The organism is Clostridium cavendishii DSM 21758 (assembly GCF_900141845.1).
Classification (GTDB): Bacteria; Bacillota; Clostridia; order Clostridiales; family Clostridiaceae; genus Clostridium_AG; species Clostridium_AG cavendishii.
In genome coordinates, this window is record NZ_FQZB01000006.1 from 1 (window position 1) to 57,671 (window position 57,671).

Here is a 57,671-nt window from a genome sequence, read left to right on the forward strand (position 1 = left end):
TTCATTTTTAACTACAAGATGTCTAGTTTCTTGTGGTTCACCCATTAGATGGAACACTCTTGTGTCTTCATCCATATCAAAGTAGAAGTAAACTTCCATTCTTCTTTCATGAGTGTGGCAAGGCATTGTATTCCATGCATTAGCTGGTTCTAACATTGTCATTCCCATTAAAAGTTGACAACTCTTACATACATTTGGATGAACATATTGATATATTGTTCTTTCATTTAAAGTAGTTTGAGAACCTAACTTAACTGGATTAGCATTCTTTATATCTATTTTTACAGTAGGATAGCTTTGATGAGCTGGTACTGAATTTATATAGAATTTAGCTGGATTTTTAGCATCCTTTGATCTAAAAGAAACTTCTTTAGTTCCCATTCCTATATACATACCGTCTTGTTTTTTCATTTCATATTCAGTGCCATCTAGAGTTATAACTCCTTCTCCACCAATATTTATGATTCCCATTTCTCTTCTTTCAAGGAAAAAGCTAACTCCCATTTCTTTACCTGCTTCAAGCTTCAATTCACTTTCTACCGGCATTGCTCCACCAAAGATTATTCTATCTACGTGGCTATATGTTAATTTTATCTCGTCCTTATTGAATATCTTTTCTACTAAGTAGTGCTTTCTTAACTCTTCTGTTGTATATCTTTTTGAATCCTCTGGATGATTTGCATATCTTATTTCCATTTTAATTCCTCCTAAAATTTACTTTAAATCTATAATTAATTTTCTATCTTTATAGGTAACTACAGCTTTATTATCTTCTATCCTAACTTTAGGACTTTCCTTCATTATTTGTTCTTTAGACATCTTATCTAAAGTTCCTAATACTGCTGTAGCTAAAATATGGTTTCCTTTAGATAATTTTTTCTTTAAAGTAGGTATATAAGTTCTAGGTTCATTTAAATTTGTATTCGCCTCTGGAACTATAACTTCACCTTCGCTATTTCCTAATAAATCTATGACTGCACTTGTAGCCCATGGTAAATTTGCTATTGCTACCTCATCAGTAACTAAAAAATCCTCTCCCACAGCTCCCCTATCATTATTAACTCTCTTTACCGAAAAACCACCTTCCGCTGTATAAAGATTTCTTTCAGAATTTATCTTATGAATTCTTACATAATAAGAATCAAAAGGAATGAGCCAAGTTTTAATAACTACATTATTCCAAGGTTTCCACAAAGAATATACATACTCCTCAGTTATTAACTTTTCCTCACATCTTCTCCTAACCCTATAAAAATCATCTTCTTCACTAAGGGCTAGCATAGAATCATATGCCCCTTGAACTAATCCAATATTTCCTTTAGGTACACTAAAAGCAAACGCTGTTGAATAAGCAAATTTTTCATATTTTGCCGCTTCATGAGCTGGTTCCCAAATAGCATCTTGTCCAGCTGTTAAAGCTATTACATTATTCTCTTCTCTTGTTATAAGCATATCAGCATAAACTAAATTTCTCCTTTTTTCTAATTTAGGTAATTCCTCTTCTTCTGCAAGCCAAAAAGGGTGATTTTCTGGAAGTGCTAAAAGAATAAAGGATTTAAATGCCCAATAAGGTGATCCTGGAGCATTATAGCCTTCACCCATAATTAGATTTTCATAACAATATCCTATAGATAATATTCCATCTCTCGAGAATATTGGTTTACTAAACCACCATCTAAGATTTCTTAATACAATTCCCTTAATTACACCATAGCTAAAAACTTCTACCCCTGCGAAAACTAATGCTCCCCAAAAACTGCATTGTGCAAATCTATAGGTTAAACTTCTACCGAAAGGTAAAGCTGCACCATCTTCTGAAAACCAATAAATAAAGTCCTTTGCAAAAGCTGCACCTCTATCCTTATACTTTTTAGACTCTTCTGGATTTTCCTTTTCTATAAGTTTTGAGTAAATAAGACCATAATAATGCATACCAAAAGCAATATAATAGTCCATTTGTTTGGTAGGTCCATCGGTGTACCATCCATCTTTTATATAAAACTTATCTAACCTTTCTAATGCTTCGTTTAATTTGTTTTTATTATAAGGAGCTCCTACTTTTCTTAGACCTGTATTCACAAATACAAGGAAAAACTTCCAATTATTATCTGGCATATCAAAATTATTTATCTCATCTAGCCAACAAGCAAAATTCTTTTTTTCATCTTCTGATAAAGGCTCCCACATCTTTTCTGGAGCTAAGGCTAATCCTAATCCCATAACTGCCATTTCAACAAATCTTTGATCAAAATCACAACTCTTTCCCCAATACTCTTCATGGTTTGGATTTGTGCCATTTTTTATTCCATTAATATAAGTATCCCAAAGGTCATAATCGCTTCCCCCTTTAGCTAGCGGAACTAATCCCCAAAGTACTCTTGAAAAACCTTCAAGATAAGCACATGTACTATCATAATAAGCACCTGAATTTCCAAGCTTAAGTAGAGCTCCACCTTTACTATAATAGGATTTTAGAGGCTCACAAATTTGTATTAGAGCCTCTTCTAAATCCTTTTTTGTTTTTAGGGGATTTTCATGTATAGGTAAATTAAAATTTTCCATATTTATCTTCCTTTCTACCAATAAAGGTTCCAACTCTTCATAAGTCTAACCAAGGCTTCAAAGTAAAAATAGTCTCCCCAAATATTACATTCATCTACACCTCTAGCATGTGGTTTTGAATATACAGCATGTAGTAAAATCCCATTTGATTCTTTAAAATTTTTGGTTGTATAACTTTCTGCTAAAGATTTTACAATTTTTAATGCTGCATTTTCATAAAACTTTTTATATTCATTCGTTAACGGCAAATTCTTCGAAAGTTCTAACAAACCACAAGCTGCTATTGCAGCTGCTGAACTATCTCTCTCTTCAGTACCCTCTATAAAAACTAAATCCCAATAAGCTACATAATCTTCCGGTAATCTATTTAAGAAATAATTAGTAGTTTTAGTTGCAATGTTTAGTAATTCTTGTTCTCCTGTATATATATAACTTAATGGAAAGCCATAAACTGACCAAGCTTGACCTCTAGACCAACATGAATTATCTGAATACCCTTGATGTGTAGCACCATACTTTGCCTCTCCAGTTTCAGTATCCATATAATAAGTATGGAATGTTGATGCATCTTCCCTTACTATATATTTAGCTGCCTTACTTACATGATTGTGAGCTGCTTCATAATACCTCCTATCTCCAGTTACTTCAGTAGCCCAGTATAATAAAGGCAAATTCATACAACAATCTATAATCATTCTTCCTCTTTCTTTAGGATCACTTAAATTTCCCCAAGCTTGTATTATTCCAGCCTTATCAAAATAACGCTCCATAAGCTTATCTGCTGCCTTAAGTGCAACATATTTGCTTTCTTCATTCCCTGTAAGTTTATAGCTTGCCACAACTGATAAACTATATAAAAATCCCAAATCATGAGTATCTATATCTATTTCTTCTTCTATCCTTTTTTTATAACTTTCTAATTGTATCTCTGCTACTTTTCTGTATTTTTTATCCCCTGTTATTTCATACGCTAACCAAAGCATGCCTGTCCAAAAGCAAGATGTCCATCCAATATTATCTACCTTTTCATATACATTATTTACACTAGCTGCTGATGGAAAATTATAGGTAAAATCTTTCAAATTTTCATCTATCTTTGTTAAAACATAATTTATCTCTTCTTGTAAAAAAGCTTTATCTATATTATTTTCCAAATCAAACCTTGATTTATTTTTAATCCCCTCATCTATTATCATCCTCATTAAAATCTCCTTCCCTATTATTTACCACCTGTCATTGCAATACCCTCAATAAAGTATTTTTGAGCAAATAGATAAATTATTATTATTGGTAAAGTTGCACAAACAGCTGCTGCCATAACTAGAGCAAAATCTGTACCATTGCTAGTTTGGAAGGATCTAATTCCTAATTGAATTGTTCTCTTTAGTGGATCATTGATATATATTAATGGTCCTAAGAAGTCATTCCAACAGAATACGAAGGTAAAGATACCTAAACTTGCTAATGCAGGCTTACATAAAGGAAGCATTATTCTACTATAAATTGTAAACTCTCCTGCTCCATCAATTCTTGCAGCTTCAATTATTTCATCTGGTATACTTATAAAAAATTGTCTTAGTAAAAATACTCCAAAAGGGCTAAATGCACCAGTTAAAATTAAAGCCCATAAGGTATCTGATATTCCTAAATTCTTAATTATTATGAATTGAGGAATCATAATTACTTGAAAAGGAACCATTAAAGTACATAAATAACCTAAAAATATTTTATCTCTCATTCTATATTTTAATTTAGAGAAGGAATAAGCTGACATAGAACAAGTTAATAATTGTAATAAAGTAACTGATATAGCTACAAAAAATGTATTTAAGTATAACCTAGTAAAGTTAGCTTGTTCCCAAGCTTCTTTAAAATTACTCCAAACAGGATTTTTAGGTATCCATTCTATTGGAAAATTAAAAATATCTTTATTTAATTTTAGTGAAGAAGATATCATCCAAATAAATGGTATTATCATTGTAATGGCACCAAATATTAAAACTATATATAAAACAGTCTTTTTAATAGTCCTATCTTTTTTCATACTCAATTTAATTCACCCTTTCTTATTAATAATTAACCCACTTCTTTTGGCCTCTAAATTGTATTAAAGTAACCATTAAGATTAGTGCAAAGAATACAAAAGCTTGTGCTGATGCATATCCAAAATTATATTTTTGGAAAGCTTCACAATAAATGTTATAAACTAAAACTGTAGTACTAGTTCCTGGACCACCTTGTGTCATAACATATATTTGATCAAATACCTTAAATGAGTTAATTATACACATTATAGTTACAAAGAAAGTTGTTGGTGAAAGCATAGGTAAGGTAATATTTTTAAATTTCTGCCAACCTGTGCAACCATCTAATTCTGCTGCTTCATATAAATATTTTGGTATTCCTTGAAGCCCAGCTAAGAACATAACCATATAATAACCAAAAGTTTTCCATACTGACATTAATATTACTGCTGGTAAAGCCCATGCAGTAGAAGATAACCATGTTGGAGGATCTGTTATACCAAAAGATTTAATAAGTGAGTTTAAAGGACCAAAATCTGGATTGTAAAGTGCTTGCCATACTACTGCTACAGCAACTACTGAAGATATATAAGGTAAGAAATATGCTGCTCTTAATGCTGAAATTCCTTTAAGTTTTTGATTTAAGGCTAAAGCCACTGCTAAAGCTACTATTATCGTTAAAGGCACACTACCTATTGTAAAATATATAGTATTTACAAATGAATCGATAAATCTTTGATCTTTTAATAGTAATAAATAATTTTTAAAACCAGTAAAATCAACATTACCAAAACCATCCCAATTAGTAAAACTCATAATTAAAGCTGCTACTACAGGAATTAATGTAAATATTAGAAAACCTACAAAGTTTGGTAGTAAAAAAATGTAGCCCCACTTAGCTTCGTGTTTTTCTAAGGTACCTCTTTTTTGTTTTTTCTTGCCACTTAACAGTTTCACTAATACTCCTCCTTTTTTAAAAGTACCCTAAGATTTCCTTAGGGTACTATAGGTATTTGGTTTTAATTATTTAGCCATCTCAGCTTTTCTTTGATTTTCTATATTTGACATAGTAGTATCCAAATCATTTTTTCCAATATAGTATAATTCCGATTGTTCATAGAAGACTTTAAGCGTTGATTTTACATTCTTTCCAACTGGTAATTCAGGAACTACCTTTTGATTTAAGAAAGTTTTAGCTACTCCTGCTGGAGTTCCTTCTGCCGAACCATAAACTTTATTAACTTCGTCATTTATATATCCTGGAAGTATTCCAAGCTTAGCACTATTTATAGCACCCTTTTCTCCTGTTAGATATGATAATACCTTCCAAGCAGCATCTTTATTTTTTGTCTTAGCGTTTATAGACATTGGTGTAGCTGTTCCAAAAGTAGTTTTAGCTGCCACTCCTTCTGGATGTGGAAGTGAAACTACATCCCAATTAACATTGTGCTTTCCAGCTGCTTTATCGCTTATTAAGGATCCTGCTAAGAAATCTCCCATTGGCATCATAGCGATATTTCCCTTTTCAAATGCTGCTCTATAATGAGCTGAAGTTGATTTATTAGTTCCCCAGTTAGATGCTGAACCATCTTTATATAAATCATTTAAAAATTGAATTGATTCTTTTTGAGCTTTTAAATCTTCACTAAATATTGTCTTTCCTTTTTGAAGAGCTGATAGTTGATAAAGGTTGTCCCAAGTTTGAATAAAGGTACCCCAAGTCTTATCTGCACCATCACCTTTAGTCATTTGTTTTGCTAGATTTCTAAATTCAACCCAAGTCATATCATCCTTAGGATAAGCTACCCCAGCCTTATCAAATAAATCCTTGTTATAATAAAGCGCCCAAGCTGTTTTTCTTACTGGAAGCCCATATAATTTACCATCTATTTTCATATCATCTGTTAAGCCATTATAATTTTTAAGATCTAATTTATTTTTATCTATAAGTTCACCTAAATCTAAACATTGTTTCTTAGTAGCTAAGTCTGCATAAGTTGAAACATTATTTGTTCCAAACACATCTACGTCATTTCCACTTGCAAGTGTTACTGTAAGTTTATCTGGATATTCATTATCAGGTGCTTCAACTACTTCTATTTTTGTATCTTTATTTTCATTATTAAATTGATCTATTACTGCTTTCTGGTTTTTTGCTTCTGTTGCCCAAAGCATTACTTTTACAGTTGATGGACCAGAACCTGCCGCTCCTTTGTCATCTTTTTTACCACAGCCAACAAAAAGACTTGTAGCTACAGATGCAACCAAAACTAATGAAAGAACTTTTTTAAATTTCATATTGTTCACTCCTTTGATTCACTTTATATTTTCATTTTATCTTTGAAAACCTTTTCTAACAATTAACTGTTTTTTTATTTTTTATACTTTTACATTCTCTTATTTATAAGTTTAAAGTTCGCCAAGTAAACATTTTCAATATTTTTATAATTTTTTGAGTTTTTTTATACTCATTTTAACTCTTAATAATATTTAAACTTTTTTCTTTAATATTGCTTTCACTTTTTTATACTTTTTTATGATTCCTGTAATTTAGCTATAAAAGTCTATAGGCTATAATTAATTTTCTATATTTGAATTACTTGAAACTTATAGATTGCTCGAAAAATTATGGATGTGGATTATTTATTAAAACCTATATAATATTAAAAATAAAGAAAAAAAGAAGGCAAAAACCTTCTTTAAATTAAACTGTATCTTTATATCTTAATGGACTAACTCCAACATGCTTTTTAAAAATTTTACTGAAATAATATATGTTATTATACCCAACTGTCTCAGCTACTTCATACATCTTCATATTTGAATTTTTAATGTACTCTTTAGCCATATCTATCCTTACTTCTGTTATATAATCTGTAATTGTTTTTCCTGTAGATACTTTAAATAAATTACTTAGATAGCTTGGTGATATATAAACTAATGCCGCTAATTCTTCTAGATTTAAGTCTTTATTATAATTATCATTTATAAATTTTTTAACTCTACTAATTATTCTACCACTACTATTATTAGACTTATCTCTTATATAATTTTCTACTGAAGAGCAAAACCATCTTAACCAAAGTTTCATATCTTCCAAAGTTTCTAATCTCTTCATATCAGCCTCTACTTCATAGTTTTCATATAAATAATTATTTATTTCTTCATTGCTATTATTTAAAACTTCTATAAATTGAATTATGATAGTCATACAAATACTTCTTGGTTTAAGCCTTAAAACACTTCTATTATTTAATAAACTAATAATATTTTCTATATAACTTCTTATACCATCTATATTTCCTTGCTCAAGGTAAATAGTAAAGGTATTCAAGTCAAACGTTTTAACCTCTTGTTCTTCTTCCCTATTTTCATATGTATCTAGAAAACTAATTATACTTCCAGCACCTAAAAAGTATCTTCCTCCTACTGCCTCTAAAGCTTCAATGTAAGCCTTTTTTAGATAGCTCAAATCCGCTTTTATATTACTTATTCCAATAGAAGCAGATACATTTAAATAACTTTTGAATAAAGTTTTTATCTTATTTGCTAACTGATTATAATTGTTTTCAACTTGGTTTTTATCCTTGTTTGTATAAATCACCAAAAATTCTCCTGGTCTAACTTCAACACAATATCCCTCAGTAAAATCATTTAAGATCTCATTTACTATATTCATAATCCCATAACTAAATAAATATTTATCATTATCCGAATAATTTTCATATAAATACCATTTATCTATCCAAAGAACTAAAGCTATCATATTTTTATAATTTAGCTTAAACTCTAACTTTCTTAATTGTTCTTCTATTTCTGAAGGTTTTATTTCTTCAGTTAGAATAATATCTCTCATAAACTTTTCTCTTAAAATATTTTTGTTTATATCAATATCATCTTTTAAAATTTTTATATTACTATTGTAAGCTGTATCTATCTTATCTTTCAATTTAAGGAGTATATTTACTAATTCTTCTGGCTCCATTGTAAGTTTTAAAAAATAATCTTCAACACCTAATTTCATTACCTCCTTAACAATAGCAAATTCATCATGACAAGATAAAACTATAATTTTCATATCATCATAATCTTTTTTTATAGTTCTGATAAGCTCTATTCCATCCATTTTAGGCATTTTAATATCAGTAATTACTATATCCGGTCTATTACTTCTTATAATTTCTAATGCCTGTTCACCGTTAGAAGCTTCCCCTATCAACTCAAAGCCATTATCATTCCAATTTATAACTGACTTTAAACCAACCCTTACTATCAATTCATCTTCTACTAATAATACCTTTAGCATAGTGTGTTCCCCCTAAAAGTTACTTTTTTCTTCTGATTTAAGTACTGGAATAGTTATAATAACCACCGTACCTTCACCAATTTTACTTTGTATATCCACTCCAAATTCCTTTCCAAATAAACTTTTGATTCTTTCATCTATATTCCTTACACCAAGCCCGCTAAAACCTCTACCACTATGATTATCTTTACTTAAAAGTTCTAAAACCTTAGATTCATCCATTCCAACGCCATCATCTTCAACTTTAAATACTACTTTATCTTCCTCTATATCAACAGATAAATTTATAAGTCCGTCTTCTTCTTTAGGTTCTATACCATGAAAAATTGAATTTTCTATAGCTGGCTGTAAAATAAATTTTGGAGTATATAAATATCTAACTTCTTCACTAACTTCATAATTTATATTAAATTTATCTTTATATCTAAATTTTTGTATGTATATATAATCTTCTACTAAGCTTAACTCCTCATCTATAGATACAAAATTATCTACATTTTTTATACTCTTTTGAAGCAACCTACCTAAACAAGTAGTCATATCACGTATGTTATCAGCATTTTGCATTATAGCCATCCACTTTATAGTATTCAATGTATTATATAAAAAATGTGGGTTTATCTGCGATAATAAAGCTTTATACTCAGCATCTTTTCTTTCTCCTTCTTCTTTTAAACTTACCTCTAAAAGTTTTTTAATTTCATCCAACATAAAATTAAAACTATGAGCTAATTCTCCAATTTCATCTCGCTCTGATTCATCAGCTCTTGCATCAAAAACGCCACCTTCTACCAGCTTCATAGTGTTTTTTAAGTTATTTATTGGCTTAGTTAATTTTGCTGAAATAAACCACCAAAATATACAACTAACTACAATAGATATTAAAGATACTATAAAAGTTATTTGCGCAATTATTTTATTTTCTTTAACTAAATTTTTAACTTCAGTTATTTCAATGAGCTTCCAAGGAGTTGAAACAGCTGAACAATACGTTATAAGTATTTCTTGATTATCGGCTTTAGAAGTTATATATCCTTCCTTTGACTTTATTACTTCCTTAATGTAATCTTTTTCATCGAACTTCTCCGTTAATAATTGTCTATTAGTATTTGAAATAACATTTGCATCTTCATTTACTATTACCATAGAATTTTTTGTACTTTCTTCCATACCTTTAAACAAATCATATATTGAACTTTCTTTGAAACTTAGAAAAGCTACTCCTATTCCATTTTCCAGATTCTCATCCTTTATTAATCTAACAGCTGATACTAAATACCCATCACCTTTTAACTCCGCCCAATCTTCGTGAGTACCTGTCCACAATATCTTGCCATCTAACTCTCTTGCCTTTTTATAATATTCAGATTCTTTAAGTTTCTTTTCATCAATAGTATAAGCATTATCACCAAGCTTGATAACCTTTTCATTGTCCCCCAATATAACTATTGAACTTATATACTGATTCATAGCTGAGTACTTTTTAAAATTTTCATAAAACTCGTAAACTTCTCTCATATCCATATTATAATCTATTGTATTACTATAAGCTTTACTTAACACCCTGTTTATACTCTTATTTACAAATATTTCGTCTGCTACTTGAGTTAAAGCAGCAGTTTGTTTGTCTACTATATCCCTAACATGAGTCAATGTTTTAACTGAAGAGTCTATTGATTTCTTCTTTATAACCTTTACAGAAACTATATATGAAATACTACCTAGAACTACAGTAGACATTACAGATGAAATAAGAAAAAACATTACCAATTTATTTCTTATACTTGTCTTTTTTGTACTTAAGCTACCCATACTCCCCCCAAAACTTACTATAATTTCAATCTAAGCACAAAAAGTTCTCTATACTTTTCATACTTTTTTCATATACAACATTATACATATATTGAGAATAAAATACAAATAGCGACATTTAAAGTCACAAAGAATTTTAAATATAAAAGTGTGAAAACATCTTTATATTTTTAGTGATAATCTAACATTATACAGATATAATTAATTTAAAGAACTTTTAATATTTTAAAAATAATTAGCTATGAAAATATTTAAATAATGTATTATTACTAAAATACTACATAAAAATATTTATCTACATAAAAAGGAGAATTATTATGAACTTGGTTAGTATTCAATATCCAGAAAATAAAATTTTTAATCCCTTTGATATTAATTCAACAGACAACTATTTTGGACAGGCAGGCGGATATTCATATCTTGGAAATTATAATGACTTCAAAGATATTACTCCTTGGGATGAACGTTCTAACAAAATGAAAGGTGAATTCGTATTAAATATATTTAAACGCCATTCTATATTTGATAATGGTGATAAAATATGGGAAAATTCCAATTTTAATGATGAAAATGATTCTGAGGAAGAAAGATGTAATGTTTATTACATTTGTTGTGATAGACAAATCGAATATTATGTACCTTCATGGAATAGCAATTTAAAAACATTTAATTTACTTAATAATACTACTGGTGATATAAGTTTTGGTGGGCATAGTTGGATAAATATTAATGAAGCATTAGAATTTGCAAAATATTATTCAAAAGAACATATGATTAAATGTATGGTTTGTAAATTGATAAATTCAGTAGACAGGCATTAATACTCTTTGAGTTATATTTTGTATTCTTCTATAAAGTAATATAGGTGGACAATTTCACCTATATTACTTTATAATATTTTGGTCCTATATGAAAAGATAACCTATATACCAACTGAAGTGTGTGAAAGTTTTTCTGTAAATAGCTTTTTATGATAATTATCCATTCTATAAAATAAGATTTGCTACCATTTCATCATCTTCAATTATACCAGTTTCTATAAATCCCAAAGATGCATAAAGCCTCTTTGCCCCCTCATTCTCAGGTTCATAAGAAAGTGAAACCTTCGAAGCTTTTCCATAAGGAAAAGTTCTAATAACCTCAATTGCCTTTATCATAGCTTCTTTACCATAACCATTTCCTTGATGTCTTTTATCAATCATTAATCTACAAACCCAATAAACATTTTCTTCCTCATGATCTTCATCCTCATTATATGCTAACATTATGAATCCTACCATAATATCATCATTATAAATAGCATATGTCATAGGAATGCAATCATTATTACTTAATGCAACATAAGCCTCTGCAAGACTTCTTATATTAGGTGCAACAAAACGTTTTTGTTCTTCTTTTGGTTCCAATTTAATACATTCATTAAAATTATCCTCTGTGATTTTTCTTAATTCTATCATAATCTTGTCTCCTTTAAATATCCCCTTAAAATTCTGCAAGCATAACTATTTACACTTTTATATAGCTAAATAATTCTATATATATATATTTAAACCTCATCAACCTTTATCATTCTTAAGTCCTTTAACACCGGTTTTTTATCTATATACCATTTATAACTTTTTTTCAATCCCTTTTCTAATGAAAGTTTTGGAACATACAAATCATCTTTTATTAACTTTTCTATATTAAGAATATATGTTACATCTCTAAATGGAAAATATAAACGTGCCTCTAAATTTGTTTTGGTTATATCTATATTTTTTACTATTGGTTTCCTATCCATGACTTTACCACAAGTAATTATAAGTTCATCCCAAGAAATCACATCTGGATTTGTTACATTATATATTTGATTACTCTTTTCACTAGTCATAGCACTTTCAAAAATTCTAACTAAGTCATCTATATGTATAAATTGAGTCTTTGTATTATTTCCATAAGGTATTGGAATAACTTTATTAGCTTTAATTCTATCAAAGAAGCATGCTTCTCTATATAGATTATTATTTTCTCCATAAATATAGGTTGGTCTAAAAATAATATATGGTACATTACTATTTACAATAAAATCTTCTGCTTCTTTTTTATCAGTACCATACTTTCCCCAATTAGGATTTTCACCTTTTTCGAACTCCTCACCTATAAGCTCATTACTCGGTTTGTACACTGCACCAGAAGAACAAAAAATATATTTTTTTATATAACTTTTATCTATAGTTGTTAATAAAATTTCAACATCTTCTTTTTTATATGCTGAGACATCAAAAACGAATTCGTATTTCTTATTTTTTAAAATATTCTCCATTTCTAGCTTTGATTTTCTATCACAAATCAAATGCTCTCTAAATCCATCATAATCTATAGCCCTTTTTCCTCTTGTTAGAATGTCTACATCATATCCTTTTGAAATTAAATACTTCGCTAAAGAACTACTTACAAAAGTTGTCCCACCCATAATTAGAATACTTCTCAAACGCTCACCCCCAATAATATATAGCAACATTTTTTAATAATTAATCAAAATATATTGGATTTTTAGTTTTTCCTTCTTTAAAACAATTACAATATACTCTTCCATCAATGCCCATATAAATTTTCCTAACCTTTTCAATGATTTTTATTTATTACACTTTTATATACATTTTACCATATATGGATTATTATTAACATCAACATTAATCTAAAAATAAAATTGATTCTTTATAAATTCTATATAATTTTATCCACTTGCTATATAAATTAAATTTAATTATGATATAATAAATTTAATATATTAGGAGGTGTTTTTTTATGAATGATTATCATACATTCAGCTCCAAATCAGCTTGCTCCTTGCAAAGATTACAACAAAGTAAGCTATGCTTTGTGTGGAGCCTAAGCTGTTAATTTAGCTGAAGGATTATATGTTTTAGGCTCTGTAACACATAGCTTTTTTTGTATTCTTTGCTTTAATACTATTTATTAAGCTAATAGAAGTAAGTTTCAATAATCAAACCAAAATTTGGATTCTTACTTAAAGTAAAGGAGCAAGAAAATGAAGTATGTAAAAGCACATGATGTGTTACCAGAGGAAATGGTTAAAATATTACAAGAATATGTAGATGGGAAATATCTTTATATCCCTAGAAAAGATGAAAATCATAAATCTTGGGGAGAAGAAAGTGGCATTAGAGGTAGCCTTAAAATTAGAAATAATGAAATCTATAAAAAATATATGGATGGAGCTACTATAACCGAACTAACACAAGAATATTACCTATCTGAAAAGAGTATAAGAAGAATAATAAGTAAAGAAAAACTTCTATGCTCATAATTATTGCAGAATCATTTATTAGATTGAATACTTATTTTAAACTATGATATGCTTTCATTGTATCAATCCACTGAAAGTTATCATCTCTAGTTTAAAACAGTATTTAAAAAATAAAATTATTATAAATATGTATTATGTTTTAATTAGAGATGATTGTTATTACTTAATCTTAAGTAATAGTAATCATCTTTTTGTTATCTAGTAATAAACTACAGACTTTAAGGAAAATATATCAATTTATGAAAAATAATCTATAATAAAGGAGTGCTATATTTTATGAATACTTTTATAAAAAAACATGAATATAATTATATAAAAAAATGCTTAAATGATTTAAATAACGCCTTTACCAATTGTGTTGATGCTAACGTTGTTCTAGCGACTAAAGCATATATACAAAAAAAAATTTTATCTATTTTTACTAATTTATCTGAAGAAGAAAAAGAATTACTTAATATTAGTAAAATAACAGATCGCTTACACATCGATATATATTTAGCCAATTTAGATCAATATGTATATGGGATGCCAAACATTACAACTGCACAAATTAATAAATTATTTAAAAAAGAAAAAAAATTTAAATTACCTGATATAAGTGAAGAAAATTCTAAAAATGTATACTTAGGGTGGATTGATGATACAATAAAAAAACTATTTATAGTTTATAATTTGAACGGAACTTTTGTAGGTATGGCTTGTAGAATTCCAACTTACGGTACAAATAACACTCATGTATGTGCACTTTGTAATCGTGTAGGTCGTGAAAATGAGGTAACCTTTGTTTCACCTATATGTAAAACTTCTAATACTAGTAAAAATGCCTATAAATCAATAGGTTTTAATATATGTCTAGATAGCAAAAAATGTAATGAAAGAATTGTCTCCACTGAAAAACTTGAAGAACTTTTAAAGGATGTTAATAATATAAAATAGTAAATTAGACAGTAAATAGATTTGCCTAAAAACAAATCTATCTACTGTCAACTGATATATAATATTCTTTTCTTATTTATATTTCTCTCTTCTTACTCTACTTAAAATTATTAGCTATAATCTGAGCTGACTCACCAAAAGTGTTATATCCGTATTCATTCTTTATATCTTCTAAACTTTTTCTATCACCACTTACCTGTTTACGTACTTCCCTCTTAAGAATATCATAAACTAACTCATTATTTTCAACACTATCCTTCCAATTGATTTGTAATTTATCTAAAAGTATTCCCTCAGAAGAACCTACATAATAGTATAAATCTTTATCCATAAATCCATTTAATTTCGTTTTGCTGGTAGTATCTAGTAATGATTTTTTACTAAATCTATCTGCAAATTTACCATTTTGAACCTTAGTATTAAATGGATGCTTATAAATATCTCCTACTAAAGTTGAATATTTGTATTCAACATATTGAGCACAACCTTCTAGTGTTTCAACTGATTTTTCTTGTTTCATATAATCAAATTTACTATAACGAGCCTCTCTTACAGTAACAAAATCACTTAATATGTTTAACAATTCACTTTTGTCATTTGCACTATTCGCTTTATCCAAAATAGCAAACTCTGTTAGGAAAAGTTGATATTGTTCTTTATTTCTTTCATCTACTTGTATACTTGAACGCAAGTTATTTACATTTTTCCATAATGCTACTTGCCTATATTCATGAAATACCTCATGCATTAAAGTATATTTAAAAGCTCTATCTGCATCTGACGTTTTAGTATTACTAGAAGTATACTTAAAAAATGCAGCATGTTGCTTACCTATATCAGTAAATGTAAAGTTAAATGGTAGCCATGAAGATGATACTGATGGAGATATTGCTGATACCCTATATATCGGTGGTAAATTCATTTCTTTTGGAGTTTCAATTTTCTTAGAAAATATAGAGTCTTCTAACTTATCTACTCCCACTACATATGAATATGTATGTAACATTCCGTTATCTTTACTAGCTGGGGTTAGTACAAGTGGGATACCCTTAAAGTTATAACCTTCCTTCCATATATCTTGAGATTTATTATTATATGTTTCATAAACTTCGGAAAGTTGCTTTAACATATTTTTATCCATATCATTTAATGAATTATACTCTGTATGAACTAATTTATTAGATCCAATCATAAAAGCAATCACTATTAAAATCATTATTAAAATAACTTTAAAAATCTTTTTAGACTTTTGTTTCATATAAAATCTCCTTCTTATCCTTATTAAGAATAATATTCTAAATCAACAACTACATATTTGCAAATACTACATAATGTTTATTTTGGTTTGTAATTATTATTTTTATCACTTTTCTTGTGTTTTCTTCATCTGTTATAGCTACAACTATTACTTTAGCATCAATTTTCTCAATTTCCTTTATTCTTCATACTCTTTTTTTGTATAATAAACAATATGTTACTTTTCTAATAATAACTTATCTGTTGCATCTACATTAATAATTCCATACTTTACCTCAATCTTATATCTTCCCTTTTCTTCAATATTTAAAATAATAGTTCCTTATTCTAAAGGATACATAATATTTTTTAAATTAAAGCTCTTCATATCTTATATTGAGTTTGTATTAAATTATAATTAAAATGTATATTAAATTCAACATTAATTCCAATACAATATATATTGCAAAAAAATCATATTTCTTTAAAAATGAACACCCTACAATCCTTATTTGAAGTCTATGCCAAAAAACTTATATGAATTATCCCTAGTAGTTTTAGCTATTTCTTCATAACTTTTCCCAGCACACTCTGCAACTGTTTTTAATATATGTGTAAGAAAAACGGGCTCGTTTCTGCCATTATAAGATTTTGGTACTAAATCACGTGGAGTTAGAAATGGAGCATCAGTTTCAATCATGAGTTTTTCTGTTGGTATCCTTTTTACCAACTCTCTCAAATGCATACCTCTTCTTTTATCACATATCCAACCAGTAACTCCGATGTAATATCCATTTGAAAGATATTTATCTAATTCATTTGCACTACCAGTAAAACAATGAACTACTGCTTTTTTTATACTTTTATTATAATTAGATAAAATTGCCAAAAATCTTTCATGCGCATCACGTTCGTGTAAAAATAATGGCATATCTAACTCACATGCAAGTTGTATCTGCGAATCGAACCACTTCTCTTGGACATTCCTTGGAGAAAAGTTCCGATTAAAATCAAGACCACACTCTCCTATAGCAACAACTTCCTTACATAATGCCAATGATTTAAGGCTATTAATAGTTTCTAGATTACATTTATGAGTATCATGTGGATGCACTCCAGCTGTTGAATAAAGTATTCCTGGATATTTTTTAGTATAATGTAATGCTTTATTACTACTATTTATATTTGTACCGGTTATAATCATATTGGAAACCCCAGCCTTTACAGCTCTTTCTACAACCTCTTCCCTATCCTTATCATAAGATTTATGCATCAAATTTAATCCAATATCAACTAAGTTCATAATATAATTACTCTCCTTTTATATTTATATAATCAAATTATAATTTTAAAATTTCTTTAAGTATTCTAATTAAAATTATAAAATACAATGACTGACACCTATATGTCAGCCATTGTATTTATTATAAATAATTTTTATATATTCCTTCATTTCTTCTTTTAGTTTTTTTGGACTTATAACCTCACAATAATTACCAAATCCTAAGATAAATCTCTTTAATCCTTCATCATAAGGAAAAAACTTTTCTACAATATATGTTCCATCTTCTAAAAATCTAATAGCCTCTTTAGGAAAATATTCTACTAATTGATTTCCTATCTCCCTAGAGAATTTTAATGTCACTAACTCGCTGCCATTTTGTAAATTTTCACAAAAAATATTTTTAATTTCACTTTGTGATATTTCCTGTTTTATAAAAGTTCCTCCCAGTTTTAAATCTTTTATCCTGACAAGTTTAAACTTTCTATAATCTTTTCTACTTCTGCAAAATCCAATTATATACCATTGACCTTCCATAAATTCTATTTGAATTGGTTCAACTATTCTATTTGAATAACTTACTTTTCTGTTTATGTATCCAAATTCAAGTAATTTACTTTCTTCAATCCCTTTATTTATTAAAAATAAATATTCTTTCAAATCTTGCTCCATATTCAGATGTGACATATTTATAATTAATTTGCTAGTTTCTAATTCATTAACATTTTTTAAAGTTTCAAATTTATTTACTATATCATTAAATTGAGGATTACTCCCAAATAAAACCTTTAAATTATCCACCACCGCAATTAATGGTTCAATTTCCTTCTTATTAAGAAATATATTGTTTAAAATATAGTTTTCCATAATATAATAGCCGCCACCTTTTCCACCAATTGCTGCTATAGGAACTCCTGCCTCACTTATCTTTTCTATATCTCTATATATTGTCCTTAAAGATACTTCAAAATGCTCTGCAAGTTCTTTTCCTGTTATTAGTCTTTTTTGAGAAATTATTATTAAAATCGATAAAAGTCTATTTGCTCTCATATCTCTTTTCTCCAATTAATAAATAAAGATAGGCTAACATTAACCTATCTTCATTATACACTGAAAATATTAAATAAAGTTTTTAACTTCTTACTCTATTTAAAATTATTTACTTTAAGCTAAGCTAGCTCATCAAAAATACCTACCAGTATTGTTTAATTTATAGTTATTATCTAAATTAATTCTTTAGTATTTACTTTTGTAACTGCCTATTTAGAAGAAATACATTATCTATTTCATTTCCCTGGTCATCATAATATTTCACATCTATTCCTGCTATATACCCTAATGTGTCTCTATCAAGTACACTCCCTTGAATCTTTAATAATTCTTCTTCATTCATAGGTAGTTCTACTTCTTTTGTTTCATAATCTCTGTCACATACTATTTTTACTTTCATCTCTATCATACTCCTTTATAATATTAGTATGCTTCAATAAAAGCTAAATTATTTTTCTAATATTTATTTTATTGATTGTGGGTAATTAAATATATTAAATGGATCATATTTGCCTTTTATATAATTTAATCTACATGCATTTCCACCATAATATTCTTTTTCATAATTTATTAATGGACTGTACGGAAAATTAACAAATGAGCCTTCTGTTATCATTTTTATATAATTCAATCTACTTGCTACCCATTCTTTATTTTCTTCAGCATAAATTGAATTTTCCCATACTGATTGTATACCTATGATATAATTTGAATCTCTATAATAAAAGGCTGTTTCATGTTTTCCTTTATCTTTCACAGCCCCACCTAGTCCATAAAAGGTAACTGCAGCATAAACTGAGCCTGTAGGCCTTTCTTGAAGAGAAGCTGCCAATTTTAATAACTCGCGCTTTGAATATATTCTATCTGCAAATCTACCAGTAGATTTAAATTTTTCACTAGTAGGATATATGGCTTCAATCTTTTTTATGGCATTTAAAAAAGTTGTATATTCAAAATCAGACTCAGCATTTGGCAAATCTAATAGAGGTTCTAGTATTCCCTTTAGCTCTTCTATATCTCCATAGAACAAGCCTATAATAAATGCTGCTACGCCTTCATCTTCAGAATTATAAAAACTAGCCCTCATATTCACTCTTCTATCTAAGGTTTGGTATAAATTTTGAAATATATTCATAATATTTGCTTGTTCTAATTCTGTTGTATTTGGATAATATATTGTAAACTCTGTTACCCTATTTAATTTTGGTGGTAATTTAAAAGTTAATGAAGTTACTATTCCAAAGTTTCCTCCTCCGCTCCCCCTTAATGCCCAAAATAAATCACTATTACAATCTCTATTTACAATAATTATCTTTCCTCTATAATCTACAAGTTCAAATTCCACTACATTATCTAAGCCTAACCCAAACAATCTACAAGATAAGCCCCAACCGCCACCTAAAGTGTATCCTGCTACTCCAACAGTCGGACAAGTTCCACCTGGAAAAGGATATCCTCTCGTTCCTACATATTCATAAAGTTCACTATTTTGTACCCCTGATTCTATTTTTACTGTGTTTGTTAATTCATTTATACTTATTTTCTTCATTCTACTAACATCAATTACTATGAGCTTATTTCCAATAGAGTACCCTTCATAATTGTGTCCACCAGATCTTATTCTAAAGTTAATATTCCTTTTAATACAGAATATTAAGGCACCTACAACATCTTCTCTACTAGTACAATATAATATAGCAATTGGATATTTTTGTATCGCCCTGTTCCATATTTGTCTATCTTCTTCATATTCAATATTATTAGGCGTTACAATCTCACCACTAAAACATAATTCCTTAGTTAACTCCATCCTCATCATCCTTTGTAGTAAAATATTTTTGTTTTCAATAAATCTATCTACTACTATCAATATATGATGAATATAAAAATTAATTTAACATATTCTAATATTTTCTTAATCTTAATAAATAACTTAAATCTTTTAATCTATGTTTTTTGATATCCAATAATCGGTATATTAAATTTTTACTTGTCCTCCTTGAGCTATATCTACAATATAATAAACTAGCTTATACTTTATAGTTTTTTTTCAAAAGCTACTCTTTTGCTTCCATCTTCTAAGTAAATAATCCCACAATACTGAAATTTATTTTTCTTAAGCATTTTTTGCATAGATAAATTTTCTTCATGTGTATCTATTTTTATACTGTGTATCCCTTTACTTAAACAAAGTTGCTCTATATTTTTCATAATTTGAGATGATAATCCTAAGCCTTTATAAGTATTGTCAACAGCTATTCTATGAATAACTGCATATTCATTATTACTAATCCACTGCCCATCATAAATATTATCATATGTTTTTTCTCCATCAAAAGAGACTACCGCACTAGCAACAATAATATCATCTTTTGCCATCACATAACTATTTTTATTAGCAATATCATCACTTATTATCTCAATATTAGGATAATTATCTTGCCATTGGTCAATACCCTGTGCTTTAAAGTAAGCCTGTGCTTGCTTAATAATATTCATTATATTATTAACATCTGTTTCAACAGCTCTTCTAAATTCCATTTCACTTCTCCTTTGTATTATATAAATTTAAAATTTAAAATCAACTTATTTTTCCCATACTTTTTGTATCTTAACATTAATAATGTCCCAAGCTCCAATAAACTCCTTCATTTCTCTTTCTCCATCCTCAGTTAAACTATAATACTTTCTATCCGGTCCAAGAGGAGACTGTTTTTTCTCTGACTTTATTAATTTATTCTTCTCTAATCTTAAAAGCAATGGATAAAGTGAACCTTCTGCAAATTCTTCAAATCCGTATGTCTGTAACTTTTTGTAGATTTCATAGCCATAGGTTTCTTCCTTGGCAATAACTTTTAAAATTACACCTTCCATTATGCCCTTTAATAATTGTGTTGTATTTGCCATTTTTTTCACCTTCTAATAAAAGTTCTACTTAGTATAGTTCTTTTTGAAGAAATTATATACCCTATAGTTCCAAAACCTACTATTACTAAAAGTATAATACCATCTGATAATCGTTCCTTAGCTACATCATTAAAAACTTCACTTCCTATACCCAAAATTATTACATAAACCATAAAATCAACTAATATTCTTAACTTACTGTTTTTAAAATTTCCAAAGATAAAATGCATTAAAATTGCATAGATTAACCCAGTTGGTATTCCTACTAATACAATCATTGATTCACTATGTGTTACATAAAAAATTAAACAAAATATCGCCATATAAATAAATGATCTTCCTAATAGTCCAAGGTAAACATCTTTCTTAGGAATTTCTTTATAATAAGTTTTTTCGATATCATCAATAAACCCCTTTGCACCCTTTGGAAGCACCTCTTCTATAACTCTACCATCTTCTTGACTTGTATAGAGCATTTCAATAAGATCATCTAAAACCTCATTTAAAAATTTTTTGTCTGCGATTGACCTTTTTAATGCTCCCGAAACATCGTTATATGCCTTTAAATATTCCTTCTTTAAATTAATATCCATATATTTATTCATCTCATTAACCTCACCTTTTATTTCTTATCAATTTAAAATATATAATTTTAGATTTCATTTTATAGAAAATTTCTATCTAAGAATCAAACTATATTGCATAACAATATAGTTTATAAAAAAAATTTTGGTTGTGCACACCACTTTTCTTTTCCCACTACCTTGTATTGCAAGTTATATTTATATAGTACCATGCCGTACCTTGTAATACAAGTATATAAATTTTTTTAATAAAAAACTCATTAATATACAATATATTATATATTAATGTTAAAATTACTTATGTTAATATATAATGTAATAAAAAATATACTTTATTATATTTCCAATGATTTTTAACACCTACTTATTAACATTGACTAAATACTTTGCAATATTATATTATAAATGTACAAGTGTTACAAATCTACCTTTCGTAACATGAATAATACTTTTAGGAGGTGGACTCTATGCAGAAAATAGCTGTTGTTGTAGATAGTACTGCTGTAATTGATAAAGATTTATTAGAAAATAATAATAATTTGTACTCACTACCACTACAACTACTAATGGATGATATGTCTTTTAAGGACGGAATAAATATAACTCCCAGCGAATTCTGTTCTAAAATGAATGAATGTACAAATCTTCCAACTACTTCACAACCCCCAATTGGAGATGTTCTAAACCTCTTCGAAAAAATAGTAAATAAGTATGATCATATTATATATATTACAATTAGTTCTAAATTAAGTGGTACATTCCAAACTGGAGTAATGGCTAAAAATCAGGTTTCAAATGATAAAATAATTGTTTTTGATTCTCTTTTCACATCAACTATTCAAAAACAAATGGCACTTACAACTTTAGAATTAATTAAAAATGGAAGTTCTCTTGAAGATATATTAAAAAATCTTGAATACATAAGAGCAAACTCAAAAATATATTTAGTAGTTGATGATTTAGCCCATTTACGCAGAACTGGAAGAATATCTCTATCTGCGTCATCTTTTGGAAAATTATTGAATATAAAACCAATTTTATCTTTTGAAGATGGTGAAATAATATTCAAGAATAAAGTAAGAACTTTGGGTAAAGTATATAACAGTTTAATCGAACTTATAGAAAGTGATAAATTAACTCCAAATTCAAAAATCATTATTGCTCATGCAAATGGTTATGATTATGCGTTAAAATTAAAGGAAAAAATATCAGAAGTATATCCTGACTATACAGTCTTAATTGAAGAATTATCACCTGTAATAAGTGTTCATACAGGGGTTAGAAGCTTTGGACTATCATGGGTATATTAGGTTCTTATTTTATTTCTTATAAAAAATAATTTTATGTAAAAAGGTTGTCCTATTTTATTTTGGACAACCTTTTTTATTAGCAAAAAAATCTATACCGATATAGATTCAATTTTGTACAATTGAATCTCATATCACCACTATATATAATCTAATTATAAAAACAAAATAGATTTTGAAAGCTAAAATAGAAAGGAGCTATTATATGAAAAAATTCATAACCAATCATAGAAAAAAAGCTATTATATATCTTATAACTGCATCAATTTTATGGAGTACAGGAGGATTATTTATTAAACTAGTAGATTGGAATCCTATTGCAATTGCAGGAGCAAGAAGCGGAATCGCTACATTAGTTATGTTAATTTATTTAAAAAAACCAATAAAAAAATTAGAAAAAACTAAATTATTTGGTGCATGTAGTTATACAGCACTGCTTATATGCTTTGTTACAGCAAATAAACTTACAACGTCTGCTAATGCAATACTATTACAATTCACTGCTCCAGTATGGATATTATTATTTTCACGCTTATTTTTAAATGAAAAAATTAAAAAATACGATTTAATTACAATTCTCATCGTAATGCTTGGAATGCTATTATTTTTTATAGGTGATTTAAAAAGTGGTAATATGCTTGGTAATTTTATAGCAATTTTGAGTGGCATAGCAATGGCTACGTTTATTATATTCTTAAAACTTAATGCTGAAGATTCACCAATTCAAATTACACTAATTGGAAATATCCTTACATTCACAATTGCTATTCCTTTTTTCTTTCTATCCGTTCCAAATATAAAGAGCGTTATAGGTCTTCTAATATTGGGTATATTTCAATTAGGTATTTCTTATATTTTTTATACATCTGCTATTAAATACGTATCTACGGTTGAAGCTATTTTAATTCCCATTCTTGAACCTTTACTAAATCCAATTTGGGTATTCTTATTTACAGGTGAAACGCCAAGCTATTGGGCTTTTTTAGGTGGTACAATTGTTATTACTTCAATAGTTGTAAGAGACTTTTATACACAAAAAAAACTAATAAAATAATCTAAGTATGAATTATTTCTCATAATCCTAAATCCCTTATTTGTTTTCATACTTACATTATATTTTGACATCAAGCTATTATAGATATAAATCTTTTATTCCTACAAATTATAAATTAAATAATTATCTTTTTTAATAAAACCTATTTTATTATATAATTTCAAAGCATCTTTTGAGGAATTTAAACATATCATTCCAACATTATCTCTCGATATATTAATAAGTCTTTTTATCATATATGCTGCTATTCCTTGTTTTCTAAATTCTTCTGATACCCATACATTTGTAATCTGCCCTACCTTTCCTTTAGAGTTTTCATTAGATAGCAGAATATCATAATAATAAATAGTTGCAGTCGCAATAACCTTATTATTACTAATACCTAATAAAGTAAAACACTCATTTTTAACAATCTTTGAATAGTAAAATTCCCTAATATTTTGAATAGTTTTATCATCTACTTTTTTATTAGAAAACATTTTTAAATCCCTAATTCTCATATCAACTAAAAACTCCAAATCTTCATTTGTTGCAAATTTATAACTTATATCCATATTTTATCCATCTCAATTACGCATGCGATAATGTTTGAAATATTAATTTGTTATTTTCTATGTTCTCTAAATCTTTTCCTAAAATAAATAATGTACAATCTTCTTCATGAAAGTCATCAACGTCATATCCAGTTCCATCATATGGAGTAAAACCAAGCGTTACTTTTTTTATCTCATTACCAAATGAATTAATAACTGCTTCTAGGTTCACTTTATGCTTAGCTACAATTTGTTTAATAAAGAGCTGCTCCTTTTTAATATCTGCAATAATATATGTATCCTCTTCAGGCAAATAATAAATAGAGTTACTCCATCTTGTCCAAAATGCAATTAAACCTGGATTGTTCATGGTAAACCTATCATTACTTATACTACTTTTTACAACATCAAAAAAAGCTTCCCATTTAACCTCATCAGATATATCAACCTGTTCTATTTTCTTCACATTATCTATGCAATAAATATTTTTACTATATTGATATTCTTTACTTTTAACAAATCCGAACTTAGGGTAAAAGCTTAATACACTATCATTTCCAAACAAATATATCCCATCTGACTTTTCTTTATATTCATCTATTATAACTTCTATAAGATAACGACTTAAGCCTTGTCCACGATAATCTTTATCTGTCATAACTGTACCAATTTGAATGTATCGTTTCTTTTCTCCATCCATTTCAAAATCCATTAAATTGACAGATACATTAGCTACAACCTTATCCCCATCCACCAAAGAATGTGGTATGAACTTATCTCCCCAAAAACCATTAGAATACCACTTTTCAAAATTGAAGCAAAAAGTTTTTTCCGTTAATTCATTAAGACTTTTTCGCAATTTATCATTATCTTTATAATTTTTAATATAAATATATTTCATTCTTAGCCCCCTAAAATTATCCTTATTCATAATAAAAAATAACATCAATGCCTTTTTAAAGTAAACCTAATACTTAATTAATAAATAAAAACAAGCTTAATTATTGCTATATTTAAATATATTCATTATAACATTTATTGTAAATTTCTTAAATATAGCCATAGCAAAGCTACCTTCCTACAAAATCAGTAGTAAGGTAGCCTCTTAATTTTATTTTTTGATCACTATTTATTTACATTCTTCTAATACCTTTAATAGAGTTTCAGCCTCAAAAGGTTTCCTTACATAACTCTTAGCGCCTAATGCTATACATTCGTCTTTTACAGATTGATGCCCTACTGCAGATATTATAATTACAGCTGTTTCAGTATTAATCTTCATTATATCATTTAATACACTAATACCATCCATAGTAAATTCAGACATATTTAAATCCAGTATTACAATTTCTGGACTCTGAGCTTTAAATATTTCAACAGCTTCCTCTTTAGATGAAGCCTCAATTGTTGTATTAAATCCTCCTTTTTCAATAATCTTCTTTATAAATTTTCTCATATACGATGAATTATCAACTATCAATACCTTTTTCATATTAAAAACTCCTTTATTTTATCTCATGTCGTATCTCTCCCAATAAATCTCTTATTTTTTCAAAAAGTATAGTCGATTTATCTATTTCATGTTTTAAAACCGCTTCTTCTAATTGTATTGCCAATTCATAAATAGAAACTATTCTTAAAGTTCCAGAAGAACCTTTTAACTCGTGAGTTAACGCTACTAATTTATTAAAATCACTTCTATAAATAGCCTCACTAATATCAGAGAGTAAATTAGGTAACTGTTCTATATATTCTTCAAGTATTTCTTTCGCATCTTCTTCTTTTAATCCTGTCTCTTTGATTAAGTAATCAATATTATTTTTTATTATATTACTGTATTTTATTCCTTTATGATTCTCTTTAGTATTAGCTTCTATTAAGCTAAACATAGTATCAAAATTAATAGGTTTGCTAATATAATTATCCATTCCAGCCTTAATACACTTTTCATAATCACCTTCCATAGCATTTGCGGTCATAGCAATAATTATAGTATGCTTTTTCTCTCCTTCAAAATCCCTTATTTTAGATGTACATTCATATCCGTCCATTACTGGCATCTGACAATCCATTAAAATTACATCATAATCTTTTTCAGTCACCACTTTTAATGCTTCACTACCATTTACCGCCACATCACAAATCATACCATGTGATTTAAGCATACTTATAATTATTTTACGATTCATTTCATTATCTTCAACTAATAAAATCCGTGGTTCTAATGAATTTTTAACTTCTTTAACTATATGTTTAGTTATAATTTTATTTTTTTCCTCATCTTCTTTTTTAATTCCAAGTGTTATAGCAATACAATCAAGTAATTCATCTCTCCTTACTGGTTTACCCAAATATGCTGAAAAACCATATTCTTTTAAAGCTTTAACCTCACCCTTTTGAGTTACTGAAGTTAGAAGTATTAATTTAATATCTTTTGTAAAAGGTATTGTTTTTATTGTATTTGCAAGCTCATAACCATTCATATCAGGCATTTGATAATTTATTATTGCAACACTTATTCTATTTTTTGTATTAGCATTGGTGAGAATTGTGGTAATTGCAGTGCTAGCATCCTGTGCTTCAAACACCTTTAACCCAATTCCTTGAATATATGAATTAATAATTCTCCTGTTGTTTTCATTCTCATCAACAATTAAAATATTCACATCATCTAACTTTAAAAACTCAAATTTCTGCTCTGTAGACCCTTTCACAATCCTTAATCTAACATCAAATTTGAATGTAGATCCTTCTCCTAATATACTTTCAACACTAATCTCTCCTCCCATCATCTTTACAAGTTCATTGGATATCGCAAGTCCAAGCCCTGTTCCTCCGTATTTTCTAGTTGTTGATGCATCTGCCTGACTAAAAGATTGAAAAATTGTATTAATATGCTCCCTATCAATTCCAATCCCAGTGTCCTTTACTTGGAAGCTAAGTAAAGCTATTTTCTTTTCTATTTCTAAACAATCAACTATAACCGCAATCTCTCCATGTTCAGTAAATTTCACTGCGTTACTTATAAGATTGTTTAATACTTGACTAAGTCTTGCTGGATCTCCAACAACCACTTCTGGCACCCCTTCTTTAATCATAGTATAAAGTTCAATTCCTTTTGCTGCTGCCTTAGGGGCAAGAAGTGAAACTGCATCCTCAATAATTTTTCTCAGATTAAACTCGATATTTTCCATAACTAGTTTTCTAGCTTCAATTTTTGAAAAATCTAAAATATCATTAATAATATGTAATAAAACTTCTGAAGCTACTTTTGCTTCCCTAATAAAATCCTCTTGTTCTAAAGAAAGATTAGTTAATTGTAGTAACTCAAGAAATCCCAATATTCCATTCATAGGTGTTCTTATTTCATGAGACATATTTGCAAGAAATTGGCTCTTTGCTATATTAGCCGTCTCTGCTTGCTCTTTTGCCTTATATAGCTCTCTCTCAGCTCGTCTTTGTTCTGTAATATCTTCTGCAGTACAAATAAGATATTTAATATTACCATCCTTATCCTTCTGAGGTTTACTCCTAATTTTAAGTAATCTTTTTTCTCCATTGACATTTTCAACCTCAAGCTCTTTTTTTGTTAACTCATTCTTTTCAAAGAGCTCCCAATTATTTTCTGAAAATTTATTTGCAGTTTCTATATCAAATACATCATATAAATCTTGATATTCTAAATCGCTCTTTTTCTTACCAAAAAAATTTACATGTGCTTCATTAACAGTTGCATAAGAAGTAACATTACTTAAAGCCCAAATTTGCGATTCAGAGTTATTAAGTAAAATTGCTTGACCATTAAGCGTTTCTTCATATTTTTTTTCCTTTTCAAGTCTTTCTCTTGTATATGAAAAAATCTTTGAAATATCACTTAGCACTTCAATTTGACTTTCTTGCCAATTTATATAATCTGATAAACTTTCATAGCCCATAAATCCAATTAATTTATCTGCAATCTTTAATGGAATTATAAGGAACGACTTTACCCCCTCATTTAAAAAAACTTCTGCCTCAAACAAAGCTTCATCTGGAAATCTATTTGTATCATTTATTGCAACAAACTCACTATTTTTAACCTCCCGAATAAGCCATGGAAGAGTATACACAACTTCCTCTTCTTGCCTTTCTCTTTTTTGCTTTATATCTTTCTTATTCCATTGATATTCTATTTTCATAAAAGTAGGATCCTTAGAAAAATAATAAACATAAATTCTATCCAAAGAGAAAAATAATCCGATTTTTTCTAAAGACTTTTTAAGCTCAATCTCATAATTATTATCATCTATCACTAAAAATTTCTTAAAAATATCATTAATTAGCTTTAAACACCTACTATAGTGCTCAATATTTATGTAATCTATTTTGCTACTCATAAAATCCTCCCCTTTTTAAAAGTCACAAGTTTTTATAATGAAAACAGTTAATTCTTTTAATAAATCTATTTCATAAGGCTCTAAAAGTACGCTTCCATCTTTACCATATACAACTTTTACTACAGGTCTAGTTGGCATTGAATTGTTTTGCCTTACTACTATACCCTTTTGATTTGAACTTAAAATTACTGCACAGCCTGTTGGAAACGCAGCTATGTTACTCGTAAACTTTTTTACTATTTCCTGATCAAAATAAATATTGCTCATTCCTAAAAGATATTCTATAACTTCAGATACAGTTTTACTTCCATCACTATTTCTATCAGCTATCAAATTATCAAATACATCACATATAGTTACTATCTTTGCAATTTGATTTATTTCATCTCCTTTTAATTTTAAAGGATATCCACTTCCATCACATCTTTCATGATGCATTAACGCTACTACTTTAACTGATGCACTATATATATGCTGATCCCCTAAAAAATTATATCCAACCTTCGGATGCATTAGTTCAATATATTTATCTAGTTCTTCTTTAGTCTTAAACTCTGCCAAAATTTTTTTATCATTCATAATTTTTATCTTACCTATATCATGTAATAATGCAGCTGTAGCTATCTCTTTAAGCTTTATCATACTGTAACCCATATGTGTTCCTATTATTGTTGAGAGTACACAAACATTTACTGAATGTGAATATATATTATTATCACTTGAACTTATTTCTGCCACATTTATCAAAACATTTTTATTTACCAATATGTCCTCAATAACTGAATTTACCGAATTCATAACACTACTATTATCAGATTTTCCTTCACGACAATACTTCTGAACCATATCCTTAACAGCGTATTTACTCATTTGCCTTGTTTGATCAGAAATACTTTCTTCAATATCAACATCTTTTGATATGCTATCATCAATATATACAGAACTGATTCCAAGTTCTTTAATTTTTTCTATATAGTAAGGTTTTAGTTTTACTCCAACATTAAGTAAAACCCTACCTAACTCATCATAAATTTGTCTTCCAAGAATTTCATCTCCCCTAAGACTTGATACATTAACAATTCTCATATACTCCTCCAATTAAAATAAACCAACGATACTACTAATATCATTGGCTTATTTCTTCATATTTACTCACATTTTATTCAAATTTAGCAAAAACCTTATTTATGATACGGTTCTCCGTATCAGTAGTAAGTGAGGTTTTTTTATTATATTATTTCATAAATTTATCAATCGCATTATTTAAATCAGCAAGCACCTTCTCATCACCAGTTTCTATTGCATCAACAACACAATTTTCAATATGGTCTTGTAAAATTATTTTACCAATATTATTTATTGCTGATTTTACGGCAGAAACTTGTATTAACACTTCACTACAGTCTCTACCTTCCTCAACCATTCTTTTAACGGACTCTAAATGTCCAATTGCTCGTGACAGTCTATTTACTACAGCCTTAGTATTCTTATGTGTATGCTTATGCTCATTATTATCATTCATATGTGTAATCTCCTTTTTACTTATTGTATTAATTATATAACTATCTTCTCCCACTTTCCATTCAAGAAACGTTTTAATAAAAGAATCCCTCTAATTGTAATATCAAGGGCATAAGCCATCCATACACCTAATAATCCAAATCCTAATATAACACCAAGTAAATAGCCTATTCCTACTCTAACTCCCCAAATACCTATTAAAGTTGCATACATAGGAAATTTAGTATCTCCAGCACCTTGCAATGCACTGGTAAATATTTGTGTGATAGCCGCAAAAGGTTGAAATAAAGCTATCAATCTTAGGACTTTTACAACCATCTCTTGAACTTCTTTTGTCTCTGTGAAAATACTTGCAAGTTGTGGTGCAAAAATAAAAAATATAATTCCAATACTAACCATAAGAATAGTAGTTATAACATCTGCTAGGAAAACCATTTCTTTAGATTTTTCAATATTATTCTCACCAAGAGTTATTCCAACAAGAGTTGCTGTGGCAACACCAAATCCCATAGCAGGTATATAAGAATAACTTTCAATATTCCCAGCTACATTATGGGCTACATATGCTGATATACCGATAGATATAATCATACTATTATAAACTAACTGACCTAACCTCATAATTAGTTTTTCAATTCCTGCTGGTATTCCTATTTTTATAATAGACTTAATAGTTTCCTTTTCAACTCTCCAATTTTTCAACTGAAGATTAACTCCATTTTTATTTCGGTTTAGTTTTACTATAAGAATTATTACATTTAGTACACGTGAAGTTGTTGTAGCTAATGCTATTCCAATGACACCTAATCCTGCACTCATGAAAATAAAGTTTAATATTATATTTAATACATTTGCAATTCCAGTTGCTATCATTGGTGTCTTAGTATCTTTCGTAGCTCTTAGACAACTAGATAAAATTAAAGATAAGCAAAGGAACACCGATGGAACTACAACAATCATGTAGTAGGGTGTAGCATAAAGCAATACTTTCTCAGAAGCACCAGATACCATTAATATTTGTTTATAGAATATAAGATTAATTACTCCAACTATTAAACCAATAATTCCACCTAATACAAAAGATTGTTTTATAGCTGAATTTACCTTCTCAATGTCCTTTTTTCCAAAATTTCTAGCTATTACAGCACTTGTTCCTATACTGATAGCTGTAAAGAATGTAATAAATACATTAACTATTAAATTAGTAACTCCAATTCCTGCAATTACACTATCATTAATTTTACCTGCAAAATAAGTATCAACAGTTCCTAATAAAGTTTGGAGAATGTTTTCAATTATAACAGGTATAGCCAACATACAAATAGTAGAAATATTATCTTTATTTTTTTTAAAAAACTTCATTAATAGCCCCTCCAATATCCCCCTATAGGGGATATCAAAAGTATAGCACTCCACAAAAACTTCTTCAATAACATATAAACTTTTTTATTAATTATTATTAAAACTATATAGCAATATTTAAATTCAATACATTTTAATATTTTTGTAAATATTGTATATAAAAGATATTTTATCTTATTACTTATGATACGGTATTTTTACTTTAAAAAACAGCCTTAGGCAAGTGATATCACTGCCTAAGGGTATAAACCGCACTTACTTATGGTACGGTTCAATATTCATAATCCTAATACGTTAATTTTTTATTCAAACAATTCATTTACAATTGGAATAATATTAATTACCGGTTCTTCATAAGGATGTATTTCTCTAATAACCTTAATTGCAATCTTCGCATATTCTCTTTTACATCTTAATTCAATCTTACATTCCTCAGCTTCGCATACTTTTCCCACTTCTCCCTCAAAAGGATTAGCTCCTTCTAATGGTCTCCAATATCCTTTTAACTTTGTTATTGACATAACATTATCATAATTCCCAACTGTGCAAGCATTTACCTCATTAAGACCATTTCTTAATTTTATTACATATTCCTCCGGAATATATATTTCTATTTTTACATCTTTAAACTCCATAATGCACCCTCCTTTTTCTTCTAAAAATCTCTAGAAGTGGCTCTACAGGCATAACTATTTAAATAGTTAAATAGTTATATAGTTATATAATTACAAAAAAACTCCTACTTTCATACGTTCCATTAAGCAATTTTGAGATTTTTATATTGACTTATAATTAAATATCTATGCTTTATCCTTATAAAACTCACTTCATCTTACAGTAATATACTACTGTTTCATAATTAAAAATAACCGTTCCATTATTATTATACTTTTCAAATATTAACTCAAGCTCAGAGATCATTAAAACAAAATCATCATCGTCTTCATTTGGTAAATACGAATAAGATGCTAACTCTCCTTTTAATCTTTCTAAATTATACTCTATAGGATTTTGAAATCTTTCTTCATGAATTGTTTTTAAAACAAAAAACTCATGTGAATCCGTGTTAAGTGGCTTATTAAATTCACTCTCTGAATATTTTTTTACTAATTCCATATATTCATTCATAAATTGGCTATTGTTTTTTCTTCTGTTGCTAAATATCACTACAAATCCATTAGGCTTTAATATTCTTAAAAATTCTTTTTTTGTAGCTTCTGGTTCAAACCAATGAAACGCTTGTCCTGCTGTGATTATATCTATTGATTTTGCCTCCAATGTTGTAGCTTCTGAAGCTGCCTCTACTGAATGGAAATTTGTATAATTTATTAGATATTTTTCTGAATCATTTAAATACTCTATTATTTCCTTTGGATACGTCGGTCTATATTTTGTGTAATTATCTGCACGCTTGCTAAATCTATTCTTAGGATTAAGTTCTTCTAAATTCATAATACCCTCCAAATTAAAATATACTTATTTTAGTCTTTGCTAAATTAAATAGTTCTTAACCTTGAAGATTCTTGGCTTGACGTTACATATTTTCTAAGACAAAATCATAAATCTCACCAAAGAATTACTCTACTCAAGCACTTTTCATGGTGTATTTGTATGAAAATGAATTTTTATATTATTTAATTTTCATTAATTCACTTAAGTATCTATTAGTAAAATCTGATAACTTATTTATATCTAATGCAATACTCTCCATGACTTCTTTCGCTTCTTTATAAGCCATATCAAACTCTTGCTTTGTTATTTCACCATTATCAAGAGCCTCCTTAAGCTCATCTTCATCAAGTAATAACACTTTAGAATTAGGTAATATAACTACATCCAAAAATAAATCATCAAAAAAAGGTATTCCTTCTTCTGTAATACCTTTATTCTTAGTAATATCAAAATACCACTGTACTATTTCCTTATTACTATTATACATTGTTGTTATAACGTAATTACCTTCTAAAGGCACTATCTCAAGCCATATATATCCATCATCAACCAAACAATAGTCTTTTCCAAACATATTTTTTATCAATGGTTCCCTTACCTTTTCAACACATATCACGGAAGCATATCCATTAAAGCTACTATTTTTAATATACTTTGTTGTAAATTTTTTACTTAAAACTCTTGTCCAATCAGGTTTATTGGCATACTTTCTTTTAACCACTACTATAGCCTCCCTTAATTTTAATTCAATACGTTAAGAGTCTGTACATTTATGAATAAAACCGCATGCTATTTTATCAAGCATACGGTTTTAACATATATTTATTGTATCACTTTACATATAAAAAACACTACAGGATTTTTTGATTAAATCCAAGTCACTACTTCTTCTAAGTTTTGTCTTGTTTTAGGTCTAGGATCTTCTAATCTATACCCAAATGCCACCATACAAGCTACTCCAAATTCTTTTCTATTAAGTATCCTTTCTGATTCTAAGATTTCTTCAACCTTTTCCCTTTGGAATCCTTCAATAGGACAAGAATCTATTCCTATTTGAGCTGCTACTGTCATCATATTTGCAAGTGCAATATAAGATTGTTTACATGCCCAATCAAATATAGCTCTATTACTTTCTAATAAGTTAAAACCTGTTTCTTGAAATGTTTTATAGGCTTCACCTTTCATAGTTACAATCTCTTCAGGTAAATGTTGAATATTTTTCATAAAGCTTGCAATGTAGTCTGCATCATATTTCATATGCTCTATAGTTCTAGAAAGTATTATTACAAAATGACTAGCAGTTGGAAGCTGACCTTTAGCCCCCCAACATACTGGTTTTAATTTTTCTCTAAGTTCAGCATTTTGAATAATTAAAAACTTCCAAGGTTCAAATCCAAAAGAACTTGGTGATAATCTCCCTGTCTCAAGAATAAATTCAAAGTCTTCCTTTGATATTTTTTTATTTACATCAAATGCCTTACATGCATGCCTAAAATTATATGCTTTTAAAATTTCACTTTTTGTATTTTCCATTTTTAAAAACTCCTTCTATTATTGTTTTAAATTATTGTATAATAAAATATTTTATTAATTATTATTATCTACTAGTATTTATTTGTATAAGCTTTAATAGTATAATAATCTCATTATTTATTTAAATCAAGTAGGCACTTTTTAGTAATCACTATTAATTTTATAATTCGAGGTATTTAAATGTTAAAAGATAAAGTAGATAAATTTAAAAATGGAGAACTTAGTTGTGAAGTTGAATTAGCGCTACATATTATAGGTGGAAAATGGAAACCTATAATACTTTGGCGTTTAAAAGATAATAGTACATTACGCTATGGCGAATTAAAAAAAACAATAAAAAATATAACTCCTAAAATGTTAACTGAACAATTACGTTAATTGGAAGAAGATGGCATGATATATAGAGTAGAATATGATGAACTTCCTTTAAGAGTTGAATATTTTTTAACTGACAGGGGTAAATCATTGATACCTATATTGGAACTTCTTTGTTTATGGACTAAAAATGAACTTCTTTAATTATACATGAAGGAACCTACCTACGAATTGAACTCCCCCTATGTTAAATAAATATGGGGAGTTCAAATTTCTCTCAGGTAGATTTTTTATTAATTATTTATTTCCTTCTATGAACCTTTATAAGTCCATTCTTTTCAATCGTTCCATTTACGTTATAAATATTCTCATCTTCATCTATATACATCAAATACCTTTTATCATTTACCCTATTAAATACATAATACTTTTTACCTTCGTAAGTGGTAATATCATTTAACTCATATTTACTCCTAAGTACTGAATTTCCACTAAGTGGGTCATTATCCTCTACTACCTTAAGATACTTTTTTACTAATTCTGGATCAGCATTTTTAACAGCATCCTTATTTTTATTATCATTACTTTTACCATCTTTAATTTCTGAACCAGTTAGAGGATCATCAAATAATGTACCATCTTCTCTTATATATACCTTTTGGTTTGGTGGATTTGGATTTATATATTCAAAATATATCATATTGTCTTTTTTTATTACTTTATTTAATGGCGCCCAAGCATTTAAATATTGATTTGCTTTTGGATTAAGGACTTCCATTTGATATTTAGTCAAATCCTCTATCTTCTTATAAGTTTCCTTATCAATTCTTCTATAATTTCTACCATCTACAGATATAAGATCCTTATCTTTAGTTTTGGATATAGTTCTTACCTTATATTCTTCATTTTCAAGTTCAAGTGCTATTTTGTCTTTATCTGGTGTGCTTATTTTACTTATTTTAAAATTGTTATTTCCATGGTAATAAATTAGAGTTTTATAATTTTCCTTTGTTATATATATAGCTTCATTTTGATCAACATCATCACGCCAATATCCCTTGATATCATCAATATCAAAAAGATTCATAAATAATGTACTTTCTCCAAAGGATATAACATCATACTCCTTAACATTTTTTAATATTAATTTAGGATTTTTTATATCCCCATTTTTCACCAAATAGACTTCATTGTCATTATTTACATATGCTATATCATCATTTACTATAGAATATTTCTTTACATTTTCTATTGTTTTCTTGCCATCTATATATATTGAACTATCTTCTTCATTAAAATATGCATAAGAATCTTTAAATTTCTTTACCAAAATTATTTTATCTTTACTTTTTAATTTCTCATTAGTTCCATTGTTATTAACTTTATAATTCTCTCCCTTTGAAGAAGTTACTATTATATAATCTTTTGTGGTTAATAAAAAGAACTCCACATCATCCATAAGCCTTTTTTCTTCGCCTTTTTTAAGATCTTTATAAAATAAAGTTCCAATATTGTTTGTATAATATACTCCTTTTTCATCTTCTGATAATAATACACCTTTACAATCTTTAAGTATTTCTTTAGGCTCTTTTCCTTTTTCCTTGTACCATACGTCTATATTTATTCTAGGTTCATCTTTCTTCGTTTTTATTATTCCATACAATATATTATCATCTTCTATTGAATAGCATCCTAAATAAGCTTCCTTAGTATCTATTTTAGGCTCTACTATTTTTTTCTCTGTTCCAGCCTTTATATCGTATTCTACTAAACTTTTATCTTTAGAATAGACACATTTAGTATAATCTTTGTTAAATTTTATTGCATCAAAAATACCTAGTTCCTTAATTATATCCTTATCATCTTTCTTAATTATTGTTTTATAATCCTTATCCAAGCATTTTATAATGTTATCTGAAATTATAGATACCTTTTCAATATTTTCTCCTATTTTTTCTGACTTCCCCTCAAGCCCCTTCTTAAGATATAATTCCTTATTATTTTTAATGTAATATATCTTATCTCCATTAATCTTTACACCACCTTGAACATCTTTGTCTATCTCAATAATATGTCCTTTTTCATCTACAAAAGACATTTCCTTATTTTTATTGATTAATATGTATTGCCTTAGTTTGTCTACATAATATACTTGCTCATTGTCTTTATCTAATTTAATTAGCTTATTATCCTTATCTAAAGTGTACACACTAGCTGTATTTTGGTCATTTTTATAAAAATAAAATTTACTTTCTTCCGTTGCTTTAGTCTTTTTAGAGTTAAAAAACATATATGTACCAACTGAAATAACTATTATTAGAATCACTGATATTGCAATTATAATGTTTCGTAAAAAATTCTTTTTATTATCTATCATATTTTCTCCCCTTTTTTTCTTTTATTTTTTGAATAATATATAAAATATATTATATCATCAATTGCATAATCTAAGATAATACTTAAAAGAATATTATTAAAAATAACAGCAAAAATTTTCACCATCCAATTCCAATTTATAAAATTACAAATTTATTATCTAACATTTCAATAATAATTCGTAATACTATTCCTTTTTTTCAGATAACATTAATTCAAAATCTTTTGTAATATACAATTTAATTTATCAAAAAACCGCATGCTATATAGCACACGGTTTCTAATCTTATACCTATTATATAATTTTACAATTCTGCCTTTTCAAACATATGCTCCATAAAGTGAGTTATTTTATGAAGTGGTTTTTTTAATATTGAAAGTATTATAAAAATTACACAGTATACTAAAAGTACTACAACACTTGTATCTACTGTCTTCCAAACTGGTCCTGCTATAGCTTCTCTGAAACCATTTATAGCATAAGTAAATGGCCATAAAGGATATAATACTCCAAATACCTCTGGATTAGTTTGTATAGGATATATACCTCCTGCACCTGCTATCTGGAAAACCATAATAACAACTGCAATAGCTTTACCTACATTTCCCATTAGTGATACTAAAGTAAATATTATTATTGTAAAGGTAATAGCTGTTAATATAGCAAAACCAAACAACAGCGGTACATTATAGACATCAATACCTAGTATTAGCCAATCCCCCAATGTAACTATAACTGCTTGTATTATAGTTATGCTAATAAAAAGAAGCATCTTACCAAAATGTCTCTGCAACATATTAGGTTGTTTTCCCTCTTCAAAATCTTCACAAGCTGTAGTTAACAATGCAGCTGATAAAAGCGAGCCTACCCATATAGCAAGAACTGTATAGAAAGGAGTTAATCCTATACCAAAGATACCTTTTCCGTATACTTCAACCTCTTTAACTTCTATTGGAGAAGTTAAAAAATTAGCTACTTCATTTGGATTTTTCTCCATTATATCTATTATTTTATTTAAATTATTTTCATTTAAATCTTTTAGTTTGTCTCCTAAATCTTGAATGCCTTTTTGTAAAGTACTTATTTTTGTGTTTAATTCATTTGCATCCTTAACAGTTTGATTACTAGAAGCAATTCCATAATTAGCTAAAGCATCTAATTGAGGAAGTATCATTTTAGTAGTTTCTAGTATAGAATTAAGTTGAGTTAAACTTGTATTAGTTGTGTTAGCAATATTATTAATTGCATTTGTACCATTTTTATAAAAATCACTTGATAAACTTACTATCTTACTTGTTAATTCATCATTTATCTTTATTAATGAATCAACTGTACTTTTATACTTTTCATCAAATTGACCATTACTTACTTGCTTACGCAATTCCTGTAAAGTAGTCAATTCACTATCTAATACAGGCTCTAACTTATCAAATGAGTCTAGTACAACTTTTAATCCCTCATTATTTGCTACATTATTAATTTCTTTTAAGGTTTTACTAGCATTGCTTATTAAAGTTTTCATTTGGTTTATATATCCAATAGCTTGATCAATCTCGTTAAGCATTGCAGTTTGAGGTGATGTTTGTCCCTTAATATCATTTAGAACACCATCTACCTTTTGAGATAATAATTGTAATTGCATGATATCTGTATTTATATCACTATTCATTGTATTTAAATTATTTTTAGTATTATTGACTAAATTTTTGCTAGCCTCAGTGGCCTTTTGTAAATTATTTATCTGATCTTTAATAAGTGGTAAATCATTCTTAACAGATGATATATACTTACTTAATTCTTCTGCATCTTTAGATGATGAATTTATATAATTTTTTATCTTTCCAAGATCCCCGTCTGCTGTATTTACAACATCTTTTATACCTAAAACCTTTGGTTTAGTCTTATCTAAATGTAATCCTACCTTATTAAGCTCATCAAAAGCCTTTTCGTTAACTGTCTTTACAAAGTTTAACTTTATCTCTTTTGTTAATTTATCCTTTGCTACATTTGTAATTTTAGTAGCGATAGCATTAGCTTTTTCATTTGCTTTATATACTATGCTAGGTTTTTTAGGATTGCTAGTTGTTAAACTAACTAGTCCACTTGAAAAATTTTGTGGAATTTCTATTATTGCATAATATGAACCTTCATTCAATGCATTATTAGCTTGCCATTCATCTAAAACTTCCCACTTTATAGATTTATTCTTTTTAAGATTCTCTACAACCTGAGCCCCTACATTTACTTCTGTAGAATTTATAATTGCCCCATCATCCTTGTTTATTACAGCAACAGGTAAGTTTCCTGTATTAGCATAAGGATCCCAGCAAGCTGCTATGTTTATCCAAGCATATAGAGATGGTATAAAGCAAAGTCCAATAACTATAATCATTGCTGCATAATTTCTTTTAATCTTTAATAGGTCTCTTTTAAATATCTTAAATAACATCTTCATTATATCACCTCACTTATTCCCCTATACCTGATTGATGGAATTTCTTTTCGAACCTTTTTACAATGCTATGTAAGTGTGGTTTAAATACAAAGCCGAATATTATATAAAGTATACTGAATAATAATAACATTACTATATCTAAAACAACACTGCTAGACAAAGGTCCTGCAATTGCTTCCCTAAAACCACCTACTGAATAAGTAAATGGGAATAATGGCTGTAATATTCTAAATATAAGCGGGTCTACTTGTATAGGATAACTTCCTCCACAACCTGCTAACTGTATGATCATAAATACTATATTAATTGCCTTCCCTACATTACCTAATAAAGATACATTGGTAAATATTATTATTGAGAAGGTTATACCTGATAATATAGAAAATACAGTCATCAGGAATGGATTTACTACGTATATCTTAAGTAAAAATATATTTCCTATCGCTATTATAGCGCCTTGTATTATGGCTAGTACCACAAAAAGAATCATTTTCCCGAAATATTTATGTCTTATTGTAAGAGTATCATCTCTTTTAAACTTTTTAGCCTCCGTGCCTAATACTGATGTTAAAATCAATCCACCTACCCATATTGCTAATACTGAATATACAGGCGCCATAGCTGATCCGTAATTTGGTACTGAATATACTTTAACTTCTTTTATACTAAATGGATTTGCTACAAATTCACCCATTAAATCTGGATTATTTTGAAGCACTGCAAGTATTGTATTTAAATCATTATCATTTATTTTTGATAACTTTTCACCTATATATTTTATTTCATCTTTATATTCTTTTAGCTGCTCTAAAAGATCTCCCGACACCTTAGCTGTAAGATTACTGCCTTCTGTAGCTGAGTTTACTATTTTATTTATACCTTCTACTGAATTTTGAGAGTTTTTTAATAATGTAGCAGCATCTTTTGTTGCCTTTGTTAAATAAGTAGTTATCTCATTTAAAACCGGAACTGTTTCTTTTTCAAATTTACCTGTTATATTATTTATATCTGTTGATATTTTTTGCAAATTATTCTTTAATTGTTTTATAAGTTCGTCACTAGATTTCCCACCATTTTGAGCATCTTTTAAAATTGCTGTAATCAATGTATTTTGCTTATTTAAACTATCTTCTAAGGATTTTAAAGATACTATCATTTGAGATATTTGTTCATTAGGTTTTTGCTCATTAAGAGCCTTAAGATACTCTACACTTTTATCTATAGTAGTATTTATTAACTCTATATTTTTATTTATATCATTCATTTCATTAGTAATATCCATTGAACTTTGGTTACTATTTGTAGTGTCTAGAATCTTAATTATTTTATCTATGCTAACTTTCATTTCTTTTAAATTATTGTCTAATGTTTTTATAGCTGTAGTTAAACTAGTATTTGTTGTTTGTATTAAACTTTCTGCATTCTTTGCTGTTGTTTCACTTATAGATATACTTCCTGTTAATGCAGGCATAGTACCTTGAACAGCCTTTAAATAAGTATTTAAATTCGTTGAATTTGCATTGACATTTTCTAGTGCACCTATTATAGTGTCCATATTTCTGCCTGCGTCTATTATTGAATTTTTAAGTTTTATTATATCATTACGGTTTTTATCCACTTCTTCTTTATAACCACTAACTTTTCCAAAGGCTTTTTTATTGACTGTCGCAATAAAATTTGAAGTTATCTCATCTACTAAATATCCTTCTGCTCCTCCTGCTATTTTTCCAGCTACTGGGTTAGCCTTAGTATCTAACTTATAAGTTATTTGCGCCTTTTTAGTATTATCTTTAGATATACTAGCCAAATCTTCTGAAAAAGTTTCTGGTATTTCTATACTAGCAAAATATGTTCCATCCACAACCCCCATATCAGCCTGTTCTTTAGAAACAAATTTCCACCCTATTTTTTTATTATTTTTAAGCTCGCCTATTACTTCTTGTCCAACATTTACTTTTTCCCCCATAACAGTAGTTCCTTTATCATTATTTACTACTGCTATAGGCATAGTACCTGTATTACCATAAGGATCCCAACAGGCCTTTATATTTACCCAAGCATATAAAGCTGGTATTACACATATACCCAGAGTAATAATTAACGCCACAGGATTTTTAAAAATACTTTTTAAATCACTCTTAAATACTTTCATTAGCTTTCTCATAATATTTACTTTACCTCTATTCTAGATTTCTTAATAAACTATTTAAACTTCTCAAAATTTACTATATATCATTTTAACTTTGTTCTATACATATTTCAACATTTTACTATTTTTTTTATTATAAAAAAACTATACTTTATTCAAAATTTTTAATATTTATATTAATAAAATACAAATTCATACTTTTAAAATTTAAAAGTATGAATAGTTATATACTAATATATGTTTTTATATGATAAATTAAAACATTATACTATAATAAAAAAGTAAACTTGTATACATTTTATTATACCTATCCTTAGTTAAATTTTAAATATCCTAAAACATTTATAACTATAATCTTTTTTATATCCTCATAGCTTAAAATATATTTTTTCTATATAATCTTAAACAATATTATTTTGCATACGAACTATAAAACTAATGTATATTATATCATCTTATTCCTGAAAACACTACCGCTATTAACATATTCATTTATTAGTATTCCTTAGTTTTAAGAATAAAGTTCCTCTTTACTTCTAATAAATACTCTAAATCCTTTAAAAATTGAAATAATATTGCTCTATTTTCAAACTCCTCCCTTGTTTCAGGAAGTTTCTGAATACTACAGGCTTCAAATACAGATTTCAAATCTTCTAATAAGCCTTCTGCATTATTATTTTCATGTAAATCTAATGCTACACGTTCAGTAAACGCTGCTACAATCTCTGTTTGTGCAAAAGTCTTATAAAATCTTTCAAAATTTCCTCTCATGTATTTCAATATTTCAAATTGAAGTGTCCTCATTTCCATATATTTAACATAATATTTTGATTCCTCATTCACATAGTTATTTAAATTACGATAAGCTCTTTCACTGCCAATGATAAGTCTTTCTTGCAATTCCTTGAAAAGTTGCTCTTCACCTATATAGACAGATTGGCTTCTTAATGTTTTAGCCATATGTGCTAAAATTTCTATCATTTTATCTTCAATATATATTTGATCTTTCTTTATTTCTCTATCTATTTTAGGCATATAAATGTTAAATAATATACCTATCCCTGCACCTACCCCCATAAGCAAGAGTTCATTTTTAATCCAATAAGGTGATATAGACCTTTCAACTAGCAAATGACTAACCAAAACAGAACTTACCACTATTCCATCAGCCATTTTAAACTTTACAGCTAGCGGTATAAAAATAATCAAATATAATCCAAAAGCGACAGGTGTATATCCCACTATAGTAAATAAAACACCTGCAATAAATAATGCTAATATTGTTGAACCAAATCTTTGCATAGCTAAATATATTGATGTTTTTTTTGTATTTTGTATACTTAAAATTACTATAATTCCAGCAGCAGCTGCATATTTAAGTCCTAAAGCACTTGAAATTATAATAGCTAAAGTTGCTCCTACTGCTGTTTTCAAAGTTCTCATTCCAATAAATTTTTTCATAATTAAGCCTTTCAAAATATAAGAATTTTTTAGCTCATATCTTTTTTGTATGATAATCAATTGTACTTATCTTATTTATATATCTTGTGATGTCTATTAAAATTGTTGCTATTACCATACTATCATCCTTAGTATAATACTAATCATAATAAAGATGTAACTTTGCTATTATAGCATATTATATCAGAATTTTTTATAATAATTTATTATTATTTATTTAATGCTACATATATATTATTCGTAAAAAAAATGGTTTTCTATAATTTTATATTTCCCCCAATGCAAAAAATTTAGGACTTATAGAAATTTTTTTTACTCAACCTAAAGCTACAAGTCGTCAAAATTTCTATAAGCCCCCTCTATTTTTAGAAAAAAACTTCTATCCATGAAAAAAGAGGTAATCTTCCTATTAGAAAATCACCTCATAATTTAAATACTATTATATTTCACCTATTGATAGTTTACTTATACCAAAACCAAAATCAAAAGAACTTTCTGCTATCCAAACTTTGTCTTTTAAAACAAATTTAAATTCTTTAGATTTTTCTCCTTTTGAAGGAGTTGCACTCTTATATGCTGCTATTAAGTTCTTTACATATTCTTCTTTGAACTTTTCTTTTGCTGCTTTTTCATCTGTTATTTTTGCATCTTGAACAACTTTTAATGCATCTTGTCCTGCTTTTTCATCTAATTTTCTTTCTTCAATATATGTTGTTGATACTTTAACAGTTGCTTCAGTTTTTTCTTTTTTAACTGTTTCAGTTTTTACAGTTACCTTATTTATAGCTTCTTGTCTTGCATCTAATATAGAATTAACTTGTCCATCTGTTACAGTTAAACCAGCTACTTTAAAGTTTGATTTAAGTTTCTTTGAATATTCATCTTTTTGTTTGTTTAAGATATCATCGACTTCCTTATCAGATGCTCCAAGTTTTTTAAACTCTTCTTTTTGACCTTTCATAATGAAGTTGTATTGAGCTTTAGCTGATTCTTCTGGTGTACTCTTTTCACTTGAGCATCCAGCTAATACTCCACCAAGCATTAACATACTTACTCCTAAAGCTAATAATTTTTTCGTTTTTTTCATTTTTTGTCCCCCTTGTTTATAAAGAAAATTTTAACATGCATAATTATACCATATTCAACAATATTTTTACAACATTTTTTTAAAAAACTTTATTTAAATTATAAATTAAATTTAACATTGCTTTTTTATTGTTTTTAATACCTAAATATTCCATAGAATATTAAAACAAAAAATCCCTCTTACGAGATTCGTAAGAAGGATTTTCATTTCACTATAAATATTAAATTTTTCAACTTTGTAAATATAATTATAAATAATATTTTTAACCTTTATTTAATATTTCTTTTGTCTTTAAATAGAGTCCATGCTCCAACTCCTAAGATAGTAATTATAAATATACTTGCTATTACAATTATATATAATCTTTCTTTACCTATCCTTTCTATTAAACTACCTTCATTATCTTTTACAGACTCTTCTTTCACTTTAAAATATGCATTAAATACGCTACCTTCCGTATCTATTATTGTTCCATCACCTTTTACTTTTTTAACAAAATTATCTTCTACCAAGAACTTCATATTCTTATAAATCAACTCTTCCTTAGGTGATGTAAAAAACAATATACTTCCATCTCTATTCCAAGGTGCTTTTATCAAATTTAAAGTAGCATCATAATTTTTAAAATTATTAACTATAGGAAGCTTTTGCGTAGACTTAAAGGTATTAAAATTATCTTCGTAAGGTATATTTAAGTTATTATTATATTTTTTTATAAGATTATTAGTATTTGGTGCTCCTAAAACTATATAATTTGCTTTATCTTCTTTAAAATTTTGATCATATATAGCATATAAATCACCAGTAGACTTAGTATCTCTTCCTAAATAACTACATATGTTACCTGCAACTGTTATTATATTAGAATTTATCTTACTTGGAAGCACTATTTTCAAATTATTAAATTCTCCATCTTTTATAAATGGATAACCATAATAATTTAGCAATATTTTATCATTAGTTGCTTTTCCAAAATCTATATAAGATTCTTTATCTACATAAACCCAAGAATTTTCTCTACCTTGCTCATAACATTGAAAATCTTTAGGTGCCAAATAAAAAGCAACCTCTATATTCAAATAATCACCAGGCTTATATTTCCCTGGTATATAGACTTTTAATTCTCTTTCACTATCATCAGCTATTTCTTCAATATGAGCATCTTTAACAAACTCACCATTTATAAAGATTGTAATTGTAGACTTTGAAAAATCTATTACTCTTGAGGTTCTATATTTAAGGTCTATATATGCTTTACCATTAATAGCCCTATCTTTAGGAATAACAACTCCATAATTTGCGCTATTGTAAAAAGAACCTATAAGTTTAATATTATCAAATCCTAACTTTTCAAAGGACATATTTGAAGTATCTGTTTTTATAGATTTTTCCCCTGAATATTTTCCTAATATAACTCTACCTATATTAAGTTGTTCTCTTGCATCTTTATTCTCTATATAATATAAAGCTTCTGATAATAACAAATCATTTTTAGATGTTATTATATATAAACTTTTATTTGCATTTAAAGGTGATTTTATATTAACTACTAAAGCATTATCTGTTATTTGCTTTTCTTCACCTTCTAAAACAGCTGATTTTACAAATGATGGAGCATTCTCATACTTTCCTAAATAAATAATATTATTATTTTTGTCCTCATCAGATAGATCTGACTCTTTAACTATTTTAAAATTCATATTTTCTCTATTCGCTTCTCTTCCAAGTAATGAAGAGAGCTTAAGTATTGAACTTAATTCAACCTCTGTAAGCTTATTATTTACAACTATAATAAAATCACTTAAATTTTCAGTATTGATTTTCAAATATGGATATGGGAAGCTACTAATTTTATAATTAGGTTCTTCATAATCATAACTTATATGTACATTTGATTCCTTTCTCAAAGTTATCCAATTAGCTACATTAACATCATCAAATTCACATTTTTCTTTAGTGATTTTATGAAAAGCAGTAACTCGAATAGAATTATACCCCTTTAATATACTATCCTTTGGCAGTGAGATTTTAATAGTTTTATTTCCTTTAATGTTACTTATATTTAAGCTTTTTAAAGGAGTATTATTTAAACTAACAGTTATACTTGAATTCAAATATTCCTCCACCTCTGAAACATCAAAACTTAAATACACATAATTATCATCCTTTAAAATCCAATGATTATCTACATTAAACCCAAAGCTATAACTTGGAAATACACCTTGTAAAACAGTATCCTTTGGATATTTATAGATTTTTTCTAAACTCGCTGGTGCAGCCATTACTTTTATTGTTAAAAGATTTATACATAATATAAAAATCATACTTATACTAAAAATTCTTTTCATATGTTTACACCTATTCAAACCTTTCTGTTTTATACCAAGTAGCTTTTTTACCTAGAACTTTATCTTGTATGTAAGCATACACTCCTTTTATCGTCACTAAGAACCACATTTGACAATAAGTAAAATAACTTAATAATACTAAAAAGAAATTTTCTCTATTAGCTTCACCCTTTTCTATACTCAAGGCTATATTAACTTGCAATACAAACATTACATAAGATAATAGCCAAATTATCACAAATACACCAGAAACACTAACCTTTATTGATGTAAAAAGTCCTAATATAAAAATAATGTCTGAGGCTATTAATGATATTAGAAATAAAAAATAAACTCCAAAATAATAATATATATCTACAGCAATCTTCTTACCTATTATCTCTTTAGGTTTTTTTAAGTACTTCCATAACACATATACGTTTCCTTTTACCCACCTAGTTCTTTGCTTAAACCATATTTTCATAGTTTCAGGCTCTTGTTCCCAAGTTACAGCTAGTGGCATAAAGCAAATCTTAGAACCTAGCTGATATATTCTAATGCTTATTTCTGTATCTTCAGCTATAGCCTCGGTATCCCAACCACCTATTTGTTCTATAATACTTCTTCTTAAAATAAAATTTGTTCCTGGAATGGTGCATAAATTAAATATCTTCCATCTACCACCTTGAGCCATCCATTGAAAGCTAAGCCCTTCAATATTTATAAACTTTGTAAGTATATTTTTTCTTTTATTTCTAGTTCTAAACTTACCTATGACTGCTCCATAATCTTTGTTATTATCTATTGTATAAGCTAAAATCCTAAGCGATATGGGTTCTGGAGTATTATCTGCATCATAAATTACTATAAATTCACCTTTTGATAAATTATACCCAAGGTTCAAGGCATTTGATTTGCCCTTTCCTCCATTTTCTTTATTAGTGGTTATTACTTTTATATCCCTATCCTTATTATTATCTTGTATCTCCTTTAGTATTCTCCCTGTTCCATCTGAGGAATTATCATTTATTACTATAACCTCCATCTTATCTTTTGGATAATCTAGTTTTAAAATCGATAATACAGTTTTGCCTATCACTAATTCTTCATTATGAGCTGGTATTAAAATTGATATCTTAGGAAATCTATTCATATTCTTTATTACTTCTAGTGGATATTTACTTAATTCTACAGAATATTTATAGCCAAAATAAGTAAGTAACCCATTATATAATAAAAGTATCCAAATAGACATTATGCAAAATAGAAACACATAATCTACAAACTTATATTGCATGCCTATCACTCCTTGAATAAATTTTTCTTTCGTTTTTTTCGTCCCCTTAAAGTTATATACAAGAATATAATTACTGCAATTAATATAAAGCTTGCAAATATTATAGAAGTATAAAAAAATGCAGTATTAAATCCTCCTACACCGGATCTTTTTTCCTCTTCTAACTTATCTTTTACATATGTTAAAAATTCATCACTCACTACAGCCTTAGCATTTTTAACATCATAAGACTTTTTATCTACCTTAATTGTTCCTTTTATATATGAAAAGTCTTTTCTTTTAATACCTTTATTATTAAGTTTATTGAGTATAGACTCTAAACTCCCTAATTCAGTATTTTCCCTTACTTCTATATAAAATACTCCTCTTTTTTTAAGATTTACTCTATCTATAAAAGCCTCTAATAAGGAAATATTATTTTTATCTAAAATTATTTTCTTACCTGAAACTACATCTCCATTTAGATTATAATCAAAAAAATTATATCCTAAATCTTCACTAGAAATAGCTAAAGGGAAATGTTTTAAATTTTCTTTAAATAACATTTCTGAATTATATTTCTTATCTATCATACTCTCATTAACATTATCACTAAATGAGACTATTACAGGAAATAACCCTAAGCTTGAAAGTTCTTCTAATACTTTATTGATTCTAGAATTCGCAAAACTATATACAGCTTCACGCCTATCAGGCATCATATCTTTTTCATAATAACTATAATCAGTAAAAGAACTTCTTATATCATCTATATAAATATTATTTTCCATAGCAATTATAAAACCCTGTTTTTGTGCCTTTATCAAAAGCTGTAATAATTCATTATTATTAATTATTTTATATTCAATACCATTTTGAACCAGAAAAGGGTTTATAGATAATATAGTGTTTTCTGCATAATCTTCTAAAACCTTTAACTTATTTTCTAATATCTTATAATCATAATTTGCGTTTATGTCCTTAAGTTCTATATAGTATTCTGCCTTATCATTATCTTTTACTTTATAAAAATTATGAATATATTCTGAAAGAATTGCATTTTTTAAAATATCTGTAGATGTAAAATTATTAACATACAGATTCCCATCTTTCTCATGCATACTTATATCAGAATAGTTATACATATCTATCTCTATAGATATAAATTTTTTTCTATTTTCATTAATATAATTTAATATTTCACTTTTTCCCTTAGACTTTTCACTATAATAAATTACCTTATCAAATTTATTTATTAGAGTATTTACAAAATTATTGTCATTAACTATGGAAACATCAAAACCTACATGATATAGCATTGGAAGTATCGTCATATAGCTAGTTTCATTATATATTAATAAAACCTTTTCATTCTCCTTTGCATAACAAGTTAAATTACCTATAAAACCTATATATATTATCAATATAAATATGATAAAAATATTTTTTTTCATCTTATTAAACGTCATATTCTAATTCTTTTTCAGTAAGATTTAATAAATCCAATGGATTCTCTACCTTCCTATCATATTCCTTAATACCAATTTTATAGGTAAGAGTAATATTTCTAGCACTCTCAGTTTTATTTAAAATTTCAATATTCCTTATATTGTTACTAAGTCTCTCCCTTATTATTTCTGACCCTTTTAAGTCTGTAAAAGGTAAAACTATAACAAATTTATTATTAGCTATTCTATACTTCATATCTTCAACTCTAGCTATTTCATTTATAACTCTTGCTATGCTAAAAAATATATCATTTATCTCTTCCTCGCTATGTATAGACTGTAATTCATCAAAATATTGAAGTTCTAAAATCATCAAAGAAAGTGCAAAATAATGTCTTTTAGCTTTCTTCATTTCATCTCTTAAATTTTGTATAAGCTCAACTTTATTCTTAAAACCTGTTACTGGATCCACCCTTAAAAGTTCATTCTTTCTTTGATTTAACTTTTCTATTTTTCCTAGTATTTCATTTATTGCTTCACCTAATCCCCCAGATACATACACAAAAATAGGGAATAAAATAAGCCATATATAACTAGAAAAATCAATTTTAACAGCTGCGCCACTAAATAAAACTGTAGAAAACAAATAACTTCCATATAAAAATGTAGAAAATAAAGCAATAAAAACTTTATTTATCCTTGTTTTTAAAAATGCCGTAACTGTAGATAGCAAAATAAAACTAACCGTTACAAATTGTTTTGTATCAATGACCTTTCCAGATATATATATCATTATAAAAACAAAATATATTAGTAACATTAATATTAGAAATAAACCTTTTATTTTTATCTCTACATTTCTCATAATTTATCTCCTTTGTATTGCTAACAGAGCATTTAGGTTATCAAAAGAATATACTTGTTTTGTTTCGGCATTTCCAAATGAACCATAAACCTCCGAATTTTTATCCTTTACTTGAAACGTCTGCAATTTTTTAAGCATTTTATTATAATAGGTCTTGTCACCTAACTCTGAAAAAATCATAGCTGCTGTGGAATATATAGCTGTAGATTCCACATTAGTTTTAGCTTTTCCCGTATTTATATCATAAAAACTACATAAAACTCCTGTCTCATCAAATTGTTTTTTTATCCATTTTATACTTATTTCCTCCTTTCCTTCACTTGCTTCTATTTTATTTAGTATAGTTATTAAGCTTAAAAGCATATCAACATCATTACTTTCTTCAAAAAAATTTTTTTCATTAATATATACTTTTTTATATAAAGGAAGTTCTTTAGAAATTTTAGCTTTTTTTATTAGTGCTATAGAATCCTCATAAACATTATTCCATTTTTTATCTACCTCACTTAATAACTTCATAGTATTTAAATCTAAGTAACAAATAGTGGTATCTTTTGCTTTTCCATATTCATCTTTAAAATCTATAACTCTATTATTTACTATTAAATTTTTATATATACTATTTGATATATCTATAGCAGTTTTTCTATATTTAAAATCTCCCCACCTACTATATCCATATATCAATGCTTTTATGATTCTAAAATCATCAATTGTTGCAGAGGTTTCAGATTTTTCCTCCTTATTTTTTCTCCAAGCTACTAATGCATCTTTAGTTATCATGCTTTCTTTTACTATTTCATAATGCTTATTAAAAAGTCCCTTATCCCCTTCTTCTACTGCGTATAACATAATTATGCCCTCTGATTCTGATAGAACATCATGACCTTTAGTTATATCTCCATCAGAATTTTCTTTTAAATAATTTGTATATATACCATAATTGTCTTCACTTAATTTCTTATTTATAAAATCATATACTAAAATTTCTTCCTTACTTTTGATTCTATTAACCCATGACTTTTGTATATTCCAAGGTAATATATAACTTAAATTACTTCTAATAATTATGCCTATTGTTAGAAGTATACTTATAATAATCAATATAATCCACTTTTTCAATTTGCTTCCCCTTTCTAACTCTTCTTATGATATTTACATAATCTAAAAATAAATTCTATACATTAAGAAACGTGTGCTAAAATTAGCACACGTTTCTTAATGTATTATAACCTTATATATACATAAGTATAACAATAAATAAAAAGTAGTTAATCAATATTTATGCTTGTCTAACTACTATTAAACCTAAACATATTATATAATGATTTAATATAACCTTTTTCTTTTTATATTTTCTTAATAATACTACTATACAATTTAAAAATATATTTTAAATTATGATACTGCCACAGATAATTCTATATCGTGATTGTCTATTAAATATTCTAATGATATGAATGGTTTTCCATAACAATAAACTTCCTTGTCCTCTATACCCTCCAAATTTGTTTCTATATCTACCTTAAAATCAGTAATCTTTTCTCCAAACTCTTGAACATTTGTTGTTGCAGAAGAAACCACCCAACTTCCATACTCTCCTAAAGCACTAACTCCCATAGAATCTATTTCACTAACTACAGCACCGCCTAATAAAAATCCAATTATTTTTTGTGCAATTTCTTCCTTCATAGTAATTATTACTTTCCCATGAATTGTACTTTTACCAAACAAATCTATTATAATAGCAACTTTTTTATTAATATTAACACAATTTAATGCTTTCTTGCCTTTACAATATAAAACAAAACCTCCATTCTCATTCAATGTACTTTCCAATGCTTTAATAAAAGAATTTATAATTTCAACTTTCATATCGTACCTCCGTAAACTTCTTACTTATCAAGTTATCTTAATCAAATTTTTATAGAATCTAATCTTACACCGTTTTCATCTTTAATTGGCATATACTAAATTAATCTCAAGATAACATTAAGTATTTATTCTTTATAAGTTAATTTAATTTTTTATTCTTTAATTTGTTATTCACTAAAGTCTTTTTCTTCACTTTAAATACTAATTAGTAAAATGCTCTGTTCCATATAAATTAAAAGCTTTTCCTTTAACTTGTCCATCTCTGATTATTGTCTTTTCAGCTCTAACTATTCCTATACCTGTTTTCCTAGCCTCTGAACTAAGCATGTCTTCTCTATGAGGAGGTGAATTCCTCCATTGTTCAAATATTTGTTTAGCTGTAGATTTTTCTGTTTCAAGTCTACTTAATATATTCTCAGAATAGTAACTGGCATCAACACCAAAAACATTTCTCATTAGATACATACAATCCTTATTTCCATATTGAGGATTACTATGAGCAAAATAATCTAATTGTAACATTGAATTTGATTTATATCTTGCAGACTCCCTTAATGTTGAACTTAAAGCTAATGGAGCTAATCCATTCTTAGTTCTGAATTCATTAACTAATGCTAAAACTTCATTCTCTAATTCATTATCATATGTATATTGATAATTATTGGCCAATAGTTCCATTTTAACTCTTTCTATTTCTGCTTTTGTTTCTGCTTGTTTTGGAGTTTCTTCTACTGTAGCTTTATGTGAAGATTCTATATTTTTCTTAGTCACAGAATTTGAATTACTTATAGAATCATTCACTAAATCTTTTTTACTGACTTCATCATTCTTATTTTCATTAATTGCTTTTTGTGTAGGATTCCCTTTATCTTTTACTTGTTCTGTTTTATCTAGCTCTCTAACCTTATCTTCTTTTTTTACTTTTTCACCCTCCGCATCAATTTTATTAGCTTCTAATACCTCATTACTTTCCTTTTCTATAGAAACTTTTTCTTGCTTATGGTTCACTGAATTATTAGTTATACTATTATAAATAATAATTCCGCTCACAATAATTAATATTATTACTATACTAATTATCGTCACCTTTATTTTTTCTTTTTTAATCTTATTAAATATTTCATTCACTTTTAAATACCTCCCAATTGTAATTTTATTAATTATAGGAATATTTATCAAGTATAATTTGATAAATATTTGTTTATTCTTAATAAAACATGAATAACTTGAAATTATATACAAAAAAACTAGGGTACAAGACCCTAGTTAAAATTAATATCATTATTTAATTGCTTCTGCATTAAAGGCTTTTCCTATACGTGCACTTTCTATCTTCCCTTTATTAATAACAGATAAATATACTTTTCCACCATTTGCACCTAATTGCGAAATGTTAACATTTACTTCTTTAGCTCCATTAGTAACTACGGCTTGTCCCAAAACTTTAGCTGTTACTGAGCCATCAGAAAATACCTTTACAGTATCACCTGCATTTAAACCAGAAACATTTATTTTATCTGAAGTCCCTTTATTATTAGTTATTGTTATATTATTTAAGCTAGGTGCTTTTGATTCGTTCATTCTTGAGGATTTCAAAATATCTAAATCATTTGTAGTATATGGAGTAACACATTCATATCCTACATACTTTGATTTATCCCAGCTATGTTTACGTACTGAATCACTTATTTGAGCGTCTTCTAAATTAAAATAATCATATCTTATTCTTCCTTGTACATCTGGGACTGGATCATTCCACGTTGTATCTAAATGATACCAAGCACCATTTATTTTTACTAAATTCCAAGCATGAGTATTTCCATTAGCTGTTCCAGATATAATTCTTACTTGAAATCCTGCCTCTTTTAACATCTTATACGCTAATAGTGCATAACCTTGGCAAACAGTTTTATTTGGAGCTACTAAAGCTGCATAAGCTGAATGATGTGCTAAACTAGTATCATAAGCTACATGAGTTACTATATAATTATTTATAGCCTTTTCTTTCTGCTCATCGGTCATTCCAGGCTTTATTATACTTTTTATTATTTCCTTTACCTTTGTATCAACAACTTTAGACTGCTCTTTTGTTTCTATATAAGTAAATTTAATAGTTATATCTCCTATAGTATTATAACTATAATTATAACTACTCATAGTATATCTTGCATAATCATTCTTCGGATTCTCTAATACATCATTTATACATTTATTTATAGTAGCCTTCCAATCAGTTATATCCCTTCCTGTATATTTTAACGATACTGAGGTATTTTGATTCGTTAAACAACTTTCTATTTGATTCTTTAATTCATTTACATTAGATACTGATATGTTTGTCCCATAATATAATTTAATTCCACTTGTTACAGTATTACTTGATACTGCTCCATTTTGCAAATTAGTATTTACTTTTTGAACAACTGCGGTACTTGCAAAAGCATCTATAGGCATGTTAATAGTTAATGCTACTGAAATTATTGCTATTCCAATTAATTTATTTATTACTTTTCTATTCATAACCTCAAACCCCCATAGAAAATATTTATTATTAGTTAAAATTATAATTAAATAAATTTCTCATCAAGTTATTCGACATTTATTTATCGTATTTTTTTAAAAAACTTTAATGACAATAAAAAACAATAAATTTTTTATTGATTTTTTTACATTTCTTCCTTGCTTAAACATAAATAATTCCTTCCTACGAAATTCGTAAGAAGGAATTATTTTAAAATTTATTGAATGAATTTAGGCACTTCATAATAAAATATAGAACTTTTCATTTTAATTATAATATTTTTCATTATTTGAGATTGCTTATAAGCCCATCCTATATCTGTAGCATATTCATGAGCATATAAAGCACTTGGATTTTTAGATAAAGTCGTTAAATCCCATCTCATCTTATATAATGTATTTTGATTATAAGTTGTATTATTTATATAACCACTAGATATATATTTAGCTCCTCCAATGATAGCTTGTTCTACTGTAAACCAACCTTGAGCATAAGCTTTTTCTGAGCCCCATAAATCTGGATTAGAATCATAAGCTCCATAACCATAAACATTATATACAGTAACAGTTTTATTCAAAGATACCACTTTAGAATTTATATCACCAAACGATTCATGTATTGAATTAAGTGAAATTCCTGTTGCTAATTTTGAAGTACCATTTCCTGTTTCTAAAAATGAATGAGCCACTAAATACACAGGATTAACATTATATAATTTTCCTGCATCTAAGAAGGCTTGTCCTTTTCCTTCTAAAACACCCTTTCCTACTAATACAGAGTTTAAATCTTGAGCTGTAATTCCATCCATGTAATTTAATTTTAAGAACTGGTTTATTCCAATATCATTTATAAAGTTATTAGGATTTAAATAATAACTAACTTGATCTTTAGTGGCATCAATCCAAAGTCCATCATTCCATACTTGAGCTTTGGTAGCTAAATTCATTTGACTATTTAAAAATCCATTAAACGTTAAATTTGTATCAAAATAATTTATTTTAATATTTGTTCCCATAGGATTTCCTAATATATTTGCTTCTACCATGTCACTTTCTTTTAGAGTATCACTTTTAACTGATACAAGTACCTTTAATGCTGATTCATCAAGCTGCTTAGTTAAAGCTACAGCTAAATCTCCTGCTTTTGTTGCTGTTCCTCTTCCCAATACTGTTTTCCCATCTAATGCATATATTGTAACTGTATCCTTTGCCTTTAAGTTTTTGAATATTACTACATCTGCTTTTCCTACATTATTATATATTGTTACATTTGTTGGATCTAATTTTGCTGTTACTTCTTCTACAATATATTTTACTTCTAATTTAGCACTTTCTTTTTGATTTTCACTTTTAACTGATACAAGTGCCTTTAATACTGATTCATCAATCTGCTTTGCTAAAGCTACAGCTAAATCTCCTGCTTTTGCTGCTGTTCCTCTTCCTAATACAGTATTTCCATCTGCTGAGTATATTGTAACTACATCTTTTGCCTTTAATCCCTTAAATATTGCTACATCTGCTTTGCTTGAGTTATCATATATCATTACTTTTGATATATCTAGATTACTACTTACTGATTCTGTATTGTAATTCACTTCTAATTTTTGACTTTCATTTTGGTTTTCACTCTTAACTGATACAAGTACCTTTGTTGTTGATTCGTCTAACTGCTTAGTTAAAGCTACAGCTAAATTTCCAGCATTTGCTACTGTTCCTCTTCCTAATACTGTTTTCCCATCTAATGCATATATTGTGACTATATCTTTTGCCTTTAAGTCTTTAAATATTACTACATCTGCTTTTCCTACATTATTATATACTACTGCTTTTGATGCATCTAATTTAGCAGTTATACCCTCTAAACTATAATTAACTCCCAATTTTTCACTTTCATTTTGGTTTTCACTCTTAACTGATACAAGTACCTTTGTTGTTAATTCATTAAGCTGTCTCATTAAAGCTACAGCTAAATTTCCAGCATTTGCCGCTATTCCTCTCCCTAATACTGTTTTCCCATCTAATGCATATATTGTGACTATATCTTTTGCCTTTAAGTCTTTGAATATTACTACATCTGCTTTTCCTACATTATTATATACTGTTACTTTTGATGTATCTAATTTTGTTTGTATACTGCTTAAAGCATTATATGTCCTTATTTCAGTTGTACCTGTCTTACTTACTGGAGTACCACTTTGTAAATTAGTACTTACATTTTGAACAATATTAGTACTTGCAAACGCTTCTACTGGTATATTTAAAGATAAAGCAATTGAAAATATTGTTATAGCTATTATTTTTTTGATTTTTCTTCTGTTCATTTACCCACCCCATGTATAAATTTCACTAAATTTATAGTATTACTA

The 57,671-nt window shown here is 27.5% G+C and carries 48 protein-coding genes and 1 pseudogene; 6 read left to right on the plus strand and 43 right to left on the minus strand.

From position 1 onward, the window contains the following. From kduI to BUB01_RS05885, 8 genes are all read right to left on the minus strand, one after another. The coding region (kduI, locus tag BUB01_RS05850) for a 5-dehydro-4-deoxy-D-glucuronate isomerase (protein WP_072985770.1) at window positions 1–696 on the minus strand (696 nt) is incomplete at its 3' end. A gap of 18 nt (window positions 697–714) precedes the next feature. Continuing rightward, a complete protein-coding gene (locus BUB01_RS05855; protein ID WP_072985771.1) occupies window positions 715–2,562 on the minus strand; it encodes a DUF2264 domain-containing protein in 1,848 nt (615 codons plus the stop codon). A 14-nt stretch (window positions 2,563–2,576) separates the two neighbouring features. Beyond that, window positions 2,577–3,764, minus strand: a complete 1,188-nt coding sequence (locus tag BUB01_RS05860) for a glycoside hydrolase family 88 protein (protein ID WP_072985772.1) — start codon at window positions 3,762–3,764, stop codon at window positions 2,577–2,579. Window positions 3,765–3,781: 17 nt separating this feature from the next. Beyond that, window positions 3,782–4,606: a carbohydrate ABC transporter permease gene (locus BUB01_RS05865; RefSeq protein WP_072986034.1), complete on the minus strand. Its 825-nt coding sequence runs from the start codon at window positions 4,604–4,606 to the stop codon at window positions 3,782–3,784. A 25-nt stretch (window positions 4,607–4,631) separates the two neighbouring features. Next, on the minus strand, window positions 4,632–5,543 hold the full coding sequence (locus tag BUB01_RS05870) for a carbohydrate ABC transporter permease (RefSeq protein ID WP_341422431.1): 912 nt from the start codon (window positions 5,541–5,543) through the stop codon (window positions 4,632–4,634). 66 nt (window positions 5,544–5,609) lie between these two features. Next, window positions 5,610–6,884 carry an ABC transporter substrate-binding protein gene (locus BUB01_RS05875; RefSeq protein ID WP_072985773.1) on the minus strand — a complete coding sequence of 425 codons (1,275 nt, stop codon included), beginning with the start codon at window positions 6,882–6,884 and terminating at the stop codon, window positions 5,610–5,612. Window positions 6,885–7,290: 406 nt separating this feature from the next. Beyond that, entirely contained in the window at window positions 7,291–8,892 is a 1,602-nt protein-coding gene (locus tag BUB01_RS05880; protein WP_072985774.1) for a response regulator, read from the minus strand. A gap of 12 nt (window positions 8,893–8,904) precedes the next feature. After that, window positions 8,905–10,704, minus strand: coding sequence for a cache domain-containing sensor histidine kinase (locus tag BUB01_RS05885; protein WP_072985775.1), 1,800 nt, complete (start codon window positions 10,702–10,704; stop codon window positions 8,905–8,907). Window positions 10,705–11,021: 317 nt separating this feature from the next. Here BUB01_RS05885 and BUB01_RS05890 point away from each other — a divergent pair, with 317 nt between their 5' ends. Beyond that, complete coding sequence (locus BUB01_RS05890) at window positions 11,022–11,525, plus strand: hypothetical protein (RefSeq protein WP_072985776.1); 504 nt, start codon at window positions 11,022–11,024, stop codon at window positions 11,523–11,525. A gap of 165 nt (window positions 11,526–11,690) precedes the next feature. On the opposite strand, the gene BUB01_RS05895 is transcribed toward BUB01_RS05890, so the two are convergent. Both BUB01_RS05895 and BUB01_RS05900 read right to left on the minus strand, forming a co-directional pair. After that, window positions 11,691–12,161: a GNAT family N-acetyltransferase gene (locus tag BUB01_RS05895; RefSeq protein ID WP_072985777.1), complete on the minus strand. Its 471-nt coding sequence runs from the start codon at window positions 12,159–12,161 to the stop codon at window positions 11,691–11,693. A gap of 89 nt (window positions 12,162–12,250) precedes the next feature. Next, window positions 12,251–13,177, minus strand: coding sequence for an NAD-dependent epimerase/dehydratase family protein (locus BUB01_RS05900; protein ID WP_072985778.1), 927 nt, complete (start codon window positions 13,175–13,177; stop codon window positions 12,251–12,253). A 561-nt stretch (window positions 13,178–13,738) separates the two neighbouring features. On the opposite strand from BUB01_RS05900, the gene BUB01_RS05905 reads away from it, so the two are divergent. Further along, the gene (locus tag BUB01_RS05905; protein ID WP_072985779.1) at window positions 13,739–14,017 is read left to right on the plus strand and encodes a CD3324 family protein; all 279 of its coding nucleotides are present in this window, start codon (window positions 13,739–13,741) and stop codon (window positions 14,015–14,017) included. A gap of 276 nt (window positions 14,018–14,293) precedes the next feature. Continuing rightward, complete coding sequence (locus tag BUB01_RS05910; protein ID WP_072985780.1) at window positions 14,294–14,953, plus strand: FusB/FusC family EF-G-binding protein; 660 nt, start codon at window positions 14,294–14,296, stop codon at window positions 14,951–14,953. Window positions 14,954–15,050: 97 nt separating this feature from the next. On the opposite strand, the gene BUB01_RS05915 is transcribed toward BUB01_RS05910, so the two are convergent. From BUB01_RS05915 to BUB01_RS05950, 8 genes are all read right to left on the minus strand, one after another. Next, a complete protein-coding gene (locus BUB01_RS05915) occupies window positions 15,051–16,211 on the minus strand; it encodes a hypothetical protein (RefSeq protein ID WP_072985781.1) in 1,161 nt (386 codons plus the stop codon). Window positions 16,212–16,697: 486 nt separating this feature from the next. Next, complete coding sequence (locus BUB01_RS05920) at window positions 16,698–17,492, minus strand: TatD family hydrolase (RefSeq protein ID WP_072985782.1); 795 nt, start codon at window positions 17,490–17,492, stop codon at window positions 16,698–16,700. A gap of 105 nt (window positions 17,493–17,597) precedes the next feature. Beyond that, window positions 17,598–18,521: a helix-turn-helix transcriptional regulator gene (locus BUB01_RS05925; RefSeq protein ID WP_072985783.1), complete on the minus strand. Its 924-nt coding sequence runs from the start codon at window positions 18,519–18,521 to the stop codon at window positions 17,598–17,600. Window positions 18,522–18,714: 193 nt separating this feature from the next. Next, window positions 18,715–18,921, minus strand: a complete 207-nt coding sequence (locus tag BUB01_RS05930; RefSeq protein ID WP_072985784.1) for a hypothetical protein — start codon at window positions 18,919–18,921, stop codon at window positions 18,715–18,717. 63 nt (window positions 18,922–18,984) lie between these two features. After that, window positions 18,985–20,331 (minus strand): FAD-binding oxidoreductase, encoded by a 1,347-nt coding sequence (locus BUB01_RS05935; protein ID WP_072985785.1) that lies wholly within the window; start codon window positions 20,329–20,331, stop codon window positions 18,985–18,987. Between the two features lie 227 nt (window positions 20,332–20,558). Next, entirely contained in the window at window positions 20,559–21,062 is a 504-nt protein-coding gene (locus BUB01_RS05940; protein ID WP_072985786.1) for a GNAT family N-acetyltransferase, read from the minus strand. 45 nt (window positions 21,063–21,107) lie between these two features. Beyond that, on the minus strand, window positions 21,108–21,428 hold the full coding sequence (locus BUB01_RS05945) for a PadR family transcriptional regulator (RefSeq protein WP_072985787.1): 321 nt from the start codon (window positions 21,426–21,428) through the stop codon (window positions 21,108–21,110). Window positions 21,429–21,433: 5 nt separating this feature from the next. Beyond that, window positions 21,434–22,033: a hypothetical protein gene (locus BUB01_RS05950; RefSeq protein WP_072985788.1), complete on the minus strand. Its 600-nt coding sequence runs from the start codon at window positions 22,031–22,033 to the stop codon at window positions 21,434–21,436. Between the two features lie 446 nt (window positions 22,034–22,479). Between BUB01_RS05950 and BUB01_RS05955 the strand changes: the two genes are divergently transcribed. Continuing rightward, entirely contained in the window at window positions 22,480–23,322 is an 843-nt protein-coding gene (locus tag BUB01_RS05955; RefSeq protein WP_072985789.1) for a DegV family protein, read from the plus strand. 202 nt (window positions 23,323–23,524) lie between these two features. Then, window positions 23,525–24,373 carry a DMT family transporter gene (locus BUB01_RS05960; protein WP_072985790.1) on the plus strand — a complete coding sequence of 283 codons (849 nt, stop codon included), beginning with the start codon at window positions 23,525–23,527 and terminating at the stop codon, window positions 24,371–24,373. A gap of 101 nt (window positions 24,374–24,474) precedes the next feature. On the opposite strand, the gene BUB01_RS05965 is transcribed toward BUB01_RS05960, so the two are convergent. The 11 genes from BUB01_RS05965 to BUB01_RS06015 form a co-directional block, all read right to left on the minus strand. Beyond that, the gene (locus tag BUB01_RS05965; protein WP_072985791.1) at window positions 24,475–24,927 is read right to left on the minus strand and encodes a GNAT family N-acetyltransferase; all 453 of its coding nucleotides are present in this window, start codon (window positions 24,925–24,927) and stop codon (window positions 24,475–24,477) included. A gap of 16 nt (window positions 24,928–24,943) precedes the next feature. Next, a complete protein-coding gene (locus BUB01_RS05970) occupies window positions 24,944–25,807 on the minus strand; it encodes a GNAT family N-acetyltransferase (protein ID WP_072985792.1) in 864 nt (287 codons plus the stop codon). A gap of 228 nt (window positions 25,808–26,035) precedes the next feature. Further along, window positions 26,036–26,398, minus strand: a complete 363-nt coding sequence (locus BUB01_RS05975; RefSeq protein ID WP_072985793.1) for a response regulator — start codon at window positions 26,396–26,398, stop codon at window positions 26,036–26,038. A gap of 13 nt (window positions 26,399–26,411) precedes the next feature. Then, window positions 26,412–29,282 carry a response regulator gene (locus BUB01_RS05980; protein WP_072985794.1) on the minus strand — a complete coding sequence of 957 codons (2,871 nt, stop codon included), beginning with the start codon at window positions 29,280–29,282 and terminating at the stop codon, window positions 26,412–26,414. A 15-nt stretch (window positions 29,283–29,297) separates the two neighbouring features. Then, window positions 29,298–30,368, minus strand: coding sequence for an HD-GYP domain-containing protein (locus BUB01_RS05985; protein ID WP_072985795.1), 1,071 nt, complete (start codon window positions 30,366–30,368; stop codon window positions 29,298–29,300). A 148-nt stretch (window positions 30,369–30,516) separates the two neighbouring features. Continuing rightward, window positions 30,517–30,804, minus strand: a complete 288-nt coding sequence (locus tag BUB01_RS05990) for a metal-sensing transcriptional repressor (RefSeq protein WP_072985796.1) — start codon at window positions 30,802–30,804, stop codon at window positions 30,517–30,519. Between the two features lie 32 nt (window positions 30,805–30,836). After that, window positions 30,837–32,165 carry an MATE family efflux transporter gene (locus BUB01_RS05995; RefSeq protein ID WP_072985797.1) on the minus strand — a complete coding sequence of 443 codons (1,329 nt, stop codon included), beginning with the start codon at window positions 32,163–32,165 and terminating at the stop codon, window positions 30,837–30,839. Between the two features lie 302 nt (window positions 32,166–32,467). Continuing rightward, window positions 32,468–32,800: a divalent cation tolerance protein CutA gene (gene cutA, locus BUB01_RS06000; RefSeq protein WP_072985798.1), complete on the minus strand. Its 333-nt coding sequence runs from the start codon at window positions 32,798–32,800 to the stop codon at window positions 32,468–32,470. 187 nt (window positions 32,801–32,987) lie between these two features. Continuing rightward, on the minus strand, window positions 32,988–33,617 hold the full coding sequence (locus tag BUB01_RS06005; RefSeq protein WP_072985799.1) for a class I SAM-dependent methyltransferase: 630 nt from the start codon (window positions 33,615–33,617) through the stop codon (window positions 32,988–32,990). 178 nt (window positions 33,618–33,795) lie between these two features. After that, entirely contained in the window at window positions 33,796–34,338 is a 543-nt protein-coding gene (locus BUB01_RS06010) for a ribonuclease FAU-1 family protein (protein WP_072985800.1), read from the minus strand. A 146-nt stretch (window positions 34,339–34,484) separates the two neighbouring features. Next, entirely contained in the window at window positions 34,485–35,150 is a 666-nt protein-coding gene (locus BUB01_RS06015) for an NAD(P)H-dependent oxidoreductase (RefSeq protein ID WP_072985801.1), read from the minus strand. 180 nt (window positions 35,151–35,330) lie between these two features. Here BUB01_RS06015 and BUB01_RS06020 point away from each other — a divergent pair. After that, a pseudogene (locus BUB01_RS06020) lies at window positions 35,331–35,669 on the plus strand (winged helix-turn-helix transcriptional regulator). A 97-nt stretch (window positions 35,670–35,766) separates the two neighbouring features. Here BUB01_RS06020 and BUB01_RS06025 read toward each other — a convergent pair. The 14 genes from BUB01_RS06025 to BUB01_RS06090 form a co-directional block, all read right to left on the minus strand. After that, the gene (locus BUB01_RS06025) at window positions 35,767–37,842 is read right to left on the minus strand and encodes a hypothetical protein (RefSeq protein WP_072985802.1); all 2,076 of its coding nucleotides are present in this window, start codon (window positions 37,840–37,842) and stop codon (window positions 35,767–35,769) included. A gap of 304 nt (window positions 37,843–38,146) precedes the next feature. Then, window positions 38,147–40,297, minus strand: a complete 2,151-nt coding sequence (locus tag BUB01_RS06030) for a YhgE/Pip domain-containing protein (RefSeq protein ID WP_072985803.1) — start codon at window positions 40,295–40,297, stop codon at window positions 38,147–38,149. A gap of 13 nt (window positions 40,298–40,310) precedes the next feature. Then, window positions 40,311–42,449, minus strand: coding sequence for a YhgE/Pip domain-containing protein (locus BUB01_RS06035; protein ID WP_242958371.1), 2,139 nt, complete (start codon window positions 42,447–42,449; stop codon window positions 40,311–40,313). A 492-nt stretch (window positions 42,450–42,941) separates the two neighbouring features. After that, entirely contained in the window at window positions 42,942–43,907 is a 966-nt protein-coding gene (locus BUB01_RS06040; protein ID WP_084108435.1) for an aromatic acid exporter family protein, read from the minus strand. 439 nt (window positions 43,908–44,346) lie between these two features. Beyond that, a complete protein-coding gene (locus tag BUB01_RS06045) occupies window positions 44,347–44,994 on the minus strand; it encodes a hypothetical protein (RefSeq protein ID WP_072985806.1) in 648 nt (215 codons plus the stop codon). Window positions 44,995–45,263: 269 nt separating this feature from the next. Continuing rightward, entirely contained in the window at window positions 45,264–47,342 is a 2,079-nt protein-coding gene (locus BUB01_RS06050; RefSeq protein ID WP_072985807.1) for a cellulose biosynthesis cyclic di-GMP-binding regulatory protein BcsB, read from the minus strand. A 10-nt stretch (window positions 47,343–47,352) separates the two neighbouring features. Further along, window positions 47,353–48,618 carry a glycosyltransferase family 2 protein gene (locus BUB01_RS06055; RefSeq protein WP_072985808.1) on the minus strand — a complete coding sequence of 422 codons (1,266 nt, stop codon included), beginning with the start codon at window positions 48,616–48,618 and terminating at the stop codon, window positions 47,353–47,355. Window positions 48,619–48,623: 5 nt separating this feature from the next. Then, window positions 48,624–50,051, minus strand: a complete 1,428-nt coding sequence (locus BUB01_RS06060) for a hypothetical protein (protein WP_143152458.1) — start codon at window positions 50,049–50,051, stop codon at window positions 48,624–48,626. Window positions 50,052–50,055: 4 nt separating this feature from the next. Beyond that, on the minus strand, window positions 50,056–50,910 hold the full coding sequence (locus tag BUB01_RS06065) for a GGDEF domain-containing protein (RefSeq protein ID WP_072985810.1): 855 nt from the start codon (window positions 50,908–50,910) through the stop codon (window positions 50,056–50,058). Between the two features lie 3 nt (window positions 50,911–50,913). Beyond that, on the minus strand, window positions 50,914–52,032 hold the full coding sequence (locus BUB01_RS06070) for a glycosyl hydrolase family 8 (protein ID WP_072985811.1): 1,119 nt from the start codon (window positions 52,030–52,032) through the stop codon (window positions 50,914–50,916). Window positions 52,033–52,308: 276 nt separating this feature from the next. Continuing rightward, window positions 52,309–52,785 (minus strand): chemotaxis protein CheX, encoded by a 477-nt coding sequence (locus tag BUB01_RS06075; protein WP_072985812.1) that lies wholly within the window; start codon window positions 52,783–52,785, stop codon window positions 52,309–52,311. A gap of 201 nt (window positions 52,786–52,986) precedes the next feature. Further along, a complete protein-coding gene (locus BUB01_RS06080; protein WP_072985813.1) occupies window positions 52,987–53,913 on the minus strand; it encodes a CAP domain-containing protein in 927 nt (308 codons plus the stop codon). A gap of 153 nt (window positions 53,914–54,066) precedes the next feature. Beyond that, window positions 54,067–55,305, minus strand: a complete 1,239-nt coding sequence (locus BUB01_RS06085; RefSeq protein ID WP_072985814.1) for a transglutaminase domain-containing protein — start codon at window positions 55,303–55,305, stop codon at window positions 54,067–54,069. A gap of 218 nt (window positions 55,306–55,523) precedes the next feature. Next, window positions 55,524–57,626, minus strand: a complete 2,103-nt coding sequence (locus BUB01_RS06090) for an N-acetylglucosaminidase (RefSeq protein WP_072985815.1) — start codon at window positions 57,624–57,626, stop codon at window positions 55,524–55,526. Window positions 57,627–57,671: the final 45 nt, after the last annotated feature.

What these genes read in the sequence shown, in the direction of transcription:
- BUB01_RS05855 (WP_072985771.1), bottom strand. Translation starts at nt 2,562, where the DNA reads ATGGAAAATTTTAATTTACCTATACATGAAAATCCCCTAAAAACAAAA.
- BUB01_RS05860 (WP_072985772.1), bottom strand. Translation starts at nt 3,764, where the DNA reads ATGAGGATGATAATAGATGAGGGGATTAAAAATAAATCAAGGTTTGAT.
- BUB01_RS05865 (WP_072986034.1), bottom strand. Translation starts at nt 4,606, where the DNA reads ATGAAAAAAGATAGGACTATTAAAAAGACTGTTTTATATATAGTTTTA.
- BUB01_RS05875 (WP_072985773.1), bottom strand. Translation starts at nt 6,884, where the DNA reads ATGAAATTTAAAAAAGTTCTTTCATTAGTTTTGGTTGCATCTGTAGCT.
- BUB01_RS05880 (WP_072985774.1), bottom strand. Translation starts at nt 8,892, where the DNA reads ATGCTAAAGGTATTATTAGTAGAAGATGAATTGATAGTAAGGGTTGGT.
- BUB01_RS05885 (WP_072985775.1), bottom strand. Translation starts at nt 10,704, where the DNA reads ATGGGTAGCTTAAGTACAAAAAAGACAAGTATAAGAAATAAATTGGTA.
- BUB01_RS05890 (WP_072985776.1), top strand. Translation starts at nt 11,022, where the DNA reads ATGAACTTGGTTAGTATTCAATATCCAGAAAATAAAATTTTTAATCCC.
- BUB01_RS05895 (WP_072985777.1), bottom strand. Translation starts at nt 12,161, where the DNA reads ATGATAGAATTAAGAAAAATCACAGAGGATAATTTTAATGAATGTATT.
- BUB01_RS05905 (WP_072985779.1), top strand. Translation starts at nt 13,739, where the DNA reads ATGAAGTATGTAAAAGCACATGATGTGTTACCAGAGGAAATGGTTAAA.
- BUB01_RS05910 (WP_072985780.1), top strand. Translation starts at nt 14,294, where the DNA reads ATGAATACTTTTATAAAAAAACATGAATATAATTATATAAAAAAATGC.
- BUB01_RS05915 (WP_072985781.1), bottom strand. Translation starts at nt 16,211, where the DNA reads ATGAAACAAAAGTCTAAAAAGATTTTTAAAGTTATTTTAATAATGATT.
- BUB01_RS05920 (WP_072985782.1), bottom strand. Translation starts at nt 17,492, where the DNA reads ATGAACTTAGTTGATATTGGATTAAATTTGATGCATAAATCTTATGAT.
- BUB01_RS05925 (WP_072985783.1), bottom strand. Translation starts at nt 18,521, where the DNA reads ATGAGAGCAAATAGACTTTTATCGATTTTAATAATAATTTCTCAAAAA.
- BUB01_RS05930 (WP_072985784.1), bottom strand. Translation starts at nt 18,921, where the DNA reads ATGAAAGTAAAAATAGTATGTGACAGAGATTATGAAACAAAAGAAGTA.
- BUB01_RS05935 (WP_072985785.1), bottom strand. Translation starts at nt 20,331, where the DNA reads ATGGAGTTAACTAAGGAATTATGTTTTAGTGGTGAGATTGTAACGCCT.
- BUB01_RS05940 (WP_072985786.1), bottom strand. Translation starts at nt 21,062, where the DNA reads ATGGAATTTAGAAGAGCTGTTGAAACAGATGTTAATAATATAATGAAT.
- BUB01_RS05945 (WP_072985787.1), bottom strand. Translation starts at nt 21,428, where the DNA reads ATGGCAAATACAACACAATTATTAAAGGGCATAATGGAAGGTGTAATT.
- BUB01_RS05950 (WP_072985788.1), bottom strand. Translation starts at nt 22,033, where the DNA reads ATGAATAAATATATGGATATTAATTTAAAGAAGGAATATTTAAAGGCA.
- BUB01_RS05955 (WP_072985789.1), top strand. Translation starts at nt 22,480, where the DNA reads ATGCAGAAAATAGCTGTTGTTGTAGATAGTACTGCTGTAATTGATAAA.
- BUB01_RS05960 (WP_072985790.1), top strand. Translation starts at nt 23,525, where the DNA reads ATGAAAAAATTCATAACCAATCATAGAAAAAAAGCTATTATATATCTT.
- BUB01_RS05965 (WP_072985791.1), bottom strand. Translation starts at nt 24,927, where the DNA reads ATGGATATAAGTTATAAATTTGCAACAAATGAAGATTTGGAGTTTTTA.
- BUB01_RS05970 (WP_072985792.1), bottom strand. Translation starts at nt 25,807, where the DNA reads ATGAAATATATTTATATTAAAAATTATAAAGATAATGATAAATTGCGA.
- BUB01_RS05975 (WP_072985793.1), bottom strand. Translation starts at nt 26,398, where the DNA reads ATGAAAAAGGTATTGATAGTTGATAATTCATCGTATATGAGAAAATTT.
- BUB01_RS05980 (WP_072985794.1), bottom strand. Translation starts at nt 29,282, where the DNA reads ATGAGTAGCAAAATAGATTACATAAATATTGAGCACTATAGTAGGTGT.
- BUB01_RS05985 (WP_072985795.1), bottom strand. Translation starts at nt 30,368, where the DNA reads ATGAGAATTGTTAATGTATCAAGTCTTAGGGGAGATGAAATTCTTGGA.
- BUB01_RS05990 (WP_072985796.1), bottom strand. Translation starts at nt 30,804, where the DNA reads ATGAATGATAATAATGAGCATAAGCATACACATAAGAATACTAAGGCT.
- BUB01_RS05995 (WP_072985797.1), bottom strand. Translation starts at nt 32,165, where the DNA reads ATGAAGTTTTTTAAAAAAAATAAAGATAATATTTCTACTATTTGTATG.
- cutA (WP_072985798.1), bottom strand. Translation starts at nt 32,800, where the DNA reads ATGGAGTTTAAAGATGTAAAAATAGAAATATATATTCCGGAGGAATAT.
- BUB01_RS06005 (WP_072985799.1), bottom strand. Translation starts at nt 33,617, where the DNA reads ATGAATTTAGAAGAACTTAATCCTAAGAATAGATTTAGCAAGCGTGCA.
- BUB01_RS06015 (WP_072985801.1), bottom strand. Translation starts at nt 35,150, where the DNA reads ATGGAAAATACAAAAAGTGAAATTTTAAAAGCATATAATTTTAGGCAT.
- BUB01_RS06025 (WP_072985802.1), bottom strand. Translation starts at nt 37,842, where the DNA reads ATGATAGATAATAAAAAGAATTTTTTACGAAACATTATAATTGCAATA.
- BUB01_RS06030 (WP_072985803.1), bottom strand. Translation starts at nt 40,297, where the DNA reads ATGAAGATGTTATTTAAGATATTTAAAAGAGACCTATTAAAGATTAAA.
- BUB01_RS06035 (WP_242958371.1), bottom strand. Translation starts at nt 42,449, where the DNA reads ATGAAAGTATTTAAGAGTGATTTAAAAAGTATTTTTAAAAATCCTGTG.
- BUB01_RS06040 (WP_084108435.1), bottom strand. Translation starts at nt 43,907, where the DNA reads ATGAAAAAATTTATTGGAATGAGAACTTTGAAAACAGCAGTAGGAGCA.
- BUB01_RS06045 (WP_072985806.1), bottom strand. Translation starts at nt 44,994, where the DNA reads ATGAAAAAAACGAAAAAATTATTAGCTTTAGGAGTAAGTATGTTAATG.
- BUB01_RS06050 (WP_072985807.1), bottom strand. Translation starts at nt 47,342, where the DNA reads ATGAAAAGAATTTTTAGTATAAGTATGATTTTTATATTATGTATAAAT.
- BUB01_RS06055 (WP_072985808.1), bottom strand. Translation starts at nt 48,618, where the DNA reads ATGCAATATAAGTTTGTAGATTATGTGTTTCTATTTTGCATAATGTCT.
- BUB01_RS06060 (WP_143152458.1), bottom strand. Translation starts at nt 50,051, where the DNA reads ATGAAAAAAAATATTTTTATCATATTTATATTGATAATATATATAGGT.
- BUB01_RS06065 (WP_072985810.1), bottom strand. Translation starts at nt 50,910, where the DNA reads ATGAGAAATGTAGAGATAAAAATAAAAGGTTTATTTCTAATATTAATG.
- BUB01_RS06075 (WP_072985812.1), bottom strand. Translation starts at nt 52,785, where the DNA reads ATGAAAGTTGAAATTATAAATTCTTTTATTAAAGCATTGGAAAGTACA.
- BUB01_RS06085 (WP_072985814.1), bottom strand. Translation starts at nt 55,305, where the DNA reads ATGAATAGAAAAGTAATAAATAAATTAATTGGAATAGCAATAATTTCA.
- BUB01_RS06090 (WP_072985815.1), bottom strand. Translation starts at nt 57,626, where the DNA reads ATGAACAGAAGAAAAATCAAAAAAATAATAGCTATAACAATATTTTCA.